Here is a 57,671-nt window from a genome sequence, read left to right on the forward strand (position 1 = left end):
TTATTATTCCCTCCCAATGATAGATGTGGCTGTTTTTATCAATCTAATCGCTTTTATTGTCATAACCATTGTCGCGACGATAAGTCAACTTGCAATCCACCTTAGACGACAACAAAGAGTATTAGGGGAAGATCTATTTCCTAACCTAACTCTGTTATCGATTGCATATGATTTTAGAACAGGACGTGAGCGCTTGTATTTTATGATGCCTAATAAATTATTCATTAAGTCTTTCACGATAAATATCTAAAGGTGAGTTGGAATGATTGCAGTCAGTGGAATACAGAAATTTAGCTCTCGATTTCATACCATAATTCATCTATGTAGCTTTTTGATTGTCATATATAGCTTCACCATGTTGATGCCTATCGCTGTTGCATTATTTTATAAAGATGGATATATCACTCCATTTTTAATCACATTCCTCCTTTCCCTTTTTATTGGTGTGGTCGGTTGGAAGATTACAAGTGAGGAAAATAAAAATCTGCAAAAACGTGATGGCTTCATGGTCGCTTGTTTATTTTGGCTGATATTTTCCTTAATGAGTGCATTACCTTTTCTTCTTGATAGACGATTGGACTTGAGTTTAACCGATGCCATGTTTGAAGGTGTGTCTGGCATTACGACGACTGGAGCCTCGATTTTTTCAGATATTGATGAACTACCCAAATCGATTTTATTTTATCGAGCACAGCTTAATTTCCTCGGTGGGTTAGGGATAATTGTTTTGGCCGTTGCAATTATGCCATTTCTTGGTATTGGTGGCGCAAAATTATATCAGTCTGAGATGCCAGGTCCCATGAAAGAGGAAAAGATGACGCCCCGCCTTGCGGATACGGCTCGAAATTTATGGGGGCTTTATAGCGTACTTGCCTTAGGTTGTGCAGTTGCTTATAAACTTGCAGGAATGAATTGGTTTAATGCCATATGTCATAGTCTATCTACCGTTTCATTGGGTGGATTTTCCACACATAGTGACAGCTTAGGATATTATAACAGTGCTGCAATTGAGCTTGTGGGTGGTGTGTTTTCAATACTTGCAGCAATCAATTTCGCCTTATACTACATAGTGTTAGTTCGGCGAAGCTTCAAGCCTATTTGGTATAATGCGGAGGTTCGATTTTTTATTCTCATATTATCTATCGTTGTTGGGATCGCTTGTTTAGAGCTGAATCGTACTCAAACTTTTGATATTAAAGATTCATTGGTACATGGATTTTTTCAAACAGTTTCAGTTATGACGGACAATGGATTAGGCTCTGCAGGTTATCCTAATTGGCCCAGTCATATTGTGCTTTTATTATTAGGCGCGAGCTTTTTTGGTGGATGCTTTGGTTCTACTTGTGGCGGTATTAAAGCTGTCAGATTTTTACTTTTGTACCGTCAAGGGATCCGAGAAATTCATCAATTGGTTCATCCTAATGCCATTTTAACAACAAAGATCAGTGGTCAAGTCGTTTCAGACAGAGTCATTCGTTCAGTATGGGGATTATTTTTCCTGTACATATTTTTTACTTGCGTTTTTGTATGGGGATTGGTCGCCATTGGACATGATTTTGCCACCGCCTTTGGAACCGTCGCCGCGTGCATTAATAATATGGGGATTGGTTATGGTGACACTGCATCTGGATTTGGCACGTTAAAAGATGCGGCTAAATGGCTGATGTGTGTCGCTATGCTTTTTGGGCGATTAGAAATATTTCCTGTACTCATCATTTTCTCACGGGCATTCTGGCGATTTTAATTTTAAGTGTATTTTATGGTTAATTTGTCGAATTGACTGGGAGGGTCATTAAATGAAATGGTTATTGAGATGTATATTACTCATTATGCTAGTAGGGTGTCAGAAATCGCCAGTTTATACCAAGTTAGAAGGCCTTGCGCAGGGGACGAGTTGGCATGTGACATTTTGGAGTAAAGACAAGTTAAATAGTACAGAGATAAATCGCGAGATTGAGCGGCAATTGGCAGAAATAGATCTTTATATGTCTACTTATCGTTCAGATTCAGTGATTTCTCGTTTTAACAGTATGCACTCCGCTATGGCGGTCGGGGATGATATTTTAGGGCTCATAGGGATAGCCAAGGAGGTCACTTCAAAAACGGAGGGTTGTTATGATTTGACCATTAAACCATTATTCGATTTGTGGGGATTTACCCATAACCAATTAACCATTCCTACAGAAAGTGCACTTCAACAGACATTAACCTATGTAGGCTTACATCATTTAAGTATTGATAATCAAATGTTAACTAAAGATTTGCCAGAGGTACATCTTGATTTATCTTCGATTGGACAGGGATATAGCGTAGGCAAAGTTGCAGATGTGCTAAAGCGATACAATATCGATAATTATTTGGTAGAGATTGGCGGCGAAATGGTCGTACACGGCAGTAAGCTCGATGGTTCTGCTTGGAAAATCGCGATTGAAAAACCGCTGCCCGAACAGCGAACAATGCAAAAGGTTCTGCTTATTGATTTCCCTCAAGCGATCATGACATCGGGTACATATCGTCATTATTTTGATCATTTAGGGCAGCGTTATTCACATATTCTTGATGCGCGAACCGGTAAACCCGTAACCCATAACACAGTATCTGTAACTGTATTGGCAACGGATCCGGCTAGAGCAGATGCTTGGTCTACAGCGCTATTATGTTTAGGAAGTCAAGAAGGATTCGTCGTCGCTAATCAGAATGATATAAAAGCATTATTTATTGATGACAATAAAGGTGTACTTAAAGAGATTAAGACTGATAGCTATAATAAAATGAAAAATATAGAGCTTAATTAATCTACAATATCATCGCTTGGTCATGTGTTAATGCCAGTTAGTATTTCTAGCTGGCATTTTTATTTTACTTTTATAGCTAATGCCATGGTTTATTGTGGCCTTATTTACCACTGATTATGATGACTTTTACGTATTCTTTACGGGATTAGTCATTTGAACTCTAGAGACTTTACGCGGTTAATTCATATATTTGTCCTGTTACTCACTTTCTTAAGGACAAATTATATGGACTGGATATTTCTAATACTTTCCATAGCACTTTTCATCTACTTAGCAGTGGCAATGTTTGCCCCTAATAAGTTTTAGGAGTCGTTATGTTTGAAATTACCCTTATTTTTACTACTGCGCTTGGGCTCGCATGGCTGTTGGGATCCTATATGACAGGAGTTTTCTCTGGTCAGTCCCATTTTTCAGATCGTTTATTTAATCCCATTGAAAAGTGGATTTATCGGGCTATAGGCGTAAATGCCCATTCGGGGATGACATGGAAATCTTATGGTGCGGCGTTTCTTATCAGCAACTTGGTACTTGGCATTTTGGCGTTTCTTATCCTTAAATTCCAACATGTGTTACCACTTAACCCCGATGGTATAGGACCATTATCTTGGGATCTGGCGTTGCACACTGCGGTGTCATTCCTCACCAATACCAATCAACAGCACTATTCCGGGCAGGCTCAGCTCAGTTATCTATCCCAAGGATTTGTCATTGTCACGCTGCAATTTGTCACTCCAGCCATGGCGCTGGCTGTTTGTGTGGCGATTTTGCGGGGAATGTTAGGCGGGTTGAATAATGACAGCGCCAAAGAGGGCGAGGCTCGAAATCTGGGTAACTATTATGTTGACCTAGTGCGCGGTGTACTCAGACTTATGCTGCCATTAGCGGCTATTGTGGCGCTGTTACTGACTTGGCAAGGCGTACCGAGTAGTTTTGACGGTGCGCAAAAAGTGAACACCTTAGATTCTGCATCACCTATTACTGAGCAGGTCGTTCCGATTGGCCCCGTTGCATCTATGGTGGCCATTAAGCAGTTAGGTACTAATGGCGGGGGCTGGTATGGCCCCAACAGTAGTAACCCGCTAGAAAACCCAACGCCAGTCAGTAATGCAATCGAGACCATTGCCTTAGTGCTGATCCCTATGGCCGTCGTCTTTATGGCTGGTGGAATGCTAAGACGCAAAAAATTTACCTTGATGGCTCTGGTGGCTATGGGTTTATTAAGCGTCAGTTTTCTTGGGGCAACTGTGTACAGCGAGTTGCAACCCAACGCTGCCTTTGTGGGATTAAGCGCCCAAGGGCCTAATATGGAGGGTAAAGAAGTTCGCTTTGGACCTGAGCTATCGGCGCTATGGGCTTCTTTTACCACACAAACCTCTAACGGTTCGGTCAATGCCATGCACGATTCCTTCAATCCAATAGGGGGATTGATGACGCGATCAGGCATGTTACTCAATGCGATATGGGGCGGTATTGGCTGCGGTTTTGTTAACTTTATCGTTTATGTGTGGATTGCTGTTTTTTTATCGGGATTGATGATTGGCCGTACGCCAGAGATATTTGGTCGTAAGCTCGAAACCCGTGAAATCACCCTTTTGGGAAGTCTATTAGTTTTACCTACCTTGTGTGTCTTAGGTTTGACGGCGATCACTGTGGCTATCCCGAGTATTACGGGCAACAGCAACCCCGGCTTTCATGGAATTTCGCAAGTCTTTTACGAATATACCTCCGCTTTTGCTAATAACGGTTCGGGTTTTGAAGGTTTAGGTGATAACACGCCTTGGTGGAATATCAGTTGCGTTATCGCCTTACTGCTCGGTCGATACCTGCCGCTGTTTTTACCGCTGGCAATTGCGGGGATGATGTCGAGTAAAAGAGTGAGCCCCGATAGTAACGCGAGCTTGAAGCTCGAGAGTCCCACCTTTTGTTTCACCCTTATTGCCGTGATTTTAATCATTAACTTCCTGTCTTTCTTACCTGCAGCTGTATTAGGGCCTATTGGCGAAGCTTTAGAACTTGCCACTATGAGTCTGGAGAAATAGTCATGCATAAACCTGCTCAAATATTAGATAGCGCCGGCGTGAAGCAAGCTGCCTTTGGTGCTGTAAAGAAAATGTCCTTAGTGAGTATGGCTGGTAACCCTGTGATGTTCGTAGTGATGGTCGGCGCTTTACTTGCCGCTTTGATCACAGGACAAAAGTTCTTCAATGGCGAGACTGTTGGTTTTGAGCTAGCCACGACCCTTATTCTTTTGCTTACCGTGTGGTTTTCTAACTTTGCGGAATCCGTGGCAGAGGCAAGGGGGCGCGGACAAGCTGCTAGCTTAAAGTCGGCGAAAGAGGCCTTGCAGGCTCGGCGCATACGCCACGGTGAGTTGGAATCAGTATCCGCAACTTTGCTTGTCAAAGGCGATAAGGTGAAGGTTTTACAGGGTGATTATATTCCTGCCGATGGTGAAATCATTGAAGGGATAGCCACTATCAACGAATCGGCGATTACCGGTGAATCTGCGGCTGTGCTGCGTGAAGCAGGCACAGATCATTCCGGTGTGATTGGCGGCACTAAGGTACTTACGGGTGAAATTACCGTGCTGGTTGCCAACGATCCTGGGAATAGCTTTTTAGATCGTATGATAGGGCTGGTCGAAGGGGCGAAGCGTCAGAAAACACCGAACGAAACGGCGTTGACTGTGCTACTTGCATCATTGACTGCGGTTTTCCTTATCGTGGTGGTGACTTTGCCACCCATGGCGGGTTTCGTCGGTGCAAGCCTTGATTACACTATGTTAATTGCGCTGTTAGTGTGTTTGATCCCAACGACGATTGGTGGCTTGTTACCCGCCATTGGTATTGCAGGCATGAACCGCGCCTTAGCCGCCAATGTGGTCGCTAAATCGGGTAAAGCCGTGGAAGTTGCGGGGGATATCGATACGTTACTGCTGGATAAAACTGGCACTATCACTTTCGGTGATCGTCAAGCGACCGCATTTTTACCCGTGAAAGGCATTGCAGCTGAGATGTTGCGTGATGCGGCGGTACTGTCTTCCCTCGATGACCCCACCCCTGAAGGGAAATCTGTACTCAAATTGGCCATAGATTTGGGCGCGGTATTGCCCGTCAAACCTACGGATGCAACTTTTATCCCATTTACGCCGGAGACTCGGGTTTCTGGGGTGATTTTAACCGATGGTATTCAAGGCATTAAAGGCGCTGGCGATGCGATGCAGTTTTGGGCGCAGCAGCATCAAATTCACTGGCCTGAATCAGTTAACGCGCTTATCCGCAAAGTGGCTTTGCAGGGGGGGACTCCCTTAGTCGTCGCCAGTGGCACGCACATTTTAGGGGTTATAGCCTTAAGTGACGTGATTAAGCCAGGCGTTGCGGAGCGGTTTGCCCGTTTAAGAGCGCTCGGTGTACGGACCATCATGGTGACAGGGGATAATCCGCTAACGGCTGGCGTGATTGCCGCCGAAGCTGGGGTTGATGATTTTGTCGCTGAAGCTAAACCTGAGGATAAACTTGCCCTTATTCGCGCAGAGCAGGCCAAAGGTCGATTAGTGGCTATGGTGGGGGATGGTACTAACGATGCGCCGGCATTAGCGCAGGCCGATGTAGGTCTTGCGATGAACTCAGGTACCCAAGCCGCTAAAGAAGCTGGCAATATGGTGGACTTGGATTCAGATCCCACTAAATTACTGGCTATCGTTGAAGTCGGAAAACAATTGCTGATCACCCGCGGCGCCTTGACTACATTTTCTCTCTCTAATGATGTGGCTAAGTATTTTGCCATTATTCCAGCGGTATTTGCGGGGGCTTTGCCTGCGATTGGTGCACTGGATCTGATGCAGCTTCACAGCCCAACCTCAGCCGTACTCGCAGCGCTCGTATTTAACGCTCTTATCATTCCCGCCTTAATTCCATTGGCATTAAAAGGCATCAAGCTCAGACCCATAAGTGCAGAAAAATTACTGCGAAATAACATGCTGATTTATGGCTTAGGTGGGGTGATTTTACCCTTTGTCGGCATTAAAGCACTCGACTCAATCATTGCACTTATGCTCTAGGAGACAGTAATGAATTCAATCGTATATACCACTAAAACCCAGCATGCCGTTATGGGATTGAGAGCCAGTCTCGCCCTGTTATTTGTGTGTGGTGTTGTCTATACCGGCACTGTGACTCAGCTCGGTGGCGCTTTATTTCCCGTACAAGCTAAGGGCAGTGTGATCCACAGGGATAATGTTGCTATGGGTTCTGAGTTCATCGCTCAGCCCTTTGTTAATCCGGCCTATTTTTTTAGTCGGCCGAGCGCTGTCGGTTACGATCCTATGGCGACAGGTGGTAGTAACCTTGCGCCGAGTAACCCGGCGTTACGTGAACGTGTGATGGCAACAAGCCAAGAAATCCAAGCCAGAGAATCCGTTCAGGCCGCTGATATCCCTGTGGATTTACTCGCCACATCGGGCGCGGGACTGGATCCCCATATTTCACCCGCAGCGGCCAAACTGCAAGTTGCGCGCGTGGCTCAGGCTCGACAGTTAGCCGAACCACAAGTGTTGACCTTAGTGGCGCAATTTATCGAACCACCGCAGTGGGGCATTTTTGGGCAAGCGCGCGTCAATGTGCTCAAGCTTAACCTCGCTCTCGACCAGATTGCTAAACACGCTCAATAAAACAATATTCTACTGAATTTAAGGATAAATTTTTATGTTACCGATTAAGTCAGCTCCTTGTTCGCGCCTCTGTGCGAGTGTGATCATGGCATTATCTTCACTCTCTATGGGCGCGCTTGCCAGCACTGAGACTCATGGGGGCAATGCCTCTTGGCAGAGTCAAGGGAGTGTGATGCTCATAAGTGATTATGCGTTTCGCGGTATTTCTCAAACTGATGAAGGACCTGCAGTTCAAGCAGGGTATACCCTAAGCCATGATTCTGGCTGGTATGGCTCGCTTTGGGGCAGTAACATCGAATTTGGGGATGGAAGTTTAGAACTCGACTTGTCCGCTGGCTGGGCTAAAGATTGGGATAATGGCTTAACAACGGACCTAGGCGTGATACGTTACCAATACTCTCAGGACGATACCGACCTGAGTTATAACGAAATTTATGCTGTGGTAAGCTACGCCGATGCTAAGTTAGGGCTGGTTTATTCTCCTGATTATTTTGGCGAGAATGTGGACGATTTTCAGTATGTTTACGCCAGTTATGAACCGCAGCTGTTCTCTAATGTAAGTCTAGTACTGCATCTTGGGAGCAATTTTTTTGCTTCTCAGCAAGATATGGCACTGTTTTTAGGTTCTATGGCCGCTAGCAATAGCCACTATTTAGATTGGCGAGTTGGGCTGAACCTCAATATGACTGAGCAGGATGTGTTGAGTGTCGGTTATGTCGATACGGATTTATCGCAGAGTCAGTGCCAGTCCCTGTGTGATGCGCGCTGGATAGTGAGTCTTTCAAGGAGTTTCTAATCGTGGTACCAATCAGTCAAACACAGCAAGCCAATGCGCTCTTAAGTCAGATACAGCAAAATGATAAAGGTAAACTGACGGTTTTTCTTGGGGCGGCACCTGGCGTGGGCAAGACCTATGCAATGCTCAGTGCGGCAAGGGAAATGGCCCAGCAAGGTGTCGATTTGCTGGTTGGACTGGTGGAAACCCATGGGCGTGCCGATACCGAGGCCATGGTAGCGGGTTTTGAGGTATTGGCACGTAAACCCATTGATTATCATCATAATCGTTTAACGGAATTCGATTTGGATGCAGCGCTGCTTCGTCGGCCTAAGCTTATCTTAGTCGATGAGTTGGCCCACACGAATGTCCCCGGTAGTCGCCATAAACGGCGCTATCAAGACGTCGCAGAATTATTAGCTGCGGGCATTGATGTCTATACCACAGTCAATATCCAACATTTGGTCAGTTTGAATGATCTGGTTTTGCAAATTACTCAAGTGCGGGTACGGGAAACCGTCCCCGATCGCTTCCTTGATGAAGCCCATGAAATTATATTTGTTGATTTACCGCCATCAACACTCATCGAACGCTTACAGCAAGGCAAAGTTTATCTGCCAGAGTATGCTCGCTCGGCTTTAGATGCTTTTTTTTCGGTCTCGAATTTGACTGCACTGCGCGAATTGGCAATGAAAAAAGTCATAGAGCGAGTCGATGCAAAACTGATTTGTGAACTCGATGCCAAAGCACAGGGAACGGATTTTGTTCTCAAAGACAGATTGCTGGTTTTAGTGAGTAACAGCAGTGATCATCAGTATTTGATCCGCATAGGTCGGCAGATTGCCGAGCGGCGGCAAATTCCTTGGTTAGTGCTTTGGGTCGATACTGGCAAAGCGCTGGGCCTTTATCAGCGGAAAAGGCTAAATGAGGCCTTTGCTTTAGCGAAGGAACTTGGCGCGCAGACTGAAGTATTACGCGACACGAGCAGTTATCAGGCCATTTTACCTTACATAGCCCTGCATCGAATTAACACAGTATTAGTCGGCGCGGGTGTGAAACGCACCTATCCTTGGTGGCGTAAAAGGCTGTATCAACGTTTGATTGAGTCTGGTTTACCTGTTGAGGTGAGTGTCTATCACGCACCCGAAAACCAAATGCAAGTACGAGATCCCATTACGCCTAAAGCCAGTTTTGGTGATCTTCGAGGCCATATTCTTGGGCTGATTGGCGTGGTGGTTATTTTTCCGCTGGTGGCATTTTTAGATACTTGGCTCAGTAATGGCAATCTGGTGTTGTTATATGTTTTCTTGATTGTCAGCATTGGTTTAACCTATGGCGCTAGGCCTGCCATGGCAACCGCGGTGTGGTCTTTTTTCAGCTTTAATTTCTTTCTTACTGATCCCAAATTTACTATGAATGTAAATAGTCAGGATGATATTGCCACTTTAATCTTTTTGATGTGTATAGGGCTTATCAGTGGACCGGCGGCATCTCGGATCCGAAATCAGTTTATTTTGCTGCGTGAGTCAAATCGTTATGCTGAAACCTTAAAAGATGTTGCCCAAGAATTATCGGTCGCCGATGATGAAAAAGCCCTTTGGCAAACGATAGGGCGCAAGATTGCTGGTTCAGTGAATGCCGATTGTTATATTGTTTTGCAGCGTAAAGACGGTCAGCGATCCTATTTACCGCTGCTGAATACGCCATTTAACGACCTTGATTTAGCCGCAATCGATTGGACCTTGCGCCATGGGCAAGCGGCGGGGCGTTTGAGCGATACCTTGAGCGCATCGGGTGTGAGTGTGTTCCCCATTGAACTAGAAGGTACGACGATTGGCGCGGCGATTTTAGATTGGCAACCTACGGTCAACGAACTCAGTCCGTTTGATAGAGAGCTTATTCTGGCCATGTTACAGCAAGGCGCTAATACATGGCGGCGTATTCAGTTAGTGTCAGATCTTGAATCAGCACGGGTGAAAACAGAAATTGAGCAGTTACGTTCCGCATTATTATCGTCAGTGTCTCACGATCTAAAATCACCACTCTCAGCCATGATGGGGGCGGCGGAGAGCTTAAAACTATTGAATAAACAATTGCTAGAGGCTGACCGCAACGAGCTACTTGATACTATTTTGCAAGAAAGCCGTCGCTTGGACAGCTATATCCAAAATCTACTCGATATGACACGCCTGGGTCATGGCACTTTGAGCATAGAGCGTGATTGGGTTTCGGCAGATGACATTATTGGCAGCGTACTTGGCAGGCTTAAACGCTATTTCCCTAATGCAATCGTTGAATATCACAGAGAAAAAGAACCCCCACTCCTATTTGTGCATGCGGCGCTGATTGAACAAGGATTATTTAACATTCTAGAGAATGCTGTTCGATTTTCACCACCAGAAGAGCCTATTTGTATTGAATTAACCATTTCTAATCACCGTTGCTGTATTGCCATTGAAGACAGAGGGCCGGGGATTCCCGCCAGTCATAGGGATCAAATTTTCGATATGTTTTATGTGGTTGCCGATGGCGATCAGAAAAAACAGAATACAGGTATGGGGCTGGCTATTTGCAAAGGCATGATAGCTGCACACGGCGGTAGTGTTCGCGTTACCGATTGCCTACAGGGGCAAGGTACTCGTTTTGAAGTTGAATTGCCGTTAGACTATCCCGTTCCTGGCTAATCATTTTTAGCCAAAATATCCTTAATAAACCACAGAATGGACTAGAGACGTGGCAATAAAAATCGTGGTTATCGATGATGAGACCCAAATACGCCGCATGCTGCGGATTGCACTCACCAGTGAGGGCTATGACGTTACCGAAGCTGAAAATGGTCAGCAAGGGCTCGCAGCTGTCGCTCGACAGCAACCTGAATTAGTCATTTTGGATTTAGGCTTGCCGGATATGGAAGGACATCAAGTGCTACAGGAGTTACGGGGATGGTCCGATGTTGCTGTGATTGTATTGTCGGTTCGTAATCAAGATAAAGAAAAAGTCGCAGCATTAGATGCAGGCGCGCAGGATTATGTGACCAAACCCTTTAGTGTGGAAGAGTTACTGGCAAGGGTGCGGGCGATTTTAAGGGACCATATCAAACCTGAAAAATTACCCATATTAGATGATGGCAAGTTGCAGATTGATTTAAGTCGCAGGCTGGTTAAAGTTGATCATCAAATTGTCGAACTTACACCCAAGGAATACGCAGTATTGTCTAAATTGGCGTCGTCACCTAACTGCGTTGTCACTCAGACTCAGTTGCTCAAAGAAATTTGGGGGCCCGCTCATACAGAAGACACACATTATCTACGAATTGTGGTCAGTCACTTAAGGCAAAAATTAGGCGACTCCCCGAGTGAACCTCAGTATGTGCGGACTGAGCCCGGTGTGGGCTATCGCTTTTATATCGACTTATAGCTTGTATCAATAGCGAATTAAAACGCGTTGGAATGACAAGTAAAATGATCACCGAAGACTGATGGCATGACCTGCCATCATTGAAGCTCAATCGGATACTTGCCTGATTTCAGTTTGTAGTGTTCGCTTCAGTTAACTCTAAGTCGCTATTTCTGGCTGCCTTTGTTGACGCTATTTTTGTCCTGTTAGCTCTTGTTGACATTGGGTTTATGCACTAGATAAGCCCAATCGATATAAATCGCACATTCTTGCCGATATTTTGACTAGACTACAAACGTAGGGTTAATTCGAGGGAAAGACTATGGACTTAATTAAAATCCGCGACCATATGGATCGTCAGCCCGTGTTGCTGCGCGCTAATATGTCGCTCGCGACTGCGGTCGAAAAGTTGTTAGATAATAATAAAATGGGCGCAGCAGTGGTTGATGATGCGGGCGATTTGGTGGGCTTTTTATCCCAGCAGGATTGTTTGGCTGTGATGATCAAAAGTAGCTATCACTGTGATATGACCTCAGTGGTGAAGGATTGCATGCGAACTGAAGTGCTGTTCGTTGGGCCAGATGACAGTATTTTGCAGCTCGCCGAACAAATGCTAGGGCCTAAACCTAAAGTGTATCCAGTGGTTGAACATGGCAAAGTAATTGGCACGATTAATCGCACCAATGTGCTCAAAGCCATGAATATCTATATGCAACAATGTTATCTGTCACCGGTTTAATCTAAGTCGAGCCAGTGTGAAACTGACACGCCATATACTGAGTGCAGAGTAAATTAGCAATACCATTACGCCACTTTCCTTGCTAGGATCGCCGTTTTTGATGCTAGCAATGGAATTTGGATTTGAACTCAGACAAACATCCGCTATCGAACGCCTTTCTTAATCTTTGTTATCAGAGCGACGCGTCGCGGATCCGTCGTCGTTTATTTAAGCTCAATAAAGAAGCCGACTCAGATAAAAAGACCCAAGTCTTAGCTCAGCTGAGCGAGCAAGCGCAGGCGGCGTTTGAGAAGGTTGAGCAGCGTCGTAACGCTCGGCCTAAAATCCACTATCCTGAAAACCTGCCCGTTTCCTTGATGCGCGATGATATTGCACGTGCGATTGCGGGCAATCAAGTGGTGATCATCGCCGGTGAAACGGGCTCGGGTAAAACGACCCAGTTACCTAAAATCTGTTTGGAATTAGGCCTAGGTTGCCGTGGCATGATAGGCCACACCCAGCCACGACGTTTAGCAGCCCGCAGTGTGGCGAGCCGAGTCGCCGAAGAATTACAAAGTCCGCTCGGTGAAGTGGTTGGCTTTAAAGTGCGTTTTGCCGATGCGCTTAAGAGTGACTCTTATATCAAGTTGATGACCGACGGTATTTTACTGGCGGAATTAACCTCCGATCGCAATCTCGATCAATACGATACCATCATCATAGATGAGGCCCACGAGCGCAGCCTCAACATCGATTTTATTCTGGGCTACCTCAAACAAATTCTCAAAAGACGCCCCGATCTCAAAGTTATTATCACGTCGGCGACCATAGACGTTGAGCGTTTTTCTAAGCATTTCAACAATGCGCCTATTATCGAAGTGTCGGGCCGTACCTTTCCGGTCGAAACCCGTTACCGACCCTTAGTGCAAGATAGCGATGCCGATCTAGATCAAATCGAAGGCATTTTTGCCGCCGTCGATGAGTTGGTGGCCGAAGGGCTGGGCGACATTCTGATCTTTATGAACGGCGAGCGGGAAATTCGCGATACGGCCGAGCAATTGAGTCGGCGTAATTACCGCGATACCGAAATTTTGCCGTTATACGCGCGTTTATCTTACGGTGAGCAGTCTAAAGTTTTCAGTAGTCACAGAGGTCGGCGGATTGTATTAGCGACGAACGTGGCGGAAACCTCGCTGACTGTGCCGGGCATTCGCTACGTTATTGATCCAGGTACGGCGCGTATCAGCCGCTATAGCTATCGGACTAAGGTGCAACGCTTACCGATTGAACCTATCTCGCAGGCGAGCGCCAATCAGCGTCAAGGCCGTTGTGGACGTGTAGGGCCGGGTATTTGTATTCGTTTGTACGATGAGGCGGATTTTAATAATCGTCCGGCGTTTACCGATCCTGAAATCTTGCGCACTAACTTGGCTTCGGTCATTTTGCAGATGCTCGCCATCGGCCTAGGTGATATCGCCGGTTTCCCCTTTATCGAGCCACCGGATCCACGCCATATCCGCGATGGTTTCCTGTTGCTCGAAGAATTACAAGCGGTTGAGAGTAAACACGGCAAGCTAGTATTGACGCCACTTGGGCGTAATTTGGCGCAAATTCCTGTGGACCCGCGTTTGGCGCGTATGGTGGTCGAGAGTCAGCAGTTAGGTTGTTTGAACGAAGTGCTAGTGATTGCTGCGGGCTTATCGATTCAAGATCCCCGCGAACGTCCGATGGAGAAGAAGCAAGCCAGTGATGAAGCCCATCGGCGTTTTGCCGATCCCAGTTCCGATTTCGTTAGCTGGATAAACCTGTGGCAGCACTTAAAAGATCAACAAAAAGAGTTATCTGCTAGCCAGTTCCGTAAAAAGTGCCGCGATGAATATTTAGCCTATTTGCGCGTTCGCGAGTGGCAGGATTTATACGCCCAGCTTAAGCAAGCCGTACACGATTTAAAGTGGCGCTTAAACGATACACCAGCCAATTACGACAGCTTGCACCGTGCGCTCTTATCGGGCTTATTGAGCCATGTGGGTTTTAAAGATAACAATAACGAGTACTTAGGTGCGCGTAATCGTAAATTCTTTGTATTCCCAGGTTCGCCACTGGCCAAAAAAGGCCCTAAGTGGATCATGGCTGCTGAGCTTACCGAAACCTCACGCTTATTTGCTCGCTGCTGCGCCAAAATCGAACCCGAATGGCTAGAGCCCTTAGCGGCGCATTTGATCAAGAAAAGCTATGTGGAGCCCCATTTTGAGGCAAAACCTGGCAGCGTTATCGCCCTTGAGAATCAAGTGCTCTATGGCTTGACGGTTGTGCACCGTCGTAAAGTGCAATACGGCCCCATCGATCCCGTTGAAGCGCGTGAGATTTTTATCCGCAGCGCTTTGGCTGAAGGGCAGTTACAGACCCAAGAAGCGTTTTTTGTCGCTAACCAAAAGCTGCTCGAAGACATTGAATCCCTCGAACATAAATCTCGTCGCCGCGATATTTTGGTGGACGAGCAAGTCTTGGTGGACTTTTACGAGCCGCGGATCCCGGAAGGGATTTACAACGCCCAGCTGTTTTTTGGCTGGTGGAAGAATGCTAAGCGCGAGCAACCGGATTTACTCGATTTCAGCAAAGCGCTGTTAATGCAGCGCAATGCCGACCATATTTCGACCTTAGATTTTCCCGATACGTGGCACAAGGGCAATTTGCGCCTGCAGCTAAGTTATCACTTTGAACCCGCGGCGGCGGATGATGGTGTGTCGGTGCACATTCCGGTGGCGCTGCTTAATCAAATCGACGATAGCGATTTTGATTGGCTAGTGGCAGGTCTAAGGGAAGAAAAGTGCATCGCACTGATCAAATCTCTGCCTAAGAGTTTACGACGCAACTTTGTGCCCGCGCCTGACTATGCCCGCGCTTGTGTGCAGGCCATGGTGCCTTTTAGTGCCAGTTTGCTTGAGGCCATGTGCAAGCAATTATTGCGCATGAGTGGCACGCGTATATCGCCGGAAGATTTTGATTTAACGCAACTGCCTGCGCATTTGCAGATGAACTTTAAAATCGAAGACGATAAAAACAACTTAGTGGCCGAAGGTCGGGTGCTCGATACTTTAAAAGCCGAGTTACAAGGCGTGGTGGCGAAGGCCATTCGTCAGGTCGCGGATAAAGGTATAGAGCAAGAAGCGTTAACTGAGTGGTCCTTTGGCGATTTGCCGCAGCAATATCAGCAGCAAAAAGGCAATTACCAAGTGCGGGCGTTTCCGGCGCTGATCGATAAAAAAGACAGTGTTGCGATCAAATTATTTGATGATGAATTTGAGGCCTTAGATGCCCATCGCCAAGGTCTGCGACGGTTATTGCTGCTAAACATTCCATCACCGGTGAAACACTTACAGCAAGCTTTGCCGAATAAGGCGAAATTGGCGATGTATTTCAATCCCTTCGGTCAAGTGCAAATCTTGATTGATGACATTATTGCCGCAGCTGTGCAGCAATTGTTGGATGAAAAAGCCCTCGATGTGCGTAATCAAGCCCAATTTGAGCAGGCAAAGGATTGGGTTCGCCAAGAACTCAACCCGACCGCCGAGCAAATTGCCTTGAAGGTTGAGCAGATTTTGACCTTATACCAGAGCATTAAAAAGCGTCTTAAGGGCAAAATTAGCTTAGATATAGCCTTTGCTATGAGTGATATTCAAAGCCAATTAGACAAATTAGTGTTTAAAGGGTTTGTCGAATCCTGTGGTTGGGATCGGTTAGCTGATGTGGCGCGTTACTTAAAAGCGATTGAAATCCGTGTCGAGAAGTTGCCTGTCGATCCGACTCGCGACCGTTTGCATATGCAGAGCATTAACAAGGTACAGGAAGCATTGAACGCACAACTGGCGAAAGTGCCACGTGCTATGCCGACACCACCTGCGTTAATCGAGGCGCGCTGGATGATTGAAGAGTACCGTGTCTCTTGTTTTGCACAGGTGTTAGGCACGGCGTATCCGATATCTGAAAAGCGCATTTTGAATCATATTCAACAGGTTTAATAGACTGATTTAAAGGTCGAGCTGAGCGTCTTTGTCCGATTGATGTAACAATAACGCGATCAATAAATGACTAAAAAAACCGAGAAAACTAATCATTTTCTCGGTTTTTTATTTTCCCTATACTTACTCTTCTCACGCGATATACCTCCAGTGGTGCGCCATAAAATGAGCGCTTTTTCTGGGTGGCAGCGATGCTTTTATGCCGAATATCTTTCTTTTGGGATCAAGTCGTTATCTCGCATGTTTTAACACCTTTCTACTGTCTACTCCTTTATGAATACTCAGGTTTTTTTTGAGGGTTTTCTGTTGTTTTCTCGTAGCGATTTATCCATTTCAGTCGTTTATTAATCATAAAATCAATTCAATAATCTGGCTTGTAATTGAAAAAAGCATTTAAAAACTGAGATCTGACGGATACTCACATCAAATTGATGATCTGGATCAAGCATCATCCGCTTTACCAATTTGGAGGTATACATTTTGTTAACAACTAAAAGGTATGATCGCTTCGTGATCCAAAGATGCAATAGATATACATAAAGCCTGCCGCTGGCGATTTTTTGCAGCGCATTCAAAGTGGCAGGAACACACCTCTTGGAGGATGCATGAGTGCTAGCACCGCAGAAGAAAAATCCTTAGAACTGAAAATCTTTATCTTTTTAACCGTGTTTCTCGCACCGTTATTGTCCGTACTACTGGTCAGTGGTCTGGGCTTTGCTATTTGGTTCAGCCAAATTTTGACGGGTCCACCGGGCGCTGGTTAAACGTAACATCATCAAATAGTTAAAAATAAGAGTGGAATGTCGGATGAGCAAAGAACTCCATATCACCAGTTTAGTGGTGCAGGTCTTACCGCAGAAAATGGCAGATGTTAGACAACAAATAATGACCATTGAAAATGCCGAACTTTCCGTCAACAACGAAGTGAAATTGGTCGTCGTGATCGAAGGCGAGACGCAACGCGCCTTGATGGACAGTATCGAAGCGATCAATGCCATTCCGGGCGTGTTATCAGCCACGATGGTTTACCACCAGAGTGAAGTGCTCGAAGAGGGTGAAGAATGAATATGAACAGACGTGACTTTATCAAGGCCAATGCGGTGATTGCCGCTGCAGGCGCCGCTGGTTTAGCCTTGCCCGCAGGCGCAAGCAACTTAATTACCAGCTCAGAACAAACCAAATTAGAGTGGAATAAGGCCCCTTGCCGTTTTTGCGGCACAGGTTGCTCCGTGATTGTCGCAACTCGCGACGGCAAAGTGGTTGCCACCCATGGCGATGCCAACAGTGAAGTGAACCGTGGGCTCAACTGTATCAAGGGCTATTTCCTGTCGAAAATCATGTATGGCAGCGATCGCTTAACCACGCCTATGCTGCGGATGACAGATGGCAAATACGACAAGCACGGTGAGTTTTCGCCCATCAGTTGGGACAGTGCCTTCGACATCATGGCGCAAAAATGGAAAGAAACCATCAAAGCTAAAGGGCCAACCGCTGTGGGCATGTTTGGCTCGGGCCAATGGACTGTGTGGGAAGGTTATGCTGCCGTTAAGTTGATGAAAGCGGGGTTTGGATCGAATAATATCGATCCAAATGCGCGTCACTGCATGGCGTCAGCCGTGGTCGGTTTTATGCGTACCTTCGGTATCGACGAACCTATGGGTTGCTATGACGATATGGAAGCCGCCGATGCCTTTGTCCTTTGGGGCTCGAATATGGCGGAGATGCACCCGATCCTCTGGAGTCGAGTGACTGACAGGCGTCTCAGTGCCAGCCATGTAAAAGTGGCCGTGTTGTCGACTTTTGAACACAGATCCTTCGATTTGGCCGACTTGCCGATCGTGTTCACCCCGCAAACCGATTTAGCCATTTTGAACTACATAGCTAACTACATCATTCAGAATGATAAAGTGAACTGGGACTTCGTGAAGAAACACGTTAACTTCCGTCAGGGCACAACAGATATTGGTTATGGTTTACGTCCGACACATCCCCTTGAGAAAAAAGCGAAAAATGTTAAAACGGCGGGGGATTCAACCCCAATTGATTTTGAGACATTTAAAGCCTTCGTGGCGGATTATAGCGTCGAAAAAGTCAGTAAGTTGTCGGGCGTACCCGAGGATAAACTGATTGCGCTGGCCAAGCTGTATGCCGATCCCGACATCAAAGTGACCTCATTTTGGACCATGGGTTTTAACCAACATACCCGAGGTGTGTGGTGTAACAACCTGATTTATAACATTCATCTCTTGATGGGTAAAATTTCAACCCCAGGTAACAGTCCATTCTCTTTGACGGGTCAACCATCAGCCTGTGGCACGGCCCGTGAAGTGGGGACGTTTTCCCACCGTTTACCCGCCGATATGGTCGTGACCAATCCTGAACACAGAAAGCATGCCGAAGACATTTGGAAGATCCCAAGCGGCATTATTCCACCTAAGCCCGGTTATCACGCCATCGAGCAAAACCGTCGTCTAAAAGATGGCGACTTAAATTGTTACTGGGTGCAAGTGAACAACAATATGCAGGCGGGCCCAAACATCAATGAAGAAGGTTTACCGGGTTACCGTAACCCTGCCAACTTTATCGTGGTGTCCGATGCCTATCCGACGGTGACGACTCAAGCTGCCGATTTGATTTTGCCCACCGCTATGTGGGTGGAAAAAGAGGGCGCCTACGGTAACGCCGAGCGCCGCACTCAGTTTTGGCATCAAATGGTGCAGGCACCGGGTGAGTCTCATTCGGATCTGTGGCAATTGATGGAGTTTGCGAAGCGTTTCACCACAGATGAAGTCTGGCCTAAGGATGTATTAGCGGCGAACCCTGAGTTTAAAGGCAAAACCCTATTCGAAGTCCTGTATCAGAACGGTAATGTTGATAAGTTCCCACTTGCGGATGCCGATCCTAAGTATTTGAACGATGAGGCTAAACACTTTAGCTTCTATGTCCAAAAAGGCTTATTTGAGGAATATGCGACCTTTGGCCGCGGCCATGGCCACGATCTCGCCCCATTTGATGTTTACCATGAGGCTCATGGTCTGCGTTGGCCTGTGGTCGATGGTAAAGAAACCAAGTGGCGCTTCCGTGAAGGCACAGATCCTTATGTTAAAGCAGGTAAGGGCTTTGAGTTCTACGGTCATCCCGATGGTCGTGCGGTGATTTTCGCGCTGCCCTATGAACCTGCCGCAGAAGCGCCCGATGAAGAATATGATATCTGGTTGTCGACGGGGCGAGTGCTGGAACACTGGCATTCGGGTTCTATGACCCAACGTGTGCCTGAGTTATATCGTGCCTTCCCCGATGCCGTATGTTTTATGCACCCTGAAGATGCGAAAAAACGCGGTCTGCGCCGTGGCGATGAAATTCGCGTTGTGTCCCGTCGCGGTGAAATTAAGACCCGAGTTGAAACCCGTGGCCGCAATAAACCGCCCGTGGGTTTAGTGTTCGTGCCTTGGTTTGATGCTAGCCAGCTCATTAATAAAGTCACTTTAGATGCGACAGATCCCTTGTCAAAACAAACTGACTTTAAAAAGTGTGCGGTGAAGATCGTCAAGGTTTAAGGAGAACACGATGAAAACCCTAAAATTAGTCTCAGCGATCGGTTTATTGGTATTTGGCTCATTCATCATGACAAGTGTGTCTGCCGCCAGTATTCCCGAAGATAAAATTGATACCCTGCGCCAAGCGCCTATCAATGTCGAGCCTACGCCACCTGCGATGCAAAGTGTGCGTAATACCGATGTGAAGGAAGTGCGCAGCTATCCCATGCAACCACCAGTGATCCCACACAAGATCGACGGCTATCAGCTTGATCTTAAAGTGAACAAGTGTATGGCTTGCCATGCTCGTAGCCGCATTGGGGATTCGCAAGCACCTATGGTCAGCGTCACGCATTTTATGGACAGGGACAATAACTTTTTAGCCGAGTTATCGCCGCGCCGCTATTTCTGCACTCAGTGTCATGTGCCGCAGTTAGATGCCAAGTTACTGGTCGAAAACGACTTTGTGGATATGGAACATCTGATCAAAGCCAACACTGAGCAGAAAAAACACTAGGAGTTAGCATGTTAGATAAACTGAAAAAAATCTGGCAGGTACTCAATCGTCCGAGTGTGCATTACAGTTTAGGTTTTTTGACCTTAGGTGGTTTTGTGGCTGGCGTGATTTTCTGGGGCGGATTTAACACTGCCCTAGAAGTGACCAACCAAGAAGCTTTCTGTATTGGTTGCCATGAGATGGAAAATAACGTCTATCAAGAGCTACAGACGACGATTCATTTCACTAACCGCAGTGGCGTGCGGGCGACGTGTCCCGATTGCCACGTACCGCATAACTGGACCGATAAAATTGCCCGTAAGATGCAGGCATCTAAGGAAGTGTGGGGTAAGGTTTTTGGGACGATTAATACCCGTGAGAAGTTTGAAGATAAGCGTCGTGAACTGGCAGAACATGAGTGGGCAAGGTTAAAGGCCAATGATTCGCTCGAGTGTCGTAACTGCCATAACTTCACTTACATGGACTTTACTCGCCAATCACCCAGAGCGGCGCAGATGCACTCAACATCACTGGCAAGCGGTGAAAAGACCTGTATCGACTGCCACAAGGGGATTGCTCATCATCTCCCTGACATGGCCGGTGTGAAGGGGTTTTAATCTAGGGCGCAGTGTTTATCCGTGTGACTTAGCCTTGCTAAGTTGGACAACTCCAGCAAAAGGCCAAGTGTACTCCACGCTTGGCCTTTTTATTTGCACGCCACTATTCTATTTCTTGGGGATGCTTCAATAGGGTGTTATTCAGTCCGATTAGCGCGCTACAATCGGGCTGGGATAGTCTTGCTTGTATGAGAGGTAAAGAGATCATGATGGAAGATCAGCCGCAACTTGAACGACTGTTAGAAGATATTTTATGTACCAGCCCGAGTCTGTTTGAAATAGTGCAGGGGGTGAGGCAGGAGGTCAAAACCGCCGCTACCACATCGTCGCGGGCCATTACTGAAGCCGTTAAGTACGGCGGTATACTCTTTAGCACCAAAGCCAGTTTTTGTGGTGTGTTTGCCTATAAACAGCATGTTTCATTGGAGTTTAGCTTAGGCGCGAATCTTAGCGATCCTCATCAGGTACTTGAAGGCAGTGGCAAGTTTCGTCGCCATATTAAGTTGGTGTCAATCGATGATATTGCTGCCAAGCGAGTCGCGGAATATATTGCGCAGGCGTTGAGTCTGGCGGATTAATGGTTGTTTAGCCGCATGATGTGACTAAAACGGACGAACAAAAAAGGAGCTGAATATTCAGCTCCTTTCGTTTTGCTAAGGTTTAATAGAGATGTCTTAGCTATGCAGTCCCAAGTTAAGGGAGATTAGAAGTTCGCAGTGCGCGGTGCACGTGGGAAAGGGATAACATCACGAATGTTGTTCACGCCCGTCACGTAAGACACTAAACGCTCAAACCCTAGACCAAAACCTGCATGTGGCACTGTGCCATAACGGCGCATATCACGGTACCACCAGTAATCTTCTTGGTTCAGATCCATTTCGGCTAGACGCATATCTAGCACGTCTAAACGCTCTTCACGTTGAGAGCCACCGATGATTTCACCGATACCTGGGGCTAACACGTCCATCGCGGCAACGGTTTTGCCATCGTCGTTTAAGCGCATGTAGAAGGCTTTGATATCTTTTGGATAGTTCTTCACTACCACAGGGGCTTTGAAGTGTTCTTCGGCTAAGTAACGCTCATGCTCAGAAGATAAATCGATGCCCCAAGACACTGGGAACTCGAAGGTTCTGCCACAGTTTTGCAGAATTTCAACCGCATCCGTGTAATCCACTTGAGCAAAATCGCTTGAAACGAAAGATTGCAGACGGTCGATCACAGTCTTATCAACGTGTTGGGCGAAGAAGGTTAAATCGTCCATACGCTCAGTCAATACGGCATTGAACGCGTATTTCAACATAGCTTCGGCAAGGCCTGCGATGTCGTTTAAGTTAGCGAAGGCGACTTCAGGCTCAACCATCCAGAATTCCGCTAAGTGGCGGCTGGTGTTTGAGTTTTCAGCACGGAAAGTCGGGCCAAAGGTATACACTTTTGACAGTGCACAGGCGTAGGTTTCAGCATTCAACTGACCTGATACGGTCAGGAAAGCTTCTTTACCGAAGAAATCTTTATCGTAATCGACTTTACCCGCTTCAGTACGCGGTAGGTTTTCCATATCTAAAGTCGATACGCGGAACATCTCACCGGCGCCTTCGCAATCTGATGCTGTGATAAGTGGGGTCGATACCCAAATAAAGCCTTCTTCGTGGTAGAAGCGGTGAATCGCTTGAGATAGACAGTTACGTACGCGAGCAACGGCACCAATAATGTTAGTGCGTGGGCGTAAGTGCGCTAATTCGCGTAAATGTTCAATTGAGTGACGCTTAGCGGCCATTGGGTAAGTGTCTGGATCATCAACCCAGCCAGCGACTTCAAGTTCAGTCACTTGCAGCTCAAATGCTTGGCCTGCACCAGGAGATTCCACCACGTCGCCTGTCATCACAACAGAACAACCCGCAGTCAGCTTTAACACTTCGTTGTCGTAATTATCTAAGCTATTGGGCACGACACCTTGGATAGGATTAAAGCAAGAGCCGTCGTAAACAGCTAAAAAAGAGATGCCGGCTTTAGAGTCACGACGGGTTCTGACCCAGCCACGCACTGTGACTTTAGAACCGACGGCGTGCTCACCTTTAAATACAGATGCGACAGATGCAATGCTCATTGTTGCTTAATTCTCCAACGAAACGTTTTATATGAAAATTTTGGAGGTTTATATTACCTTGCTGGTGGCTTTTCTCAAGCTGAAAAAGGTATCCTGAGGTTAATAATATCGATATTGAGCGATATAGTGAGTTAAACGGCGGGAGGCGGTATGAGCAAGACTAGAATATTTCAAATTATCCTTGCGACCTTATCCATATTAGGCTGGGCAATAGCCGTCTATGCGCTATTAGTGTTTAGTGATGCAAGGCCAGACCGTGAAGTTGGGGCCTATTTGACCCGTGGCGCGACATTTAGAGTCCATTGGGATCCACATGAAACCCAATTATTGCAGTATTTGATTTGGGTTTGTGGCGGTATTAGTTTGGTCAGTTTAGCGTTTAACTATTATGTCGCCCATCACAGTCGTATGGGTTATTGGTTTAATATTCCCATGTTGCTGCTAACGTCGATTGTCGCCGGTTTGTATATTCATTTGGTGGTTTAAGCTATCCATTCTTTGGCTAATTCAACAGTTTGGCTTTTTAACGGTTTAGCAATGGCAAATGAAGTCAGAGAATATCGGCAGGAATGCTTAACTGGCGGCATAAATGGTCGATAATCGCGGCAGTCGCACCCCAGATAAACCGTTGTTGATAGGGAATAAAATGCACGCTGTAATAGCGCCCTTGGCGTAAAAAGCGTTTTTGGTGGCGATTATTCGGTTCAATAAAAAAGCTTAATGGCACGGTAAAGCAATCGGCTACCTCACCGGGATCGAGTTTTAAATCAAATGCCTGCTTGATAATGCCTATCACAGGAGTGATTTCAAACCCTGTGAAGGTATTATGGGCTGGAAACGTGCCCACCACCTCGACGTTATGCCTTGAGAGTCCAATTTCCTCTTCTGCTTCCCTTAACGCGGCCGCAATCGCATCAATATCATAGGGCTCAATTTTACCGCCTGGGAAACTGATCTGCCCCGGATGGGCGCGCAGATGCATAGGTCTTTGGGTCAAAATTAGATTCAGCTCACCGTTAATCTCCAGCAGTGGGATCAACACCGCGGCTTTGCGTAATCCAAGGTGAGGGAAGGCCGCCGGATCTTGCCGCGCTAACGGGTGCAGATTAAATCTGAGTCTAAATTCCGCTTGATCCATCGACGTTCTCGTGACTGTTTAGTATTAAAGCTTACGGCTTTTGTGACGCAGCGCCAAGCAAAGGTAAAATACGGCTGATCTTATCAAAGGTTTCTTGGTACTCGGCATCCACTTCAGAATCCGCCACTATACCGCCGCCAGCCCAGCAATAGAGTTTGCCCTGTTCGGCCACAATAGTGCGAATGGTGATGCTGGTATCCATTTGACCGTCTTGGCTGATATAACCCATAGATCCACAATAAAGGCTGCGCCGTGAAGGTTCGAGCTCTTCGATAATTTCCATGGCACGAATTTTCGGTGCGCCGGTAATTGAGCCGCCGGGAAACGCCGCGCGCAGTAAATCACTCGCCGTGAATCGGCTATCAAGCTTGGCCGTCACCGTACTGACTAAGTGATGCACGGCAGGAAAACTTTCAATCTCAAATAGATGCGGTACACGTACTGAGCCTGCTGCCGCCACTTTGCCGATATCATTACGCAGTAAATCAACAATCATGACATTTTCGGCGCGATCCTTTGGTGAGTTTGCCAGTGTATTGGCGGCTTTCACATCTAATGCGGGATCGGTATGACGCGGCAGTGTGCCTTTGATAGGTTTGGTTTGAATATCGTCACCGCGAAGCTGAATAAAGCGCTCGGGTGAAATCGATAAAATCGTGTTTTGCGGCAGACGCATAAAGGCCGAGAAGGGTGCTTTATTGGCATTGCGCAGTTGGCTATAGGCTGACCATTCATCGCCTTGATAATGGGCTTCGAATCTTTGGGTTAAATTTATTTGATAGCAATCACCGCTGTGTAAATAGGCTTGAACTGCTGCAAATTTTGCCGTGTATTGGGCTTTGTCTATCTGTGCTGTCCATGGGCTAGTGAGCATGAATGCGGCGGAATTTGGCTTTTTGGCGATTTTATCTTGAATTTTATTCAATTCAATATCGAGTGCTGCTTCACCTAAATAATGCAGCAAATGCCAACATTGGTCTTGGTAATCAAAAACTAACGCCCAGTCGTAAAAACCGATGTTCATCTCTGGCAGTTGTATATCTTGCTTGGCCGTTATCGGCAGGGATTCAATTCTGCGGCCTAAATCGTAGCTAAAACTGCCCATTGCGCCACCACTAAAGGGCAGAACGCAATCAAAAGATTTTGAATACCAATGGGTTAATAAAGTGTTGAGTAACTCGAAGGGATCACGGTTTGGGTCTATTGCCTCGGGTAAGCTCAAGCTCGTATCGATGAGCTTTATATCGCTACGCTCGCCCTGAGTCACTAACGTTGCGATAGGATTGGCGCAAATGATGTCGAATCTGGCGTCTTGATGCGGCGCGTTCGCCGAATCTAACAGAATTGCCCAAGTGTCATTTGCAAAGTGTTCGAACAGTGCTGCGGTACTTAATGTCCAGTCAAGTTGGCGTGATGCAAGCTGTTTTGACGCCCTAATTGCCATCGATTAACCCTATTCAAAATGTGATGTAGCCCAAAAAGATGTGAAAGAGTATCATATTGGCCCAGAAAGAATTAAACAAAAACAAGTTAGGCCGCAAAGGCTGCTGGAGCGCTCCTACTATGTCATCTCACCATAAAATGTCTGAAACTTCTGTGATTAAACAAGCCGACTTTATTGAAAGTGTGGCGGATGCTTTGCAATACATTTCTTATTACCACCCGAAGGATTTTGTTGATGCCATGAGCCAAGCTTATGAGCGTGAACAAAGTGCGGCGGCGAAGGATGCGATTGCCCAGATCTTAATTAACTCGCGTATGTCGGCCGAAGGTAAGCGTCCTCTGTGTCAAGACACTGGGATTGTGACCACTTTCGTGAAAGTAGGCATGGGTGTCCAATGGGACAAAACCGATATGACGATTCAGGAAATGGTCGACGAAGGTGTTCGTCGTGCCTATACCAATCTTGATAACCCACTGCGCGCATCAATAGTGTCAGATCCTGCGGGCAGCCGTAAAAATACCAAAGATAACACGCCATCTGTGGTGCATATCGACATGGTGCCTGGCAACCATATCGAAGTGGCGATTGCAGCCAAAGGTGGCGGCAGTGAAAACAAAGCTAAGATGGTGATGTTAAATCCATCTGACGATATCGCCGCTTGGGTAGAAAAAACGCTACCTACTATGGGTGCGGGCTGGTGTCCACCGGGTATGCTGGGTATAGGCATTGGCGGCACGGCAGAAAAAGCGGCCGTATTAGCCAAAGAAGCGCTGATGGAAAGCGTGGATATTCATGAGTTGATGGCCCGTGGCGCGCAGACGACCGAAGAAAAACTGCGTTTAGACATTTTTGAGCGTGCGAATAATTTAGGCATAGGTGCGCAAGGTCTTGGCGGTTTAACCACAGTGTTAGACGTTAAAATCAAATCGGCGCCCACCCACGCGGCGTCAAAGCCAGTGGTGATGATCCCTAACTGTGCAGCGACTCGCCACGTGCATTTCCATTTAGATGGCTCAGGTCCAGCTGAATTAACGCCACCATCATTGTCTGATTGGCCAGAAATTACCCGTGAAGTGGGTGATGATGTGCGCCGCGTTAACTTAGATACTGTCACTCAAGCGGATATCGAACAGTGGCAAAGCGGTGAAACCATTCTGCTGAGCGGTAAAATGTTGACTGGTCGTGATGCTGCCCATAAGCGCATTCAAAGCCTGATTGAAAGCGGTGAAGGTCTGCCAGAAGGCGTGGACTTTACCGGTAAGTTTATTTACTACGTTGGCCCAGTTGATCCAGTGGGTACTGAAGTTGTCGGCCCTGCGGGCCCAACCACAGCAACTCGTATGGATAAATTCACTGACTTAATGTTAGAGAAAACTGGCTTGATGGGCATGATAGGTAAAGCTGAGCGCGGCCCTGCGACAGTTGAATCGATCAAAAAACACAAAGCGGTATATCTGATGGCCGTTGGCGGCGCTGCGTATTTAGTGTCTAAAGCGATTAAACATTCTCGCGTCGTGGCCTTTGCTGATTTGGGAATGGAAGCGATTTACGAGTTTGATGTGCAAGATATGCCAGTGACTGTGGCTGTGGATTCACATGGCGTGAACGCCCATGAAACGGGTCCTGCAATTTGGAAAGTGAATATCGCTAACGCGAAAGCGTAAAGGTGAGGATGCAGCGTATTGAACTTGATGGCTTTTTAAGCAAAATAGCTTAAGTTTGAGTTCTGATATCTGTTCTTGAGGTAAAACACTGCGCCACTGACATTTTGTCACAAAAAAATACGCTCAGGTTCGCCATTTGGCTTGCCTGAGCGTTTTTGTTTCGATAGTGTGGCAAGCTTATCTTCAAAAGATACGATCTCAGATCGTTTTTAACATTCGTGCGGTTGCAACTCAGTAGAACTATTGCAATTTCAATAGAACCCTTGCAATGATTGGCGCAACTATCGAACCAGTTTAACCAAAGACGGACATAACAATGAAAATAGCTCCTCTCCTATTGGCGCTCGGCGCTGCGGGACTGGCGTTATCAGCCCAAGCGGCCGATCCTACGCCTTTTACTGTGCAACAACTCATTAAACTCAATAAGATGCACTCTGCGACTGTGTCCCACGATGGCACTAAATTAGTTTATGGTCTTAAAACGGTAAACGATAAGGGAGAGGCCAGCTCGGATCTGTATCTATTAGATTTGATAGACACGAAGGCGAAACCACTGCAATTGACCTCTGCCACGGGCACAGAGCACGATGTGAGCTTCGCCAATGACGATAAGTCGATTTATTTCCTTGCCAGTCGCAGTGGTTCAAGCCAGTTATTTCAACTGCCATTAACGGGCGGTGAAGCGGTACAAGTTTCTGATCTACCTTTGGATATTGATGGCTACAAATTATCAAACGACGGTAAACAAGTTGTACTCAGCATGCGTGTATTCCCCGAGTGTAAGGACTTAGCTTGCTCAAAGGATAAATTTACCGCCGAAGCTGAGCGTAAATCGACTGGCCGTGAATACAAGCAGTTAATGGTTCGCCATTGGGATACGTGGGAAGACCACGCCCGTAACCATTTATTTGTGGGTGCGGTAAACGGTGAGAAACTCACTAAAGTGGTGGATGTGACTCAAGGGTTAGACACTGAAACGCCGCCAAAACCTTTCTCGGGTATGGAAGAAGTGACCTTCACCCCAGACGGTAAGTTTGTGGTTTATAGCGCGAAAGCCCCTAGCAAAGATCAAGCTTGGACCACTAACTATGATTTGTGGCAAGTGCCAGTGACAGGCGGCACCGCAACCAACTTAACCAAAGACAATCTTGCATGGGATGCGCAGCCAACATTTTCGAGCGATGGTCGTTACATGGCCTATTTAGCAATGAAAAAACCGGGTTTTGAAGCAGATCGCTACGGCATTATGCTGCGCGATACTAGCACAGGCCAAACCAAAGAAGTGGCGCCATTATGGGATCGCAGCCCAAGCTCACTGATGTTTGCTCCTGACAATCGTACCTTGTATGTGACGGCACAAGATTTAGGTCAAGTCTCAATTTTCCAAGTGAATACCCAATTTGGCGATGTGCGTTCTGTCTACAGTGATGGCACGAACAGTTTAATTGCGGTCACTAACGAACAACTGATTTTCGATAGCAAAACCTTAGTTGAACCGGGCGATCTCTATAGCATTACGACTGAAGGTGAAGGGCTTAAACGTCTGACCGAAGTGAATAAAGACAAATTGGCCGAGATCAAGTTTGGTAAGTTTGAACAGTTCAGCTTTAAAGGTTGGAATAACGAGGACGTTTACGGTTACTGGATCAAACCAGCTAACTTCCAAGAAGGGAAAAAATACCCAATTGCCTATCTCGTTCACGGTGGGCCGCAAGGTTCATTTGGTAATGCCTTCAGTGGTCGTTGGAATGCCCAATTATGGGCGGGTGCGGGTTATGGCGTCGTTATGGTGGATTTCCACGGCTCTACTGGTTACGGCCAAGCCTTTACGGATTCAATCAGCCAAGATTGGGGTGGTAAGCCATTAGAAGATCTGCAAAAAGGCCTAGCGGCGGTGAGCCAGCAACAAAAATGGCTCGATCCGCAAAACACCTGTGCGCTCGGTGGTTCTTACGGCGGCTACATGATGAACTGGATCCAAGGTAACTGGAACGACGGTTTCAAGTGCTTAGTTAACCACGCGGGTCTGTTCGATATGCGTTCTATGTATTACGTGACCGAAGAAGTGTGGTTTGCAGAGCATGAGTTTGGCGGCACTTATTCAGATAACAAAGCGTTATATGAGAAGTTTAACCCCGTGAATTATGTTGAAAACTGGAAAACACCCATGCTGGTGATCCACGGTGAGAAGGACTTCCGCGTCCCTTATGGTCAAGGTTTAGCGGCATTCAGTTTTATGCAGCGCAAAGGGATCCCATCAGAGTTATTGATTTTCCCTGATGAAAACCATTGGATCTTAAAACCTGAAAACTTAGAGCAATGGTATGCTAATGTCTTCGGTTGGATGGACCGCTGGACTAAGCAATAACGGCCTATACGTCTATGGGGTTTGCACCGACGAAAGCCCATAGAAGCAAGGCTCGCCCTGATAGGATTATCATCGGCGAGTCATTTAATGCTCAACTGACAATCAAAGTATTTTTAGTCTGTATTTAAACTAAGCGTCTTCTGACCAAGTGTATTTTGATTAAGTGCCTTTTGATTCAGTATCTTAAAAAGCCAGACTTTGTTCTGGCTTTTTATTGTGTCATGAAATGTTTTTAATCAAGGAGTTAAGATGAAAATTCGAGCCGCAACCTTAACTGACATCCCTGAAATAAGCGTATTACTCACTCAATTAACCCAAGAATTTATCGCCCCAACTTGCACTGCTGAGGGCGCTGCAATCTTAGTCAATGCCATGTCGATAGAGGCGATTGGTAGCTACTTTGCTATGGGTTATCAGTACCATGTCGCCATAACGGACTCAGGCCAACTCGCAGGCGTGGTGGGGATGAAGGCGAATAGTCACTTATACCATCTCTTTGTCGCCTCCCATGCGCAGGGGCAAGGCGTGGCGCGAATGTTGTGGGAACATGCCAAAGCTCAGTGTTTAGCCCAAGGCAATTCGGGCATATTTACCGTGAACTCGGCGCTGAATGCGCAGGCTGTGTACTTAGGCTTTGGCTTTGTGCCCCTTGGACCCGAGCGAGAACGCGGCGGGATCCGTGATATTCCCATGCAGCTATTGCTTTAGGTTGACTGTACTCATTTATCATCCGAACACGAGCACTATCATTCGACTGAATAGTAATTCAACGAAAAAGCTTGAGCGAAAAGAGCTTGAACGAAAGCACTAGAGTGCAAAGAACTTGAATAAAAAGAACTTTACCGAATAGAACTAAAAATAGAGGAATTATGGCAAATTTAACATTTTATCCCATCGGCACCGTAGGCGAAAAATGGGGCGAGGCTGAAAAAGCTGCATGGCTTGCAAGCGCCAAAATAAAGCGTTCGTATCAGGACGATGTCGTGACGCCACTCAAGGCGATGGAAGCTGCACTCTTGGCACTTGGGCTTACCGTTGTGCAATATGGCGCCTTATCGATTAATGCCGATCGTTACCCATTATTTGCGGTAAAAAGCCAGCAGTTTGATCCACAAAAGCCAACCGTGCTCGTGACTGGTGGTGTGCACGGTTATGAGACCAGCGGTGTGCATGGCGCATTGGCCTTTTTAACGAATGAAGCGGCGAATTACGTGCAACGGGTGAATTTAGTGGTTGCCGTATGTGTGAGTCCTTGGGGTTACGAGACCATTAATCGCTGGAATCCAAAGGCTATCGATCCAAACCGTTCATTCTATGCCAACAGCCCCGCAGAGGAATCGGCGGCCTTGATGGCTCTAGTTGCATCCGTAGAGCAAGGTTTTGATCTGCATGTGGATTTACATGAAACCACTGATTCAGATGAGTTAGAGTTTCGTCCAGCGCTGTCAGCCCGCGATGGCATTGAGTATGAAAAAGGCACTATCCCTGATGGTTTTTATGCTGTGGGTGATACCGAACATTCAATGGATGCTTTCCAAAAAGCCATTATTGATGGCGTGAGCAAAGTGACGCACATTGCTCCTGCCGACGAGAAAGGCGAGATCATTGGCTCGACTGTGGTGCAGCACGGGGTGATTAACTATCCGCTTAAGTCATTAGGGCTTTGCAGCAGTGTCACTGGCTGTATCTATAACACAACGACAGAAGTGTACCCAGATAGCCCAACGGCCACGCCAGCTGAGTGTAATTTGGCGCAGGTTGCGGCAATCACTAGTGCCATCGATTATGTGCTGGCGCAGCGTTAGTTGTAGTTTGTTGTGATGCTCAGCTAAGTGGTGATTAGCTTAGTGATCGTAAGTTGAGTGATGCCCAGTTGAGCTAGCGGCTAGTGAAGTGATTTTACGTTCGTGTTGTTAACGCATCGATTCAGTCACTCATTAACTAGGTAAGCCACGGAACATCACGCAATAAAAAGCCCTCATTCGAGGGCTTCTTTCATTTATGTCGCGCGGCTTTTATTAAGCACGAGCCTAGCATTGGCAGGCGATAACCTAGTTGTTGTCGCTATAGTCACGGCCATAATAGCTATCGAGGAACAGTTGTTTCAGCTCGTTAATCAATGGGTAACGTGGGTTGGCACCGGTACATTGATCATCGAACGCATCTTCGGCTAATTCATCTAACTTGGCGAGGAAGTCGGCTTCGTTGACGCCGGCTTCTTGGATAGAAGCAGGAATGCCAATCGTCTTCTTGAGGTGTGTGATTTTCTCAAGCAATTTTTCGACTTTTTCTTCATCCGTTTTTCCGCCTAGTTTCAAGTGATCTGCGATGGCAGCATAACGGCACAGGGCTTTTGGCCTGTCGTATTGGCTAAAGGCCGCTTGCTTAGTGGGCAGATCCGTTGCGTTAAAGCGTATTACGTTATTGATCAGCAGCGCATTGGCTAGGCCGTGGGCGAGATGGAACTCGGCGCCCAGTTTGTGCGCCATTGAGTGGCAAATCCCAAGGAAAGCGTTAGCAAAGGCGATACCCGCAATAGTGGCGCCATTATGGACTTTTTCACGGGCGACAGGTGACTGTGAGCCCAAGTTGTAGGCATCGGGTAAATATTTGCACAGTAAATCGAGTGCTTGCAGCGCTTGGCCATCGCTGTATTCATTCGCCATCACGCTGACATAGGCTTCTAATGCATGGGTCACCGCATCTATACCACCAAATGCGGTCAGAGATTTAGGCATGTCCATCACTAGATTTGGGTCAACAATCGCCATATTGGGCGTGAGTTGATAGTCGGCAATCGGGTATTTTTTACCGGTAATTTCGTCTGTCACTACCGCAAAAGGTGTGACTTCTGAGCCAGTGCCTGAAGTTGTCGGAATTGCCACCATCATGGCTTTGGTGCCCATTTTGGGGAATTTGTAGATACGTTTACGAATGTCCATAAAGCGCAATGCTAGATCGGCAAAATCCACATCTGGATGCTCGTACATTACCCAAATAATCTTAGCCGCATCCATTGGTGAGCCGCCGCCGAGCGCAATTATCACATCGGGTTTAAAGCTTTGAGCGACCTTAGCGCCTTGACGGACTATGGCTAATGTGGGGTCGGCTTCAACATCGTAAAAAATTTCGGTTTCAAGGCCTTGGGCTTTTAAAATCCGCATGGTTTCATCGCAATAACCGTGATTGAACAAAAATCTGTCTGTGATGATTAAGGCGCGTTTTTTATCGCTCAGTTCTTCGAGCGCGATGGGCAAACTACCGCGGCGGAAATAGATAGATGCAGGAAGCTTATGCCACAACATGTTTTCGGCCCTCTTAGCGACGGTTTTTTTATTGATTAGATGACTCGGGCCAACGTTTTCTGAAATCGAGTTGCCGCCCCAAGAACCACAGCCTAAAGTGAGCGAAGGTGCCAGTTTGAAGTTGTACAGATCGCCAATACCGCCCTGTGAAGCTGGGGTGTTGATCAAGATACGCGCCGTTTTCATTCTAAAACCAAAGGCATGTACACGTTCGGTTTGGGTATCTTGGTCGGTATAAAGCCCTGATGTGTGGCCAATGCCGCCGAGTGCGACTAAAGCTTCAGCTTTATCCATGGCATCGTTAAAGTCGATGGCGCGGTACATACCAAGCAGTGGTGATAATTTTTCATGGGCGAAGGCTTCGCTGTCGCAAATGTCGGTGACTTCACCGATCAACACTTTGGTCCAGTGCGGCACTTCAAAGCCCGCCATTTGCGCGATACTGGCGGCGCTTTGGCCAACGATATCGGCATTTAAGCCACCATTTTTTAAAATGACCTGCTGCATCGCCGCGGCTTCATCCTTCGACAGCATATAGCCACCGTGGGTTGCGAAACGCTCTTTAACCTGCTCATAAATACTGTCGACCACAATTACCGCTTGTTCTGACGCACAAACGACGCCGTTATCGAAGGTTTTCGACATGAGAATCGAACTGACCGCGCGTTTGATGTCGGCGGTTTCATCGATAACAATAGGCGTGTTACCTGCACCTACGCCAATAGCAGGTTTACCGGAAGAGTAGGCGGCTTTCACCATACCAGGGCCACCCGTTGCGAGGATTAAATTCACCTTAGGGTGAGTCATTAATTGATTCGATAGTGCAACGCTGGGTTCATCAATCCAACCAATAATGTCTTTGGGCGCGCCCGCGGCTATGGCAGCATCAAGCACTAATTTTGCTGCGGTTGTGGTTGAAACTTTGGCCCTAGGATGGGGCGAGAAGATAATTGCGTTACGGGTTTTAAGGCTGATTAAGGCCTTAAATATCGCGGTCGATGTGGGGTTCGTGGTGGGGACTATGCCACAGATAATGCCTACGGGTTCAGCAATGGTAATAGTACCGAAGGTGACATCTTCAGATAAAATTCCGCAGGTTTTTTCATCTTTATATTTGTTATAAATGTATTCGGAGGCAAAGTGGTTTTTAATTACTTTGTCTTCAACTACACCCATGCGGGTTTCTGCAGCGGCCATTTTGGCCAGCGAGATACGCGCATCGGCAGCGGCAAGGGCCGCTGCACGGAAAATTTTATCGACTTGCGCTTGGCTGAATGTTGCATACTCGGCTTGTGCTTTGGCCACTCGCTCGACCATGAGATCCAGTTCTTGTGCATTGGTCACTGTCATGATTAATACTCCTAAAAAGATTTAGTGAATCAAGGCATTCACTAAATCCTCTTTATGGTAGAAAATTACACCTAAAGCCGCGTTGAAAGTGTGATATCAACGACAATATCGTGCTTTTATGTAATAAAACTACACTTAGGGTAACTTGTTTGTTTAAAATTGCGCTGAAAATGCATCGGCTTCGATAACTAAATATTATTCGAAGTTGTGATTTAACCTCAAAAATCTCATTTTTCAGTCAATAGCGCTTGAGATACTATACTTGCCCTCAAGCTTATTTTGATGAAGACGGCGTGACACGCACATAAGGATAGTCCCTTGGAGTTAACTCTTTACGTTAAATTTTTTCTTGGCCTCGTTGCCATCATTAATCCGGTTGGCTTGTTGCCTGTGTTTGTGAGCTTAACCAGCCATCAAACGGAGGCTGAGCGGAATCACACGGGTAAAGTAGCGAACTTTGCGGTTGTGGTGATCCTCTTAGTCACGATTGTGGCGGGGCAGCACATTCTGAATATGTTCAGCATTTCGTTATCTGCCTTTAGAATTGCTGGTGGCAGCCTGATTGCCATTATTGCGATGTCAATGTTGCAAGGTAAGTTAGGTGAAGTGAAGCGTAACCAAGAGGAAGACCGCGAATCCTCGGCGATGGAATCTGTGGCGGTTGTGCCTTTGGCTTTGCCACTGATGGCGGGACCTGGCGCTATCAGTTCGGTGATTGTCTTTGCCGCTGAGCATAATTCATTGTCGAACATTATTGCGATGTTCATTACTGTGATAGTGTTTGGTTTAGTGAGTTTTGGCCTGTTTAGAATGGCATCTATCATTTATAAGATCCTCGGCAAAACGGGTATTAACGTGATTACCCGTCTCATGGGACTCTTGATGTTATCTATTGGTATCGAAGTCATTGCGGCTGGTGTGAAGGGATTATTCCCACAGCTTTTCAGTTAGAGTCATTTTCAGTCACAGATTAAGTGTTCCTTTCTCTAGAAAAACGCATTGGAATTTTCAATGCGTTTTTTATTTCTATCTGATCCTTGTTTGACGTTTCTCAAGTTTGCTCTGCGATTAGCAAAATCTAAGCTATTGATGGAATATGGGGGAAATCCTCGTTTATCAGGATATTAGCTTGTGCAATTTCAATAAACCTTAGTCGTCCTACGGTTGATATTATGCTATACCTAGTGTTCGGTATTTGGATCTAAAACTAAGTTTAAAAGGATATTTCTATGAAATGGCAATGGATTGGTAATCTCAGTCTAAAACAAAAATTATTAATGGTTGTCTTGCCTCCGCTATTAGCCTGTTTTTTATGTGGCACGCTTTACCTCATTGAAAAATATGAATATAGAAAAGATTTAACCTTAGTAGTGCAATTAAGCGAGCTAGCCGTCACCAACAGTAATTTAGTGCATGAGTTACAAAAAGAGCGCGGCATGAGTGCTGGATTTATTGGCTCAGCAGGAAAAGCGTTTGCGGGTAAAATACCTGGTCAAAGACAATTAACGGATACGCAGCTCGGCCTCTATCAGCGTTTTATCACTGAGAATCATCTGCCGGAGATATTTGCCCCAAAACTTAGAGAGCTAAACGCTCAACTCGGGCGTTTAAATGCCATCCGCTTGCAGGTGGATAATTTAAGTATCAGTGTCGCCGATGAAGTTGCCTATTACACTGAGTTAAATAAGTTATTACTGACAATAGTCGATGAAACCGCAAAAACGGGTGCTAATCAAGAAATCGCCATTAAAGCGACGGCTTTTAGTGCTTTTTTGCAATTAAAGGAAAGGGCGGGGATTGAAAGGGCGGTACTCAGCTCAACCTTTGGCCAAGCTGGATTTAAGCCTAAGGTTTATGCCAAATTTATCACTTTAGTTTCGGAGCAAAATACCTATCAAGAGCGTTTTTTTGCGCTAGCAAATTCTGATTTATTATCCTCGTTTAACCGTTTACAGAGTTCAGCTGCAATGCATGACGTTGAGCTGTTACGTCAAATCGCATTCGAGCAAGATAATCAAAAAATCCTGCAACAAAGTCCCGAAGAGTGGTTCAGTAAATCGACCGCGCGGATTGAGCTATTACGTGAGTTTGAACAGCAAGTCTCGGCAGATTTACTTAATACCACCCATGAAAGATTAACATTAGCGAATGAGAAAATGTTCTTAGTGCTCGCGACCTTAATCTCAGTATTGGCGATAGTCTTGATATTGAGTCTATCTGTTATCCGTTATTTGCATGACAGTGTGCATCACTTATATTCGACCATCACGCAAGCCCGTAAACATTACGACTTAAGTGTGCGTCTGACTCAGTCTAGCTCCGATGAATTCGGTGAACTCGCCATCGCCTTTAACGATATGATGAGTGATTTTGAAAAGGTGATCCTACATGTACGTTCCAGTGGCGCTAAATTACAACAAGCCGTGGAGCAAATGGATCTCTGTACCCATGCCATGGAGCAAGATGTGATGGCGGGCCACAGTGAGGCAGAACAAGTGGCTTCCGCTATGACAGAAATGAGTGCAACAGTGGCCGAGATTGCCAGTAATGCAGTGCAGGCATCCGAAGCGTCTTCCGCCGCCAATATAGAGGCTAAAGAAGGCAACCTCGAAGTCGGCCGAACCAGCAAAGCGATCAAAGCGTTAGCCGACGATATTAGTGGAGCTTCTAAAGCCATTAACGATTTAGACCGTGAAATTCACGGCATAGTGGTAGTGCTTGAAGTGATCAGCAGTATTGCTGAGCAAACTAATTTACTCGCGCTTAATGCCGCCATTGAAGCTGCTCGCGCAGGGGAAATGGGTCGCGGTTTTGCTGTAGTTGCAGACGAAGTCCGAAGTTTAGCGCAGCGCTCACAAACCTCGACCTCTGACATTAAAAATATGACAGATAGATTGAAGGCGGGAGCGAGCATTGCAGTAAAAGCCATGGACAGAGGATTAGCTCAGGCTAATAGCAGTGTCCATGAAGCTGAACAGGCAGGTATCGAATTGAAACGTATTGTGGAGCAAGTAGACATTATTGACCGCATGAACGAGCAAATTGCTACAGCAACTCATGAGCAATCGGCGGTATCCGAAGACGTAAATCGTAATGCACTGAAGATCAGTGAGATTTACCTTAATACTCAAAGGATCTCCGATGAGCTTAGGGAGCTGACCAAAGCCCTAACGTTTGACGCGAATTCAATGTCAAAAGAAGTACACAAATTTACCGTCAATTAACGGTATAAAACGGTGAAAAGATTCAATAAATCACGGCGGTTTGTTTAGCAATTGCGCAACCGCCTGAAACTGAGTCTTTTTTACTTGACCCCCTTTAGGCTTTTGCGTACAGTACCGCTCCGTTAACGATGAAAGCCTCTCGGCAGGGCTATATGAAATCGTTAGTGATTCTTGAACGTGAAAGATTAACCACGCTAACATAAATCGATATATGGTGAGGTGTCCGAGTGGCCGAAGGAGCACGCCTGGAAAGTGTGTATACGGTAACGTATCGAGGGTTCGACTCCCTCTCTCACCGCCAAATTCTAAGAACCCGATCACATGGTCGGGTTTTTTCATTTCTATCAAAAACTTATTGAATTATAGTTGCTTAATCCAATGGCTAACCAACCTTTGGCACCTTAAGGTGGTACAAAAGGGTGGTACAAAACGATGGCATTTATGATCCAACCTCGCAGAGATCCGAAGTCTGGAATGTGGAAAATCCGCAAGGGTATTCCTGCACATTTACGGCCTTTCTTAGACGGTAAAACAGAGCTTAAAAGAAGTCTTGAAACTAAGGATGCAGCAGAAGCAAAATCTCGGGCATCAGTCATTGTTGCAGAGTTTGAAGCTATCACGGCTAATGCCCAGTTGCGTTACGATAATCAAGAACGAGAGCAGCAAGTTAACCCTGCCCAATTAGATGCTATCGTGAGTCATTGGTTCGTTAATGAACGTCAACGATTAAGCCAGCCAGATGTCCTCGCTCGATATACCCTAGAGACATCCGATGGCCTTGAGGCGATGGCAGAGTGGTTTAGCGAGCCGTTAGAGGCGTTAAATGACGCTGAAGGTACTATCCACCAGCAATCCGCAGAACAACGCTTCATGAGTCACATGAACGATTTCGTTGATGAAGCTCTCAATCTGTCTCAGTGCCAACTCTTTTCCCATGCCGCTAGGCTGTATCTCTCTGTCAAATTAGCTGAAGCTATTATTAGGCTGTGTAATTCTGCATTTGACCTAGAAGTATATACACGACGGGAGCGAAAAAGAGGCTTCGAGCCACTGTTCATGCCACGAAGTGACTCAGGGAATGTGCAGGATTTTGCTGATAATAGTCGTGCTGCACTAGCTGAATCAGGGTTAGAAGTCGTTCCTGATGTTATGGCTACCCGAGGGGATGTCTCAACATCATCTACCGTTTCTCATTTGGTTGAATGGGTTAATACTCAAAAAAGTCTCATCTTAGGTGAGACGGCCTTTAAGTCATGGCAAGCAGACCGCAATCGACCATGCAACAGACTCATCGAGTTTTTCGGCACTAAGCCAATAGGTCAAATCCAAAAGATTGATATGCGTAACTTCTTCAATTGGATCATTCAATGTCCCAGTAAGCCAACACATGATGTCAGAGATCTCTCCTTTAAGAAGCAAATTGAGATAGCAAATAAGCAAGGGTTGGCTCGGGTTAGCATCAATACCGCTGATAAGGAACTTAAGCTTATCTCAGGCTATTTCCAGCAAGCGGTGAAATTGGATATCTTGCCGAAAAACCCGTGTCATCAAGTATCTCCGGGTAAAGAAACAGTCAGGACCGTGAGAGATCCGGGCTATTCAAACATTGAGCTATCACAGATTTTTTCCTTACCACTTTTTCAGGCTCGAACAGATGCTCAGAAAGCAAGGTATGGTGAGGCACCCTACTGGTTACCTGTTATCCTAGCCTATACAGGAGCAAGGGCTGAAGAGATTGCTCAACTCTATGTGAAAGACATTAAGCAGGATAAGGACGACCCACAGCTATGGTTTTTCCATATCCAAGAGGTGAGGGATGACCAATCCGTTAAGACGGGTGAATCAAGGAAAGTGCCAGTATGTCGATCTCTCATCGAGTTGGGATTGCTCGATTACCTTCAGTCTTTGCCCGTTGATGGCCGCTTGTTTCCTGTGCTCAAAGCAAACAATAAGGCTAAGTATCATTTGGCGGTTGCAAGGCACCTCAAAGAGGCGTTTATGACGCTCAATATCGAACATTTTGACACACTCAAACCGCTACATGCGTTCCGCCATCGCTTCATTACAGAGGCAAGGAAGGTGATGCGTGAGGATATTCAAAATGCGATAACAGGGCACTCTAATGCGGGGTATACGGGGCGAAACTATGGCATCTACTCAGAACTCCATCATGCGATAGATAAGATGCCAGTGATAGAGATTCCTAAGTGGTGTTCTGAATCATAACAAGGCAGTAGCTTAATCGCTGGGGCTTAGTGCTAGTGTATACTAGCCTTCGTTCGTTACTATATTTTTCCTTGCAGTATCAAGCTATACTGTTGGCAAGTCGAAGCTCATGAAGGTATGAGATTATGAATCGAAAATTAGAAGTTTACGGTGTTCAAGCGGTTACAAGACCGAAGATTAAAGCGACCAAGCAACTTGATTTATCTGGTGATATTGGGCGTCAAATCGTGAAGTCTGAAACAAAACTAGCATTAAGAACCCATCCTAAAACTTTCCAAAAGCTGGCTGATATGTAATGGATATCATCTGTTTTCCTTTTGAACGAGTTGTCGAAATTAATGAGTTAATTCTATCGACAGAACCCGGCATGAAAGGTGTGGTTGATATTCCTAAACTTCAGGGAGCGTTAAGCCGTATCGACAATGCTATTGTCTACCAAGGCTTAGATGATGTGTTCGAGATTGCTGCCAAATATACTGCTTGCATTGCGGTATCTCATGCTTGTCCTGATGCAAATAAGCGAACAGGCTTAGCAGTCGCACTCGAATACTTGTCTCTCAACGACTATGAAATCACAGAGGATAACGAGCTGCTAGCAAATGCTGTGCGTGACTTAGTGCTTCAAGAGATTACTGAGACAGACTTTGCAGACATCCTTTACGCTCAGTACCTTAATGGCTTGTAAGTCGTTTGATGAGGTCATTCTGTCTGTGCGATTTATCTGCCGATAAATATTGAGTCCTAATGAAATGATGGTAAAAGAGAGGCTCTAGGGCCTCTCTTCAATTGGTTATAGATTAACCGTTAGACAGTATACTGATCCGGCGAAATACCGCTAGATGAGCTCCACAACGGTTTTGAAGCTTGCCGTGGCTCAGGATCGAGTTCGATTATGTCATCAAATATTGGCTTTAAGATAATTCCCTTAATCATGGCTTTACTGTTGTGTCGGCCTTTCTCAAAGCCTTTCTCCACCAGCCGTTTGGTCATGATATTACGGGTCATCTTCCAGTCACCATCACGCTCAGCCCACTTTCTAAAGGCATCATATAGCGTATCTGTATAGGTAAAATCCCCCTTACAGGTACATTCCTCAAGGAATATAGCGAGTAAGTCTGACTCATGGCGATACTCTGCGATTTCTGACTTTATCGAATTGGGAATCGAGGCTTTAATACCATCCTTTAGCCACATCTGAACGCCTTCTAGAGCCCAATTGAGGATACCTGAGAGTTCAGCATATAGCTTATCCATTAATCGTGGGTCCATCTGTTCCTGACTGAAACTCGCATTGAATGGAAGCATGATCATTCTTCGCCACATGCCGAGGCTCGTATCACGAATCACGGGCTTGTGGTTACCTATCATGATGAGTTTAAACTTCGGACGGTATTCTAATTCTACCTTGGCATAGAGTTGACGAGTGACAATCACATCATCACCGGTCATAGATTTCACTAGGTTTTCATTCATCCTAGAGCCTTCAGGTAATTCATTAGCCACAACAACACGACTACCAGCCAGCTTAACTAAGGATGGGTTAGGGCCTGTATTACCGTTATTGGTTTGCAGCAAAACACTACTATCGATCTGATGATAGTAACTTCCCATTAATCGCTGTATCACGTTCATAAAGGTGCTCTTACCATTACAACCATGACCGTGGAGGAAGAACAGTACTTGTTCGTCTGTTCGTCCGGTTAGCATGTAACCAACTATGCGTTGTAAAAACTTAGCGTATTCTTTGTCGCCACAGGTGATTTCATCAATGAACTGTAACCAACGAGGGCAACCAGCTGAGCTATCGAAATGAACATCCCCACAGCGGCTGATGTACATTTCTTTCTGTGCAGGTAATAGTTTTCCGTTAGCTAAGTCTAATACGCCATTGTTTACTCCAAGCAGCATAGGATTAGCATCGAAGCAGTTCGTAGATATCTGATTGCCTGACTTGAAGATTTCTAGCATATCCATCATTTTTTTACGATTAAGCGTCATTCGGCCAAATTTTTGTAATTGCTCTGCTTCAGCTAACTTAGTCTTATTTTTGGTTTGTATTGCTTCTTCTAACATACTACCAGCTTGATTGATAAGACGTTCTCCAACACATCGGGTATATTCAAGCTCCTTTCCGCTTGATGGAGCCCAATGTTTGCCATTAAAGTTAACTATGCTGTTAAGTTCTGGTACGTACATCATGCTGTCGTTGGTGATCGCTTTTAATCGGTCAGCATTACCCACATCATTCAGTGAGTCTTCGTTGAAGTTAGCCCAGATCTCGGGGATAGGTTCATCAGACACAGACACAGGGTTTGTCGAAGTGTTGTCATGCTTTACAGCAGGTTCACAGATCACTTCAACAGACTGCTGGCTTGCACCGTATTGATTAACCAGTTCCTCGAGTGATAAAGCATCTTCACGCCTTAAATAGTCGTCAATGTCCTTGCCTTGACCTTCTGGTAAGGTGACATGGACAAGTGACGGTAAATCAAGCTGAGCAAGCTTATCTCGATACTTATCACCCGCGGTATCACTATCGAAGAAGGTAACCACATCTCGATCTTGTAATTTTTCCTTAATCCACATTAGCTGTGCTTGGCTAATTTGTCCATTTGACGCCAGTACAGGGCCTCGCCATCCATGATCGACAAGAGCCAGTAGGTCAAATTCACCTTCGACAATCGCTACAGTGCCTTGGCGGTTCATAGTATGTTGCCCATAGAACTGGATATTGTTCAGCCAGAACAGTTTAGGAAGCTGACATATCACTTTTTTTGCAGGATCTTTGAGGGTAAAACGACAAATAGTTCCCGATTCATCATAATGCGGGAAGATATAGACCCCTTTAGGGAAAATATCATATGGGGATTGTGGACTCTCTTTGACGAGTCCTGAAGCGTATATCTCCTCAAGAGAGAAGCCACGATCAATAAGATAACGCCAAAGAGCCCCGTGTGAGTAACCAATTTCATAGTCAATCAGTACGTTTTGGCTTAGCTTTCGCTGAGTCATGATTGATTTAAGAGGGAGGCTCTTATCGTCCATCATCGGCTCAAAGTAATACTCCCAAGCGGCGATATACAGCGCTTGACGACGAGAAAATTGCTCAGTGGTAAGCTCAATTCTTTCTGCTTCCACCTCTGTTTTCTTGGGTCTTGGAGCCTGTATAACTGTTAATGCTTCAATCTCGTTTTGAATGAGCTTTTTTGCTGCATCTAAGAGATTCTCTGCAAATTCAAAATCAACGAGGAAATTAAAAATATCGCCATGAACTTCACATGAGAAGCAATGATAATGCTCATCTTCGGCATCTTGGCAAATTATCTTAAAACATCCTTTATGCCCACAGTTAGGGCACTCATCAGGCTCAAGCTGATAGATATCAGTCCCACATGATTTATAACTAGTGTTTAGAGCGGCTGATACTACCTCTGGTAAAGAAAAGTTGCCTTTTACTTCTGCAAAGTTGATGTACTTAGATGTTACTGGTTGATTTTCCGTGGTAAAACGAGTCTGTGATGTCATTTGGACATCTCCTAAACTGTGACCGTAGACTAAAATAATAATGAAGAAGTTAGTCTGTAATTGGCCATCGAGCTTTACTGAAGCTCTTCCCCGACTGGGTATTCTTTCCGTTTATCACCCAGTCGGGGCATTTCCTCTATGCTTAGTTAAATAACCGCTTATAGAGGTTGTTCCCATGCAATCCAGCGAGGGTTAGTTGTGGGGTGCTAATCAGCAACCCGGATTGTTCCAAGCGTTTAATATGCCTTCTTGCTGTTCTAATTGAGTAGCCACAGCGTTTGACTAAGGCTCTCGCAAGACTGACTTCTCCACCTAATAACCAGCCATCAATAATCGACATTCTGCTGATCTCATAAATTGTCTGTCCAAGCTGGTCATTGAACAACTCAAAGGGCAGGCGATAAGCAGCGTTATGGCAGCTGGCAACTGCTATAGAGTCTTCTGTGGTAACGTCTTCATTAAACATTTGGAACTCCCGTGGTGCCATGTATGTCACACCCTTATCTATAATTTAATGCTTTTATGTGAGAGTTCAATACCATGATTTCCCCGAAAATGGACAAATCCAAGATAGTGACGAATTATTGCGTATAAAGACCAACATTAATTTTTGTTAATGATTATTGTGTAGTGAATTTTAATATTGAAGTGGTGTTTGTAAGCAATGCAAGCATTCACTGGATAGGTCAATAGTTAGCTTTCCCCGTCTGATTCACTAACCTCCATCAACTGCCAATAAATCAGCAGACTGACTAAAGTATTTCTATTAACTTTTTCTATAGCTATTTTTAGAAAATCAATTAAAAATCAGCAAGTAAAAATAGTAAAACTGTCAAATAGGGCAATATTACTTGCATTTGATGGAGATTGAGTTGGCAGAAATCAGCAGCAAAATCGGCAGGGAGAAAATAGCAGTCGTCGAGCGGATAATTAGCCGCAAACTGTGAAATAACAACTGTTCACTCAAAGGGATGATTGGTAGACTCTCGGCACTTTTTGTTATTGTTTTTATAGAGCTGCTCACAGAATAAACAAAGCAGCCAACAGGGTCATCATGGAACATATCAGTATCAGTTCTCTTGCCAGTTTCATCTGGTCAGTTGCCGACCTTCTTCGCGGCGATTTCAAACAGTCTCAATATGGTCGTATTATCCTGCCGTTTACTGTGTTACGTCGCCTCGAATGCGTATTAGAAGCCACCAAAGACAATGTACTTGCTCAAGCTGAGGCCACAAAAGCATTACCCGAGAATGCCCGTGAGAAACTGCTGCTGAATGCGGCGGGGCACAACTTCTATAACGCATCACCGCTTAACCTCAATCGTCTCGGTGAGAACAATACGGGTGATAACCTTGACGCCTATGTGCGAGCCTTCTCAAAGGATGCAAGGGAAATCTTCGAACACTTCAATTTCGTCAACACTATCTACGGCCTTGACGATGCCAACATTCTCTACCAAGTAGTGAAAAAGTTCCGCGAGGTTGACCTGTCACCCGACTCTGTAGACAACTACCATATGGGCTTAGTGTTTGAAGAGCTTATCCGCCGCTTTGCCGAGAGTTCTAACGAGACAGCAGGGGAACACTTCACCCCTAGAGATATCGTGCGTTTGACCACTTCCTTAGTATTTAGCGGTGACGATGTGGCCCTGACTAAGCCCGGTGTTGTGCGTTCAATCTACGACCCCACAGCGGGGACGGGTGGCTTCTTATCATCGGGGATGGAATATCTCAAAGAAATCAATGAGAACGCCCGTTTAGCCACCTATGGCCAAGAGTTAAACCCTGAGTCATACGCCATCTGTAAAGCCGATATGCTGATCAAAGGGCAGGACATCAGCAACATTAAGCTCGGTAATACCCTGTCGGATGACCAACTCGAATTTGACCGTTTCGATTACTGTCTGTCAAACCCACCCTTTGGCGTGGACTGGAAGAAAGTCGAAAAACGCATTAACGATGAGCGTAAGCTCAAAGGCTTTAATGGTCGCTTTGGTGCTGGCTTGCCTCGCGTGTCTGACGGTTCCTTGCTGTTCCTGATGCACCTTATCAGCAAAATGAAGCCCGTAAGCGATAAATCCGAAGGCAGCCGCATTGGTATTATCCTCAATGGCTCACCGTTATTTACCGGAGGAGCGGGCAGCGGCGAGAGTGAGATCCGCCGTTATATTCTGGAGCGAGACCTACTCGATGCCCTTATCGCACTACCGACCGATATGTTCTATAACACTGGCATTGCGACCTATATTTGGGTGCTGTCAAACCATAAGCCAGCGGAACGTAAAGGCAAGGTATTGCTTATCAACGCCAGCGATATGCACTTCAGTATGCGTAAATCCCTTGGTAGCAAACGTAAGTTCCTCGACGATGATGCAATTAGCACTATTGTCGATCTCTATAGCCGTTATGAGCAAAGCCCCATCGCCAAGATTTTCAACACCACTGACTTTGGCTATCGCCGTATCACTGTTGAGCGGCCATTAAAGTTAGCCCTTTATCCCCATGATGCAGAGCGGCTCAATAGTCTTCAGCAGCAAAATGCGTGGGCAAAATTGAATGATGATCTACAGCAAGGTATTTTGTCTGCTTTAACTGCTATGCCACAGGACCAATACCTGTCCCGCGACATTTTCAAAAAGGCATTTAGCAAGGCATTTGCTTCTGTGTCCACCAGCAAGCTACCTGCTACCTGCTACCGTGCTAAAGCTGATTTTCAGCAATCTAGGCGAGCAGGATGATACCGCTGAAATATGTCAGACCAAGGGTGAGCCAGAGCCTGCCACAGAGCTAAGGGATAACGAAAACGTACCGCTCAATGAGGATATTGAGGCTTACTTCAAACGGGAAGTATTGCCCCATGTGCCCGATGCGTGGATTGATACCAGCAAAACTGACCCGCTCGACGGTAAGGTCGGGCTGGTGGGCTATGAGATCCCCTTTAACCGCCATTTCTATCAGTACCAGCCTCCACGCTCATTAGAAGCAATTGATGCCGATCTGGATGCCGTAGCTAAGGATATTATGCAGCTATTGGCGGAGGTGCATTCGTGATCTTTTTGATTATCAGTCAACCGACACCTTGGGGGCGAGTATGAGCGACAAGTATGTGGCTTATCCTGAGTACAAAGACTCTGGTGTCGGCTTTTTGAATAAGCTTCCCTTTTCGTGGGGTATTAAGAAAGTTAATTATCTGTTTTCATTTGGCCGAGGCTTAAACATTACTAAAGCTAATCTTGAGGATAGCGGCGTTCCTGTTGTCAACTATGGTGAAGTTCATTCAAAGTTTGGCTTCGAGATTAATCCTGATATTCACAATTTGAAGCGAGTAAGCGAGGATTACTTAAAGACAACTCCGGCCGCTTTATTGCAGAACGGTGACTTTGTATTTGCTGATACATCAGAAGATTTGGATGGGGCGGGTAATTTCACTCAGTTTGTTGGTAATGGGCTGTTATTCGCAGGCTATCACACTGTAGTTCTTCGTCCTAATGACGGTAATGTGAGCCGATATCTTGCCTATGCATTTGAATCGACCGAGTGCAGAAATCAAATTAGATTGGCTGTGAAAGGAGTTAAGGTATTTAGCATTACTCAAAGTATATTGAAAGATGTAATGCTACCGATGCCACCACCTGAAGAACAGATAATCATAGCCGCCTTCCTCGACTACGAAACCGCCAGAATTGACCAGTTGATAGCAAAGCAGCAGAGGCTGATAGAACTGCTCAAAGAGAAACGCCAAGCCGTGCTCTCCCACGCCGTCACTAAAGGTCTCAACCCAGATGCCCCCATGAAAGACTCCGGCGTCGAGTGGCTCGGCCAAGTGCCAGAGCATTGGACAGTTAGTCGCGTTAAGTATGTATCGAGTGTTAGTGGGGGCTTTGCATTTAGCAGCGATGATTTCGTCGATTCTGGGATACAGTTGATCAAAATAGGAAACTTGTATCAAAGTCGATTGCAATTAGAACGTGACCCCACGTTCCTACCAATAGGATTTTCTAAAAGTCATGCAGTTTTTAAAGTTTCCAAGGGTGATTTGCTAATGTCATTAACGGGAACTTTAGGGAAGCGTGATTATGGTTTTGCGGTTAGGTACGATGCAGATGAAGATTCGTTACTAAACCAACGTGTAGCAAAGTTCAATCTTAATCAATCAAAAATCAACCCTGATTTTATGCTGTTGCTACTGTTGTCAGACAGTTATTTAAGTCAAATCTACTCAATGCCTTCAGGAACTAAGCAAGCAAATTTATCTAACTCCGATGTATTATCGCCCTTGATTTGCTATCCATCTCAATTAAATGAGCAAGAAAGCATCGTTAAACACGTTTATGACTCAGTGTCGAAGATAGACCTGCTAACCAGTAAAACTATTCAAGTTATTGATTTTATGAATGAAAGAAGATATTCCCTTATCTCAGCCGCCGTAACAGGGAAAATAGACCTTAGAAATTGGGAACGACCCAATGCATAACGACTTAAGTGTGCTAAGTCATGATGTTGTTGATTGGGCTACTGTCCAAGAGGTTAACCAAGTGATGGACCAATATTTGAGTGCTTTGGTTAAACTCGAGCAACTACAAGCGGAGTCTAATAACCTGCTTCCAAGTGGCCCAATGAATGTGGGTAAAATTGGAGAGTATTTTGCCTATGTTTGCTTACGTCATTGCAATCCTGATGCTGAAGTATTCTATGGTAAGGCAACTGAAAAATCGTGGGATATCGCTGTCAGAACCGAAAAGGAAGTCTTTAAATATCAAGTAAAAACTTCTAGGATTGGTAAAAGCCCTGCAAGGGTAACACATTTGGAAAAGGGGTTTGATTATTTGCTGGTCATTCTTCTTGGTGAAGACTATTTCCCCGAAGATGCTTTTTTGCTTACAAATGATTTTGACTTTGGGTACATAACGTCGTTTACGATTCCATGCCGAGGCCGCAAAGGCTCTAAGATTTTTCAATCACATGGAAAATGCATTCGAAACGATTTATTAGACAGTATGGCAGACCACTTTTGACCAGAAAGTGGAGAATGGAACCAACATTGATGACTGACAACAGCTACCTTGTTTCGCTTAGAGCAAAATTAAGCAGCTATCAGGTTGAGATGGTTGAAGTTAGCTCATTAATTAGCCAGCGTTCACTATCTGAAATAGAAAATCGAGCGGCTGAGCGACTGGTGCAACTACTGCTAGTGAGTTGTATTAGTGTGGCCAAGCATTGGGTTAAGGCGATTACGGGGGATTGCCCGAAAGATGCCTATCAAGCATTTGAGTGCCTAAATGAGAAGAAAAGTAGGGGTAATGCCTTACCTATGCCGAGCTTAGAATATTGGGGGAAGTTGATTGAGCTTAGGGACGACCTAATCCATCAATCACAGGATCTTGACCCTAAGATAATCCCCAATATGATTGCTCGAAACGAGACCGAAGCTCTCTTTAACTTTGTCCATCAAGGTATTAATTGGTTAGCACAACAGGAGAAACAAGCCCTATGAGCATGGATGCGAAAGCCCGTGAGAAAGCTTTTCAGGACTATATCATTCAAGCATTGCTAAATCAGGGATGGTTATTGGGGGATTCTGCCCATTACGACCGTGAACGTGCCTTATACCCTGAAGACGTACTCGCTTACGTGCAGCAAAGCCAACCTGAAGCATGGGATAAATACGCCAAGATTTATCCGCAAGAAACCGAAAAACATCTACTCAATGCGGTGGTTAGGCATTTAGACCATGCCGATAAAGGTACGCTATGGCTATTACGTAATCACCTTGAAGACCGTGGTGCCAGACTTCGTTTAGCCACCTTTATGCCTGATCATGGGCTGAACCCTGAGTTACTGAGCCGTTATCACGCCAATCGCTTACGGGTGGTGCCTGAGCTGGTGTACAGCCCTAATGGTTATGATGGCCGTTTAGATCTCACCTTATTTGTTAATGGCTTACCCGTTGCGACCTTAGAGCTCAAGTCGTGCTTTAAGCAAAGCCTTGAGAATGCCAAGCAGCAGTACCGTAAAGATCGCCAAGTCAAAACTGGTAACAAGGATGAGCCGCTACTGAAGTTTCGCCGTGGGGCATTAGTGCATTTTGCAGTGAATCAGTTTGAAGTTGCGATGACGACCAAGCTGGCTGGCGAAAACACTTACTTTTTGCCCTTTAACAAGGGGACGAAAGCAGGTGGTGCGGGGAACGAACAGCCCGAAAATGGCCAAGGATTTGCCACCGAATATCTATGGGATGAAATATTTTCACCGGATAACTGGTTGCGAATTTTAGGGCGTTATATTCACCTTGAAGTAAAGCGCGAAGAGGACGCCCTAGGCCGAGTCACTAAAAAAGAAACCATGATATTTCCCCGCTATCACCAGTGGCATGTAGTGCAAAAGCTATTGTCACAGGTTGAGCAAGAAGGGACTGGCCAAAAGTACCTTATTCAGCATTCGGCAGGTTCGGGTAAGTCTAACTCGATTGCTTGGCTAACCCACCAGCTCGCCTCGTTATATGACCATGGTGGCAATAAAATCTTTAAGTCGGTGATTGTGATTACTGACAGAACAGTACTCGATAGCCAGCTACAAGAAACCATCTCGCAATTTGAGCATGCTGAAGGGGTGATTAGCCGGATTAACCGCGATGAAGGTGATGGCAGTAAATCGGCACAGTTAGCCGCTTCGCTGACAAGTGGTACACCGATTATTGTGGTGACGATTCAGACCTTCCCTTATGTGCTAAAGGCGATTCAAGAAGCCACCAGCTTAAAGGATTGTACCTTTGCGGTAATTGCCGATGAGGCCCATTCGAGCCAAAGCGGCAGCACGGCAAGACAACTGCGTGAAGTGTTGATGGCCGAGCAGCTTGAGGATAATGAAGAACTCAGTGCTGAAGATGTAATGAACATGACGCTAGCCGCCCGTGGTGGCAGCAAAAACATCAGCTACTTTGCCTTTACGGCAACCCCAAAGGGTAAGACGTTAGAGTTATTTGGGCGGCCAGAAAACCCAATGATGCCGCTAAGCGACGACAACAAACCCAAGCCTTTTGATGTGTACAGTATGCGACAGGCAATTGAGGAGAACTATATCCTCGATGTGCTGCGTAACTACACCAGTTACAGTTTGGCTTATCGGATGGCGATGGCAGGCGGTAATGCCGAGCAGGAAGTCGATAGCAAAAAAGCCAAGAAAACCCTTAACCGTTGGATGCGGCTGCACCCACATAACATAGGTCAAAAGGTGCAAGTGATAGTTGAGCACTTTAAGGCAAATGTGGCTCATTTACTCAATCATCAAGCCAAAGCGATGGTGGTAACTAGCAGTCGCCTTGAAGCCGTTAAGTATAAGCTCGCATTTGATAAATACGTTAAGGAACAAGGCTATCACAAGATAAAGGCGATGGTGGCCTTTTCGGGTGAAGTGATTGACCCTGACACTGCTCTTGGACATACCGAACGGAGCATGAATCCAGATCTTAATGGTCAAGATATGCGTAAAGCATTCGATACCGATGGCTACCAACTGATGCTGGTGGCGAATAAATTTCAAACGGGTTTCGACCAGCCAAAACTCTGTGCTATGTACGTGGACAAAAAGTTAACTGGTGTGGATTGTATTCAGACACTCTCGCGGCTTAACCGGACTTATCCGGGCAAGGACCGTACCTTCGTACTCGACTTTGTGAATGAGCCGCAGGAAGTATTGGAAGAGTTCCAAAAGTATTACGAAACGGCAGAGCTTGAGACTGCGTCAGATCCTAACTTAGTGTATGACCTGAAGCACAAACTGGTGAATGAAAGCATATTTCTTTGGAGTGAAGTCGAAGCCTTTGCAGGCTGTTACTTCGACCCTAAACGGGGCACCGATTATATGCTGCATTATCTTGCTCCGGCGAGAGACCGTTTCCGTAAACGCTATATGCTGGCCACCGATGCCTTAAGAATCGCTAAGCAGCAACTCAAGCAGATAAAGCAGGCAGGAACAGACGTTGATAAAGCGAATGCTGAGAAACGTGTTGCCGAAGCGGAAGAGGCTAGAAATCAGTTGGTGATGTTCAAGAAGGACCTTAACAGCTATATCCGCTTCTACGAGTTTGCCTCGCAGATAACCCAGTTTGATGCTATCGACTTAGAGCAGCTCAGTACCTTTGCTAAACATCTACTGCCATTGCTGCGAGAAGAGGCGTTGGAAGATGATGAGATTGACCTTGATGGATTGGTTCTTAGCCATTACCAGTTGAAGGAGAAACGGACTCAAGACTTAGAGCTTAGGGAAGGCAGAGGTGAAGGACTTGATGGGATTACAGGGTTAGGTAGTGCGACGCCTAAGAAAGACAAAAAGGACTTTCTCTCTGAAATCCTTGCCAAGATGAATGATCTATTTGGCGAAGGTATTACCGATGGGGACAAGTTAGATTGGCTCCATGGCATGGCGAGTAAAATTGCTGAAGATAAGGTCGTGATGGACCAGATCCACAACAATGACCGTAAATCCATTATGCAGGGGGACTTCCCTAAAGCGGCCGATCAAGCTGTTATTGAACGAATGGACATTCAGCATGGGATGTCGATGGATTATCTTGCTCGCCCCGAAGCGGCCAAAGCTATCCAAAATATTCTGCTGGATATCTTGCTTAAAGGACTAGGGCGAGAATTGAGAAGTTAGTGATTGTTCCTAATAAGAGTGCTTTATAGAAGACTGGGAGCTATATCGTGGAAAAACTGAAGTGTGCAATTTGTAACGAAGCAATCGCCAAGAATAACTTGTGGAAACACCTAGTAAATGTTCATCATTGGTCCGTGCTGGTATCGCCTACAACTTCAGTTATCACCCAAACTTCACCAGTATTTTCTAATGGAACCGAGCCTATTTCAGTAAAACAACAGAAAAAAAATCCTAACAAAATATCACCTGATGATAACTTGATCGCTTGGGCTAAAAAACAACCAGTGCTAAGTCAGCATAGTAAGTCATATCATGAGTTGTTAAAGAAACCGCTATCATATTTAGTTGATGAACAAGTCAGGCTCACTACGATAATAAAGACCAAGAAAACAGAAGTCGAAAAAGAATTACAGCTGAAAAGGTTAGTTCTCATTAGCCATGCCTTAGAACATCTTCAAAAACAACTTCAGAAGAAACAGAAAGCAAAATCAAGGGCAAAAGCCCTCACTGATCTAAATCGTCAATTGGGTGTCAAAGCCTATAACTCAAGTTCAGATTTAATGGATCAGTATAGAGGCGGGAATAGATTGGTTTGTTCTGGTGGCTTACCAAGTCTTGGTAAAAAGAAGTGATTCAGAATGCGGTTTTAGAGACTCACCTTCAACCTTTGTGGGTGAGTCTGTCTAAGGTTCGTATCACATTATCTGTCTGGATAATCACCATACCAATAGTTAACGCTAAGCCATTCCCCAAAAGCCTGAAAATGGACTAGCTGCCTGACTATCCAGTGCATATATGGTAGATGTTCTCTAGGATGAGTCGCGTATAGATTACCATCCCTTGTGATTGAGATAGTCTCAGGGGTAAAACCTTTCTCAATGAGAAATGCTTTAATAGCATCTTGATCTCTAAAGCTCCCTGCACCCATTGCCACCTCTCCTTGAAGGTGCATCATCTTCTGATCTGTACCTCGTTTATCAGGGACAATCTCGACTGTAAAGAAGAGGCTATTGTTTTTGATGGCTTCGTTAATCTGATGATCTCTTGTTTCTGGCGTAAATCGACCTTCAACAAGCAAAAGGGGGTAGGTTAAGACTAATTCGTCGTACATGATTTTTTCTCCGATTGAACTTTCAATGGGGCAGTATTTGTCACCCCCTATATTTCTATTTTAAGCGTTGGGTGATGGTGCCAACTGACTTATACCGTCATTTTTTATCACGAATTAAGGCATAAGAAACTTGATGTAAATCAACTGCACAGGAAACATATATGCCTATTTCAACATTAACCCATTGTAATCAACTCGACTCTTCAGACTCAGTTATCAGGGAAGCCATTGCTATCTTGGAGAGTCGCTACACCCTGCAAGCTAATCCGCAGGCATTCACCTCTCCACAACTGGTAAAAGACTATCTTCGACTGAAAATGGCTGGATACGAGCGGGAGGTATTTGCGGTATTGCTACTGGATAGCCAGCACCGTTTGATTAGTTGTGAAGAACTCTTTTTCGGCACGATAGATGCCGCCTCAGTATATCCTCGTGAGGTGATAAAAATAGTTCTGCATAGAAACGCCGCTGCCGTGATATTCGCCCACAACCATCCCTCAGGCATGCCTGAACCCTCAGAGGCCGATAAACGCATTACAGAGCGTTTAAAGACAGCCTTGGCAACTATTGATGTATCAGCGTTAGACCATTTTGTTGTTGGTCATCAAGATGTCGTTTCGTTTGCTGAAAGGGGATGGTTATGAATACGCCAACGGCAACTGAACAGCCTATTCAGATTGACCTTCAGTCAGGAAGGAAACTACTACCTATCACGCTTAGTTTGGCCCAGATCCTCAAACGATTGCTGGTGGATGCTAACAAACCAATCAATAGTAAAGCCGTTACGATTAACTTCCGTGATCCTAGCTATTCTGCTGAGTCTGGTGGCTTTCATCCGGTCGAAATCCGTTTGGAATATTCATCAACCACCAGCATGTGGCAATTCTGCTATATCACTGACTTTGCCTATCAGGGACGTTACTACCCAGAATTAGAGAAGGACATCGACTTCAACTTTGCAGAGGCTTCAGGGTATCAGGCTTATGTTGGTCATCATCCGTTAAGCCACTTCAGCGGCCTATACCGGCTATGGGAAGCCAACTTCAGAAGCTATCTGGTAGATGATCTCTACCAAATAACCATCAACTGGGATTAACCCGCAAACACCATTAAGGCGGCCAGCGTTTCACTACATGGGTTCATGTGGTGGGCATTCGGCTGCCTGAACGACAATCAGGAAGGAGAAACATCATTAACGAGTTACTAAAAAAGGTCGCTAAAGCTGCACTGCTGACCATAGTGCCGATCCTCATCCAAGCCTTCGCTGAGCGTTATCTTTCAGATGAAGAACCTTGGGCAAACATTGATGTTGATGAAGATCAAAAATCTGAATAACACATTGTTTTCATAACCAATAAACCAAGGCCATGTGACACGGTCGTAAACACATCAATAACCGTGTCACATGGGTTGTTTTGGACCTTTTGAAGGGCTTGGTCAGTATACCTTGCCCTATTGAACAGGAGTCGTTCATGGCAGAAATCGGATATGCCCGTGTATCGACCACGGGACAAAGTCTCGATGCCCAACTGAAAGCATTAGCAAACTGCGACAAGGTGTTTCAAGAAAAGGTAAGTGGTGCAAAGGATGACCGTCCACAACTGCAACTCATGCTTGAGTTTGTCAGGGAGGGTGACATTGTGATTGTCACTAAGCTCGACAGACTTGCTCGTAACACTCGTCACCTGCTGGAAATTGCGGAATTTTTGGAACGCAAAAAGGTGTCACTGCAAATTCAAAACCTCGGGATTAATACCGCAACCCCGACAGGCAAACTCATGCTGACTATGGTTGGAGCTATCGCAACCTTTGAAAGAGAGCTGATGTTAGAAAGACAGGCTGAAGGAATCGCTCTCGCAAAACTGCGGGGGAAGTATAAAGGACGTAAACCCACGGCAATCACTAAGGCGAAAGAAGCCGCTCCAATGCTTGCAGAGGGGATATCTAAACCGGAGGTCGCAAAAAGGCTAAATATCAGCTTATCAAGCGTCCAGCGGATAGCAAAGAAATTAACATCTAAGGATAAGTTATGAATAAAAAGCAGAAAAACCGCTTTGAGATGTACTTCGTTATATTGATTGCACTAACAATATTGAGTGCCTTATCTCTGGTTGCCCTTGAGGATTCGATTGGTGGTTCACTGGATTATTTCATCCTCAGAATGTCAATCACATTCCAAGGTAACATCTCTGTTATAGCTATGGGAGTGGGTTATATCGGGATGTGGTATCTCTCTGAGCAGTTAGATTGGTTGAAGAAAGACGTAAATAATGAACCCTCTGGTCAGGAGATTGGCTATCGACAGAAAAAGCTATATCTCCAAACTTGGATAGGTGGAGCTGCATATCTGTTTACCTACGGTATTACTCTTATACTTTCAGTGCTTAGTTATCACGATGGCAATGTCTTCAAGATTGCCACTTCAGGAGCCGGAGTGACAGGTTTATTACTCTGTTTTCTGACTGGGATTGCCATCTGGCAACTGCGGTTGAGGCTGGAATGGATGGCTGAAGAACAAGAGCAGTTACCAGCCAAACAATCAGATAACAACTCTTTGAGTAACTAATCGACAAGGCCATCAGATTCTATTGATGGCTTTTTTTTGGAGGAAATATGCGTAAATCAAGTATCTTAGCTTTGCTCATTGCCTTTATAGGGACAACATTATCAATACAAGTCTCGGCTTCAATTGATGATGTCGTGAAGCGATATCAACAGATTTATATGTGGGAACAGGTTGCTACATTTTGCAAGGCTAAGGCACCAACTGAGTTACAGGAAGATTGGGAGCTCATTGAGAGTATTTTGAAATATCAGGGGGGGTACTGGGGGGGCGATGCAATCCGTCAACTGCAATATACAGGAAAAACCTTACCGCAAATTAAGGAAATATTTGCTTCTCTTCATAGTAGCAGTGAGGTATTAGCTGAGCATTTAATTAGTAAAGCAGTGTGTGACAGCAGAGATAGAGATATTGTTCATAAAGAGGTTTCAGCAGATCCAACTTATAGGTCTGCTGTCTATATCATAACAGGGCAGTACCCCTAGTATGTAACGTAAGCATTATGATGCCTATGCACCCAACAGATGCTGATGTTTTTTTCTACTTAAATCGATTACGTCTGCCGGCATAATCGGGAATAGAGCAAACGAAGAATTGAGTCATTAGAGTTAACCATGAAAAAATTTCCGGCCATCTACACTGGCAGAAGAATACCTCTATTCCAAGTTTTATGTGAAAAGCCTAATTACCGTGGCAGTCCTCATCTTTGAGTCGCTTTAGGATGCAGCAGTCGCTGACTTGGTGATTATCACAGGAGACTAAGGATGAGAGAGATGTTTCTAGCTTCGCTAACTCCCGTTGAGTTTGACGTATGTGCTCGAGTTGCTCGGCAATGATTTCATCTACCACGGCGCAGGAATGATGAGGATGTTGTTGCACTTCAACCAACCGACGAATGTCACTCAGAGCAATATTTAGTGCTCGACAGCGACGGATAAAAATCAGTGTCTCTACATCATTCTGAGAGTAGTAGCGGTAACCATTTGCCATCCTCTTAGGGGCGGGGAGCAATCCTTCCTGCTCATAAAAGCGAATTGTTTTTACGGGTATTTGTGAAGCTAATGCCAGTTCACTGATTTTCAACTTGACCCTCCAGTTACTGTAACCTTTAGCCTTGCATCGTATCACTTACTCAACATTCAACGCTATAGGATTGACAAATGCATTTCTTATCGCCTTTAGCCCTCGTTATATTAACCATGGGCACCACTGCAACCTATGAAGTACAGGCCAATACAAAAAACAATCTGCACACAGACGTCTCTCAAACTGAAGATGAGACAACTAATCTGCATGAACATGATGATACCCATGAGCCACAGAGTGATGAACACACAGATGAACATGACGAAGGTATGGAGCGTATTTTGGTTCAATCTACTCGTCTTGGAAGGATTGTTGACGACCAGCCAATAAGAATCGAAGTTGTCACTAGTGAAGAAATTGAAGAAAAAGCCGCTATGCGTCCGGGCAATATTTCTATGCTATTGGCTGAAACAGGTGGGGTTAGAGTGCAAACGACGTCTCCAGCTCTTGGTAGTGCTAATATAAGATTACAGGGCTTATATGGGCGTTATACTCAACTATTAGCTGATGGCTTACCTCTGTACGGGAATCAAGCCTCATCACTCGGTTTACTTCAAATACCTCCTACGGATTTAGGCCAAGTCGAGGTTATTAAGGGCTCTGCTTCATCCCTTTATGGTGGCTCAGCCTTAGGGGGGGTTATTAATTTGGTTTCTAGAAGACCAGGAGATGAATTTGCTGGCGAGACACTTTTAAATCTGACATCTAAAAATGGCCAAGATTTTACTGGTTACGCAGAGTCTCCACTTAGTGAGAACATCAAAGGCTCAATTACCACGGGAGCTCATTATCAAAGTATCGAAGACATAGATGATGATGGTTGGGCAGATCTTCCAGAGTATGAACGTTATACCTTGAGACCAAGATTATTCATCGAGGGTGAAAACG

The 57,671-nt window shown here is 45.6% G+C and carries 48 protein-coding genes, 1 tRNA gene and 1 pseudogene (2 of these 50 cut by a window edge); 42 read left to right on the forward strand and 8 right to left on the reverse strand.

Annotated features, from left to right (window positions below):
- The 18 genes from L5L94_RS21860 to L5L94_RS02435 form a co-directional block, all read left to right on the forward strand.
- A protein-coding gene (locus tag L5L94_RS21860; protein ID WP_411569090.1) for a DUF4118 domain-containing protein crosses the window boundary here: on the forward strand, positions 1 to 250 show its 3' portion. The gene continues 110 nt to the left of window position 1, outside the view; only the last 250 of its 360 coding nucleotides appear in the window; the start codon falls outside the window, past its left edge; the stop codon is at positions 248 to 250.
- A 12-nt stretch (positions 251 to 262) separates the two neighbouring features.
- Complete coding sequence (locus tag L5L94_RS02360; protein WP_263160957.1) at positions 263 to 1,744, forward strand: TrkH family potassium uptake protein; 1,482 nt, start codon at positions 263 to 265, stop codon at positions 1,742 to 1,744.
- Between the two features lie 52 nt (positions 1,745 to 1,796).
- Positions 1,797 to 2,795, forward strand: coding sequence for an FAD:protein FMN transferase (locus L5L94_RS02365; protein ID WP_263160959.1), 999 nt, complete (start codon positions 1,797 to 1,799; stop codon positions 2,793 to 2,795).
- A gap of 225 nt (positions 2,796 to 3,020) precedes the next feature.
- Entirely contained in the window at positions 3,021 to 3,101 is an 81-nt protein-coding gene (locus L5L94_RS21865) for a potassium-transporting ATPase subunit F (RefSeq protein ID WP_105252297.1), read from the forward strand.
- 8 nt (positions 3,102 to 3,109) lie between these two features.
- Positions 3,110 to 4,834, forward strand: a complete 1,725-nt coding sequence (gene kdpA, locus L5L94_RS02370) for a potassium-transporting ATPase subunit KdpA (protein ID WP_263160961.1) — start codon at positions 3,110 to 3,112, stop codon at positions 4,832 to 4,834.
- A gap of 2 nt (positions 4,835 to 4,836) precedes the next feature.
- Positions 4,837 to 6,855 (forward strand): potassium-transporting ATPase subunit KdpB, encoded by a 2,019-nt coding sequence (kdpB, locus tag L5L94_RS02375; RefSeq protein ID WP_131525163.1) that lies wholly within the window; start codon positions 4,837 to 4,839, stop codon positions 6,853 to 6,855.
- A 9-nt stretch (positions 6,856 to 6,864) separates the two neighbouring features.
- The gene (gene kdpC / locus L5L94_RS02380; RefSeq protein ID WP_168824074.1) at positions 6,865 to 7,464 is read left to right on the forward strand and encodes a potassium-transporting ATPase subunit KdpC; all 600 of its coding nucleotides are present in this window, start codon (positions 6,865 to 6,867) and stop codon (positions 7,462 to 7,464) included.
- Between the two features lie 34 nt (positions 7,465 to 7,498).
- Entirely contained in the window at positions 7,499 to 8,260 is a 762-nt protein-coding gene (locus L5L94_RS02385) for a TorF family putative porin (protein WP_168824076.1), read from the forward strand.
- A gap of 2 nt (positions 8,261 to 8,262) precedes the next feature.
- Positions 8,263 to 10,923 carry a sensor histidine kinase gene (locus L5L94_RS02390; RefSeq protein WP_113939544.1) on the forward strand — a complete coding sequence of 887 codons (2,661 nt, stop codon included), beginning with the start codon at positions 8,263 to 8,265 and terminating at the stop codon, positions 10,921 to 10,923.
- A gap of 49 nt (positions 10,924 to 10,972) precedes the next feature.
- On the forward strand, positions 10,973 to 11,656 hold the full coding sequence (locus tag L5L94_RS02395; protein ID WP_028760150.1) for a response regulator: 684 nt from the start codon (positions 10,973 to 10,975) through the stop codon (positions 11,654 to 11,656).
- A 301-nt stretch (positions 11,657 to 11,957) separates the two neighbouring features.
- Positions 11,958 to 12,374, forward strand: coding sequence for a CBS domain-containing protein (locus tag L5L94_RS02400; protein ID WP_006081403.1), 417 nt, complete (start codon positions 11,958 to 11,960; stop codon positions 12,372 to 12,374).
- A gap of 122 nt (positions 12,375 to 12,496) precedes the next feature.
- Complete coding sequence (hrpA, locus tag L5L94_RS02405) at positions 12,497 to 16,372, forward strand: ATP-dependent RNA helicase HrpA (protein WP_411569215.1); 3,876 nt, start codon at positions 12,497 to 12,499, stop codon at positions 16,370 to 16,372.
- A 605-nt stretch (positions 16,373 to 16,977) separates the two neighbouring features.
- Positions 16,978 to 17,136, forward strand: coding sequence for a nitrate reductase (locus tag L5L94_RS02410; protein ID WP_028760147.1), 159 nt, complete (start codon positions 16,978 to 16,980; stop codon positions 17,134 to 17,136).
- A gap of 43 nt (positions 17,137 to 17,179) precedes the next feature.
- Positions 17,180 to 17,437, forward strand: coding sequence for a chaperone NapD (locus tag L5L94_RS02415; RefSeq protein ID WP_028760146.1), 258 nt, complete (start codon positions 17,180 to 17,182; stop codon positions 17,435 to 17,437).
- A 2-nt stretch (positions 17,438 to 17,439) separates the two neighbouring features.
- Positions 17,440 to 19,929 (forward strand): nitrate reductase catalytic subunit NapA, encoded by a 2,490-nt coding sequence (gene napA / locus L5L94_RS02420; protein ID WP_263161407.1) that lies wholly within the window; start codon positions 17,440 to 17,442, stop codon positions 19,927 to 19,929.
- 10 nt (positions 19,930 to 19,939) lie between these two features.
- The gene (locus L5L94_RS02425; RefSeq protein ID WP_028760144.1) at positions 19,940 to 20,425 is read left to right on the forward strand and encodes a nitrate reductase cytochrome c-type subunit; all 486 of its coding nucleotides are present in this window, start codon (positions 19,940 to 19,942) and stop codon (positions 20,423 to 20,425) included.
- Between the two features lie 8 nt (positions 20,426 to 20,433).
- Positions 20,434 to 21,021 (forward strand): cytochrome c3 family protein, encoded by a 588-nt coding sequence (locus tag L5L94_RS02430; protein WP_028760143.1) that lies wholly within the window; start codon positions 20,434 to 20,436, stop codon positions 21,019 to 21,021.
- Positions 21,022 to 21,227: 206 nt separating this feature from the next.
- Positions 21,228 to 21,599 carry a DUF1801 domain-containing protein gene (locus L5L94_RS02435; RefSeq protein WP_258547605.1) on the forward strand — a complete coding sequence of 124 codons (372 nt, stop codon included), beginning with the start codon at positions 21,228 to 21,230 and terminating at the stop codon, positions 21,597 to 21,599.
- A gap of 125 nt (positions 21,600 to 21,724) precedes the next feature.
- On the opposite strand, the gene asnS is transcribed toward L5L94_RS02435, so the two are convergent.
- Complete coding sequence (gene asnS, locus L5L94_RS02440; RefSeq protein WP_105252305.1) at positions 21,725 to 23,125, reverse strand: asparagine--tRNA ligase; 1,401 nt, start codon at positions 23,123 to 23,125, stop codon at positions 21,725 to 21,727.
- 150 nt (positions 23,126 to 23,275) lie between these two features.
- Here asnS and L5L94_RS02445 point away from each other — a divergent pair, with 150 nt between their 5' ends.
- Positions 23,276 to 23,611 carry a hypothetical protein gene (locus L5L94_RS02445; protein ID WP_113939548.1) on the forward strand — a complete coding sequence of 112 codons (336 nt, stop codon included), beginning with the start codon at positions 23,276 to 23,278 and terminating at the stop codon, positions 23,609 to 23,611.
- 64 nt (positions 23,612 to 23,675) lie between these two features.
- On the opposite strand, the gene L5L94_RS02450 is transcribed toward L5L94_RS02445, so the two are convergent.
- Entirely contained in the window at positions 23,676 to 24,263 is a 588-nt protein-coding gene (locus tag L5L94_RS02450; RefSeq protein WP_113939549.1) for a CoA pyrophosphatase, read from the reverse strand.
- A gap of 31 nt (positions 24,264 to 24,294) precedes the next feature.
- Positions 24,295 to 25,707: an aminodeoxychorismate synthase component I gene (pabB, locus tag L5L94_RS02455; protein ID WP_263160966.1), complete on the reverse strand. Its 1,413-nt coding sequence runs from the start codon at positions 25,705 to 25,707 to the stop codon at positions 24,295 to 24,297.
- A 119-nt stretch (positions 25,708 to 25,826) separates the two neighbouring features.
- Here pabB and L5L94_RS02460 point away from each other — a divergent pair, with 119 nt between their 5' ends.
- The 4 genes from L5L94_RS02460 to L5L94_RS02475 all read left to right on the forward strand — a co-directional run bounded on the left by L5L94_RS02460 (position 25,827) and on the right by L5L94_RS02475 (position 31,544).
- Complete coding sequence (locus L5L94_RS02460) at positions 25,827 to 27,371, forward strand: fumarate hydratase (RefSeq protein WP_263160968.1); 1,545 nt, start codon at positions 25,827 to 25,829, stop codon at positions 27,369 to 27,371.
- Positions 27,372 to 27,687: 316 nt separating this feature from the next.
- Positions 27,688 to 29,739: an alpha/beta hydrolase family protein gene (locus L5L94_RS02465; RefSeq protein WP_113939551.1), complete on the forward strand. Its 2,052-nt coding sequence runs from the start codon at positions 27,688 to 27,690 to the stop codon at positions 29,737 to 29,739.
- A gap of 249 nt (positions 29,740 to 29,988) precedes the next feature.
- Positions 29,989 to 30,447, forward strand: a complete 459-nt coding sequence (locus L5L94_RS02470; RefSeq protein ID WP_263160969.1) for a GNAT family N-acetyltransferase — start codon at positions 29,989 to 29,991, stop codon at positions 30,445 to 30,447.
- Positions 30,448 to 30,608: 161 nt separating this feature from the next.
- Positions 30,609 to 31,544 carry a M14 family metallocarboxypeptidase gene (locus L5L94_RS02475; RefSeq protein WP_263160971.1) on the forward strand — a complete coding sequence of 312 codons (936 nt, stop codon included), beginning with the start codon at positions 30,609 to 30,611 and terminating at the stop codon, positions 31,542 to 31,544.
- A 246-nt stretch (positions 31,545 to 31,790) separates the two neighbouring features.
- On the opposite strand, the gene adhE is transcribed toward L5L94_RS02475, so the two are convergent.
- The gene (gene adhE / locus L5L94_RS02480) at positions 31,791 to 34,394 is read right to left on the reverse strand and encodes a bifunctional acetaldehyde-CoA/alcohol dehydrogenase (RefSeq protein ID WP_263138359.1); all 2,604 of its coding nucleotides are present in this window, start codon (positions 34,392 to 34,394) and stop codon (positions 31,791 to 31,793) included.
- A gap of 318 nt (positions 34,395 to 34,712) precedes the next feature.
- On the opposite strand from adhE, the gene L5L94_RS02485 reads away from it, so the two are divergent.
- The 6 genes from L5L94_RS02485 to L5L94_RS02510 all read left to right on the forward strand — a co-directional run bounded on the left by L5L94_RS02485 (position 34,713) and on the right by L5L94_RS02510 (position 40,529).
- Entirely contained in the window at positions 34,713 to 35,345 is a 633-nt protein-coding gene (locus L5L94_RS02485) for a YchE family NAAT transporter (protein ID WP_006081420.1), read from the forward strand.
- A gap of 278 nt (positions 35,346 to 35,623) precedes the next feature.
- Positions 35,624 to 37,618, forward strand: coding sequence for a methyl-accepting chemotaxis protein (locus L5L94_RS02490; RefSeq protein WP_263160972.1), 1,995 nt, complete (start codon positions 35,624 to 35,626; stop codon positions 37,616 to 37,618).
- A 213-nt stretch (positions 37,619 to 37,831) separates the two neighbouring features.
- Positions 37,832 to 37,919: transfer RNA gene (locus tag L5L94_RS02495), tRNA-Ser, on the forward strand.
- 131 nt (positions 37,920 to 38,050) lie between these two features.
- The gene (locus L5L94_RS02500; RefSeq protein WP_263160974.1) at positions 38,051 to 39,844 is read left to right on the forward strand and encodes a DUF6538 domain-containing protein; all 1,794 of its coding nucleotides are present in this window, start codon (positions 38,051 to 38,053) and stop codon (positions 39,842 to 39,844) included.
- A 125-nt stretch (positions 39,845 to 39,969) separates the two neighbouring features.
- On the forward strand, positions 39,970 to 40,140 hold the full coding sequence (locus L5L94_RS02505; RefSeq protein WP_259482689.1) for an acetyltransferase: 171 nt from the start codon (positions 39,970 to 39,972) through the stop codon (positions 40,138 to 40,140).
- Positions 40,140 to 40,529, forward strand: coding sequence for a type II toxin-antitoxin system death-on-curing family toxin (locus L5L94_RS02510; RefSeq protein ID WP_263160978.1), 390 nt, complete (start codon positions 40,140 to 40,142; stop codon positions 40,527 to 40,529). Before L5L94_RS02505 ends, L5L94_RS02510 begins: the two co-directional genes overlap by 1 nt.
- Positions 40,530 to 40,648: 119 nt before the next feature.
- Here L5L94_RS02510 and L5L94_RS02515 read toward each other — a convergent pair whose 3' ends face one another.
- Positions 40,649 to 43,369: a phage/plasmid primase, P4 family gene (locus L5L94_RS02515; protein ID WP_263160979.1), complete on the reverse strand. Its 2,721-nt coding sequence runs from the start codon at positions 43,367 to 43,369 to the stop codon at positions 40,649 to 40,651.
- Positions 43,370 to 43,511: 142 nt separating this feature from the next.
- Positions 43,512 to 43,835 (reverse strand): helix-turn-helix domain-containing protein, encoded by a 324-nt coding sequence (locus L5L94_RS02520; protein WP_263160981.1) that lies wholly within the window; start codon positions 43,833 to 43,835, stop codon positions 43,512 to 43,514.
- A 588-nt stretch (positions 43,836 to 44,423) separates the two neighbouring features.
- On the opposite strand from L5L94_RS02520, the pseudogene L5L94_RS02525 reads away from it, so the two are divergent.
- From L5L94_RS02525 to L5L94_RS02550, 6 genes and pseudogenes are all read left to right on the forward strand, one after another.
- Positions 44,424 to 46,419, forward strand: a pseudogene (locus L5L94_RS02525) (N-6 DNA methylase).
- Between the two features lie 40 nt (positions 46,420 to 46,459).
- Complete coding sequence (locus L5L94_RS02530) at positions 46,460 to 47,842, forward strand: restriction endonuclease subunit S (protein ID WP_263160983.1); 1,383 nt, start codon at positions 46,460 to 46,462, stop codon at positions 47,840 to 47,842.
- Complete coding sequence (locus L5L94_RS02535; RefSeq protein ID WP_263160985.1) at positions 47,835 to 48,383, forward strand: hypothetical protein; 549 nt, start codon at positions 47,835 to 47,837, stop codon at positions 48,381 to 48,383. Before L5L94_RS02530 ends, L5L94_RS02535 begins: the two co-directional genes overlap by 8 nt.
- A 29-nt stretch (positions 48,384 to 48,412) precedes the next feature.
- The gene (locus L5L94_RS02540) at positions 48,413 to 48,862 is read left to right on the forward strand and encodes a HepT-like ribonuclease domain-containing protein (protein WP_263160987.1); all 450 of its coding nucleotides are present in this window, start codon (positions 48,413 to 48,415) and stop codon (positions 48,860 to 48,862) included.
- A complete protein-coding gene (locus L5L94_RS02545) occupies positions 48,859 to 52,023 on the forward strand; it encodes a type I restriction endonuclease subunit R (RefSeq protein WP_263160989.1) in 3,165 nt (1,054 codons plus the stop codon). The genes L5L94_RS02540 and L5L94_RS02545 overlap by 4 nt, the downstream gene beginning before the upstream one ends.
- Before the next feature lie 47 nt (positions 52,024 to 52,070).
- The gene (locus L5L94_RS02550; RefSeq protein WP_259482699.1) at positions 52,071 to 52,655 is read left to right on the forward strand and encodes a hypothetical protein; all 585 of its coding nucleotides are present in this window, start codon (positions 52,071 to 52,073) and stop codon (positions 52,653 to 52,655) included.
- 68 nt (positions 52,656 to 52,723) lie between these two features.
- Here L5L94_RS02550 and L5L94_RS02555 read toward each other — a convergent pair whose 3' ends face one another.
- The gene (locus L5L94_RS02555; protein ID WP_263160991.1) at positions 52,724 to 53,134 is read right to left on the reverse strand and encodes a hypothetical protein; all 411 of its coding nucleotides are present in this window, start codon (positions 53,132 to 53,134) and stop codon (positions 52,724 to 52,726) included.
- A gap of 161 nt (positions 53,135 to 53,295) precedes the next feature.
- Here L5L94_RS02555 and radC point away from each other — a divergent pair, with 161 nt between their 5' ends.
- The 6 genes from radC to L5L94_RS02585 all read left to right on the forward strand — a co-directional run bounded on the left by radC (position 53,296) and on the right by L5L94_RS02585 (position 56,182).
- Entirely contained in the window at positions 53,296 to 53,778 is a 483-nt protein-coding gene (radC, locus tag L5L94_RS02560) for a RadC family protein (RefSeq protein WP_263160992.1), read from the forward strand.
- Entirely contained in the window at positions 53,775 to 54,230 is a 456-nt protein-coding gene (locus L5L94_RS02565; protein WP_105252319.1) for a DUF2787 domain-containing protein, read from the forward strand. The genes radC and L5L94_RS02565 overlap by 4 nt, the downstream gene beginning before the upstream one ends.
- Positions 54,231 to 54,280: 50 nt before the next feature.
- Positions 54,281 to 54,469, forward strand: a complete 189-nt coding sequence (locus L5L94_RS02570; protein WP_263160994.1) for a hypothetical protein — start codon at positions 54,281 to 54,283, stop codon at positions 54,467 to 54,469.
- A 137-nt stretch (positions 54,470 to 54,606) separates the two neighbouring features.
- On the forward strand, positions 54,607 to 55,167 hold the full coding sequence (locus tag L5L94_RS02575; RefSeq protein WP_263160996.1) for a recombinase family protein: 561 nt from the start codon (positions 54,607 to 54,609) through the stop codon (positions 55,165 to 55,167).
- The gene (locus tag L5L94_RS02580; protein ID WP_263160997.1) at positions 55,164 to 55,700 is read left to right on the forward strand and encodes a hypothetical protein; all 537 of its coding nucleotides are present in this window, start codon (positions 55,164 to 55,166) and stop codon (positions 55,698 to 55,700) included. The genes L5L94_RS02575 and L5L94_RS02580 overlap by 4 nt, the downstream gene beginning before the upstream one ends.
- A gap of 47 nt (positions 55,701 to 55,747) precedes the next feature.
- Positions 55,748 to 56,182 carry a hypothetical protein gene (locus L5L94_RS02585; protein WP_263160998.1) on the forward strand — a complete coding sequence of 145 codons (435 nt, stop codon included), beginning with the start codon at positions 55,748 to 55,750 and terminating at the stop codon, positions 56,180 to 56,182.
- A 196-nt stretch (positions 56,183 to 56,378) separates the two neighbouring features.
- On the opposite strand, the gene L5L94_RS02590 is transcribed toward L5L94_RS02585, so the two are convergent.
- A complete protein-coding gene (locus L5L94_RS02590) occupies positions 56,379 to 56,780 on the reverse strand; it encodes a Cd(II)/Pb(II)-responsive transcriptional regulator (RefSeq protein ID WP_173245177.1) in 402 nt (133 codons plus the stop codon).
- Between the two features lie 77 nt (positions 56,781 to 56,857).
- On the opposite strand from L5L94_RS02590, the gene L5L94_RS02595 reads away from it, so the two are divergent.
- A protein-coding gene (locus L5L94_RS02595) for a TonB-dependent receptor plug domain-containing protein (protein ID WP_263160999.1) crosses the window boundary here: on the forward strand, positions 56,858 to 57,671 show its start. 1,247 nt of this gene lie beyond the right edge of the window; 814 of the gene's 2,061 nt are visible here — the first part of the coding sequence; the start codon lies at positions 56,858 to 56,860; its stop codon lies off the right edge, out of view.

Source organism: Shewanella sp. SM21, assembly GCF_025654335.1.
GTDB lineage: Bacteria > Pseudomonadota > Gammaproteobacteria > Enterobacterales > Shewanellaceae > Shewanella > Shewanella oncorhynchi.

Coding starts and splice junctions, on each gene's coding strand:
- L5L94_RS02465 (WP_113939551.1), top strand. CDS start 27,688: ATGAAAATAGCTCCTCTCCTATTGGCGCTCGGCGCTGCGGGACTGGCG.
- L5L94_RS02500 (WP_263160974.1), top strand. CDS start 38,051: ATGGCATTTATGATCCAACCTCGCAGAGATCCGAAGTCTGGAATGTGG.
- L5L94_RS02425 (WP_028760144.1), top strand. CDS start 19,940: ATGAAAACCCTAAAATTAGTCTCAGCGATCGGTTTATTGGTATTTGGC.
- L5L94_RS02565 (WP_105252319.1), top strand. CDS start 53,775: ATGAATACGCCAACGGCAACTGAACAGCCTATTCAGATTGACCTTCAG.
- L5L94_RS02545 (WP_263160989.1), top strand. CDS start 48,859: ATGAGCATGGATGCGAAAGCCCGTGAGAAAGCTTTTCAGGACTATATC.
- L5L94_RS02555 (WP_263160991.1), bottom strand. CDS start 53,134: ATGTACGACGAATTAGTCTTAACCTACCCCCTTTTGCTTGTTGAAGGT.
- L5L94_RS21865 (WP_105252297.1), top strand. CDS start 3,021: ATGGACTGGATATTTCTAATACTTTCCATAGCACTTTTCATCTACTTA.
- L5L94_RS02365 (WP_263160959.1), top strand. CDS start 1,797: ATGAAATGGTTATTGAGATGTATATTACTCATTATGCTAGTAGGGTGT.
- L5L94_RS02430 (WP_028760143.1), top strand. CDS start 20,434: ATGTTAGATAAACTGAAAAAAATCTGGCAGGTACTCAATCGTCCGAGT.
- kdpA (WP_263160961.1), top strand. CDS start 3,110: ATGTTTGAAATTACCCTTATTTTTACTACTGCGCTTGGGCTCGCATGG.
- L5L94_RS02410 (WP_028760147.1), top strand. CDS start 16,978: ATGAGTGCTAGCACCGCAGAAGAAAAATCCTTAGAACTGAAAATCTTT.
- L5L94_RS02400 (WP_006081403.1), top strand. CDS start 11,958: ATGGACTTAATTAAAATCCGCGACCATATGGATCGTCAGCCCGTGTTG.
- L5L94_RS02450 (WP_113939549.1), bottom strand. CDS start 24,263: ATGGATCAAGCGGAATTTAGACTCAGATTTAATCTGCACCCGTTAGCG.
- radC (WP_263160992.1), top strand. CDS start 53,296: ATGCCTATTTCAACATTAACCCATTGTAATCAACTCGACTCTTCAGAC.
- L5L94_RS02435 (WP_258547605.1), top strand. CDS start 21,228: ATGATGGAAGATCAGCCGCAACTTGAACGACTGTTAGAAGATATTTTA.
- L5L94_RS02575 (WP_263160996.1), top strand. CDS start 54,607: ATGGCAGAAATCGGATATGCCCGTGTATCGACCACGGGACAAAGTCTC.
- kdpB (WP_131525163.1), top strand. CDS start 4,837: ATGCATAAACCTGCTCAAATATTAGATAGCGCCGGCGTGAAGCAAGCT.
- L5L94_RS02585 (WP_263160998.1), top strand. CDS start 55,748: ATGCGTAAATCAAGTATCTTAGCTTTGCTCATTGCCTTTATAGGGACA.
- napA (WP_263161407.1), top strand. CDS start 17,440: ATGAACAGACGTGACTTTATCAAGGCCAATGCGGTGATTGCCGCTGCA.
- L5L94_RS02505 (WP_259482689.1), top strand. CDS start 39,970: ATGAATCGAAAATTAGAAGTTTACGGTGTTCAAGCGGTTACAAGACCG.
- L5L94_RS02535 (WP_263160985.1), top strand. CDS start 47,835: ATGCATAACGACTTAAGTGTGCTAAGTCATGATGTTGTTGATTGGGCT.
- L5L94_RS02475 (WP_263160971.1), top strand. CDS start 30,609: ATGGCAAATTTAACATTTTATCCCATCGGCACCGTAGGCGAAAAATGG.
- L5L94_RS02515 (WP_263160979.1), bottom strand. CDS start 43,369: ATGACATCACAGACTCGTTTTACCACGGAAAATCAACCAGTAACATCT.
- kdpC (WP_168824074.1), top strand. CDS start 6,865: ATGAATTCAATCGTATATACCACTAAAACCCAGCATGCCGTTATGGGA.
- L5L94_RS02490 (WP_263160972.1), top strand. CDS start 35,624: ATGAAATGGCAATGGATTGGTAATCTCAGTCTAAAACAAAAATTATTA.
- L5L94_RS02360 (WP_263160957.1), top strand. CDS start 263: ATGATTGCAGTCAGTGGAATACAGAAATTTAGCTCTCGATTTCATACC.
- L5L94_RS02470 (WP_263160969.1), top strand. CDS start 29,989: ATGAAAATTCGAGCCGCAACCTTAACTGACATCCCTGAAATAAGCGTA.
- adhE (WP_263138359.1), bottom strand. CDS start 34,394: ATGACAGTGACCAATGCACAAGAACTGGATCTCATGGTCGAGCGAGTG.
- L5L94_RS02530 (WP_263160983.1), top strand. CDS start 46,460: ATGAGCGACAAGTATGTGGCTTATCCTGAGTACAAAGACTCTGGTGTC.
- L5L94_RS02580 (WP_263160997.1), top strand. CDS start 55,164: ATGAATAAAAAGCAGAAAAACCGCTTTGAGATGTACTTCGTTATATTG.
- L5L94_RS02445 (WP_113939548.1), top strand. CDS start 23,276: ATGAGCAAGACTAGAATATTTCAAATTATCCTTGCGACCTTATCCATA.
- asnS (WP_105252305.1), bottom strand. CDS start 23,125: ATGAGCATTGCATCTGTCGCATCTGTATTTAAAGGTGAGCACGCCGTC.
- L5L94_RS02510 (WP_263160978.1), top strand. CDS start 40,140: ATGGATATCATCTGTTTTCCTTTTGAACGAGTTGTCGAAATTAATGAG.
- L5L94_RS02385 (WP_168824076.1), top strand. CDS start 7,499: ATGTTACCGATTAAGTCAGCTCCTTGTTCGCGCCTCTGTGCGAGTGTG.
- L5L94_RS02415 (WP_028760146.1), top strand. CDS start 17,180: ATGAGCAAAGAACTCCATATCACCAGTTTAGTGGTGCAGGTCTTACCG.
- L5L94_RS02460 (WP_263160968.1), top strand. CDS start 25,827: ATGTCATCTCACCATAAAATGTCTGAAACTTCTGTGATTAAACAAGCC.
- pabB (WP_263160966.1), bottom strand. CDS start 25,707: ATGGCAATTAGGGCGTCAAAACAGCTTGCATCACGCCAACTTGACTGG.
- L5L94_RS02520 (WP_263160981.1), bottom strand. CDS start 43,835: ATGTTTAATGAAGACGTTACCACAGAAGACTCTATAGCAGTTGCCAGC.
- L5L94_RS02540 (WP_263160987.1), top strand. CDS start 48,413: ATGACTGACAACAGCTACCTTGTTTCGCTTAGAGCAAAATTAAGCAGC.